The following is a 43,116-nucleotide window of genomic DNA, read 5'->3' as shown; positions in this document are numbered from 1 at the left end:
TGGTGAGCCCCGCGTTTCTCGGACAGTGATCTGTGGCAGCCCTTACGCTGCCCGTGTCTCGTCGCGATAGCTGTCATGCACTTCAACCGGTGTCCGGTAACCGATCCCCGAATGAAGCCTGGAACGATTATACCAAATCTCGATCCAATGCGCAATACCCGAAACAGCCTTTCTTCGTGTCGGGAACACTGTCCGATAAACGAACTCGTTCTTCAACGAAGCAAAAAACGATTCCGCCATAGCATTATCCCAACACACCCCGGTCTTACCCATCGACCCAACCATGTCATTTGACGCAAGGAACGCTTTGAACTCCTCAGAGGTGTACTGCGCCCCATGATCCGAATGAAAGATGGCATTCGACTGAATGCCACCAGCGTCGATCGCGGCCTGCAACGCGTCGATCACCAGACCGGTGCGCATATGGTCGGCCATCGCGAACCCGACCACCATCTTCGAGAAACAATCGATCACCGTCGCCAAGTACACCCACCCTTCCCACGTGCGGATATAGGTGATATCACCGACCAGCTTCACGCCCGGCTCCGCGGCGGTGAAGTCCCGGTCGACCAAGTCCGCCGTGCTCGGCGTGCCGTCAGGGTCGGTCGTTCGCCTGTATGGCCTGGGCTGACAGGCAACCATGTCACCCTCGACCATCACCCGACGGACCAGTTCAAGGCCGGCAGCGATCTTCTTGCGGCCCAGCTCGGCATGGACCCGACGGTGCCCGTAGGTGCCATCGGATGCATCGAAGACCTTGCGGACATCGACCGCCAGTTCCTCGCGTCGTTCCGCGGTTGCTGACAGCGGACGTTTCCGCCAGTCGTAGTAGCCGGACTTCGACACGCCCGCCCATAAACACATCTTGGTGACCGGGTAGTTCGCCTGCCCCCCGTCGATGAACTCGTACTTCGAGATCACCGATACTCCTGGGCGAAGAAGGACGCCGCTTTTCCCAAGAACTCGTTTTTCATTCGGAGTTCCCGGTTCTCGGCTTGGAGTTCGCAGAATTGGATACGTTCGGCTGGGGTCAAAGGGTCCTCCTCGATCGGGTGGGCATCACGGTACTTGTTGACCCACACACCGAGTGTGCCCGGGTTGATGTCCAACTCGTTGGCGACCGTGGCGATCGGCCGGGAACCGTCGATCACCATTTTCACGGCCTCGGCCTTGAAAGTGTCAGAGTATTTTGTTCGTTTGCGTACCATATTGGATTCCTTTGTGTCAGTGGATGTTATCAATCACCCACTGTCCGAAATCCTCGGGGCACCCCAGTGATCGCTGTCCTCGGAGAATGGCTCCGAGAACGCAACGGGCAACCCGACGATCCGTTGTTCCCCAGCGGACGTCGGACCCACCTCAGCCGAGACTCCATTGCCCACCTCGTCACCAAACACACCGCAACAGCCGCCGCCAGGCATCCATCCCTAACCACCAAAAATGTGACTCCGCACACCCTCCGGCACACCTGTGCCATGGCCCTCCTCCAAGCCGGCGTCGACATCACCGTCATCGCGCTCTGGCTCGGCCACGAAACAATCGAGACCACCCAGATCTACATGCACGCCGACATGGGCACCAAAGAAACCGCCCTCAACCGGACCACACCACCCAACACCAGCCCCGGCCGCTACCAGCCCGACACCGGCACCCTCGCCTTCCTCAAGAACCTGTGATTATGCCGAACACAACACCGCCGATCCCGCTCCCACCAACACATCCGCACCCCCATTCGGCATAATCACGGATTCGGCATAATGCGGTCGCCACAACCGTTGGAAGCAGAAGGGCTTCAGCGTCCGCCGGGACGCCGGCGGTGGCTGGCAGACCACCCGACCCGACGGCTCACAACTGGAGTAAGTTCAGAGTGCGTCAACCCGCCGCGTTCAGCTTGGACAACAACTCGGCCGCATCGGCGCTGGAAGCCACCATCTCACCAAGGATCGCCTCGGTGCCGCGGGTGGGCTCCATCATGGGAACGCGTGACAACGACGACGACCCGGTGTCGAAAACAATCGAGTCCCAGTTGGCCGTGACCACCTGATCGGTGAAGCGGGCCAGCACGGTGCCGCGAAACCAGGCCCGGGTGTCGGTCGGCGGCGAGTGGATGGCCGACACCACCTCGGCCTCGCTCACCAGCGTGCGAAGCCCGGCCCGCAGCGCCAGGCACCGATCGCGTCGCAAGTCGTGATACTGCAGGTCGAGCGCACGCAACTTGGCCGAGCCCGGCGCCAGGCCATGGCGTTCGGCGAACCCGCCGAGCAGGCGTCCCTTGGCCACCCAGTCGACCCGGTCGGCCGCCCGCTCCCGATCGTTTTCCAGGTCGTCGAGGACCAGTTCCCATTCCCCAAGCACCTCGGTCACCGCATCCACACCACCCACCACCGACGTGTCGTGCTCGGCCGCCCAGGCCCGGGCCAGCGCGCACAGCTCCCGCTGGGTTTCCAACGCGGTGATCGTGCGCCCATCGAGGGTTTGGTAGGTCTCGGCCAGGCTCAGGTCCCAGCTGATGCGCCGCAAGGTGGACACCGGGGTCATGGGGCGCAGCTCCGGCATCGGCCAGTCGTCCTCGATCATGGCCAGCACGATCGCGGTGGTGGCCAGCTTCATCCAGGTGGCCCACTCCGACATGTTGGCGTCGCCGATGATCACGTGCAGGCGGCGATACCGCTGCGGATCGGCGTGCGGTTCATCCCTGGTGTTGATGATCGGCCGCTTCAGCGTGGTCTCCAGGCCCACCTCCTCCTCAAAAAAGTCCGCCCGTTGGCTGAGCTGATAGGTCACGTCATGACGCCCGGGAAGCTCACAACCCACCTTGCCCGCCCCGCAGAACACCTGACGGGTCACCAAATGCGGTGTGGCCCGGGCGACGATGCGATTGAAGGGCACCGCACGATCCATCACGTAGTTCTCGTGGGTGCCGTAGCTGTTGGCTTTGCCGTCGGAGTTGTTCTTGTGAACGATCACCTGTTGATCATCGCCAAGGGTGCGATTGGCGGCGGTCATCGCCAGACGCAACACCTCCTCCCCGGCCCGATCCCACACCACGCCATCGCGGGCCGAGGCCACCTCGGGCGAGGAGTACTCGGGATGGGCGTGATCGACGTAGAAGCGCGCCCCGTTGGTGAGCACCGCGTTCACGAGGTGGGTTTCCACATCGGGAGGCTGCACGTACTGCTCCAGCACCCCGCGAGCGTCGTTGGCCGGCATCTCGTCGCCGAAGTCCCAACCGATGCGCGGTCCGGCTCCCGCCTGCGCCACCTCGCTGACATAGGAGTTCACCAGCAGGCTGGACGCGGCGATGGGGTTCTGTTCGGGCGCGTTGCGGACAAAGATGCCGTATTCGGTCTCGATGCCCAGCACCTTGTGGATGGCCATGTCAGCGGACCGTCACGTCACAGGTACTGACCGGTTTGCACCCGCTCGATGGCTCGGCCGCCCTCAGGCTCGTCCTCCGAGGTGTGACTCACCAAGGTGCGCACATACACGATGCGCTCGCCTTTTTTACCCGAGATCTTGGCCCAGTCATCCGGGTTCGTCGTGTTGGGCAGGTCCTCGTGCTCCCGGAACTCCTGACGGACCGAGGCCACCAGGTCGGAGGCCACCACGCCCCGGGCCCCACCGGCCAACTCCCTTTTGATCGCCAGCTTCTTTGAGCGGCGCACGATGTTCTCGATCATTGCCCCTGACGAGAAGTCGCGGAAGTACATCGTCTCGCGATCACCGTTCTGATAGGTGACCTCGAGGAACTGATTGTCGTCATCCTCCCGGTACATCTCCTCGACCGCCGCCTCGGCCATTGCCTGCAGAGCCTTGGCCGGGTCGCCGCCACCCAGCTCCTCCACCTCGGACTCGGCGATCGGCATGCGACTGGTGAGGTACACCCCGAAGATGCGGGTGGCCGCTTCGGCATCGGGCCGTTCGATCTTGATCTTCACGTCCAGGCGGCCCGGCCGGAGGATCGCGGGGTCGATCAGATCCTCCCGATTGGAGGCGCCGATCACGATCACGTTGCGCAGCGCCTCGACGCCGTCGATCTCGGCCAGCAGCTGAGGGACGATGGTGGACTCCATGTCGGAGGAGATGCCGCTGCCACGGGTACGGAACAGGCTCTCCATCTCGTCAAAGAACACGATGACCGGCGTGCCCTCGGCCGCCTTCTCACGGGCCCGTTGAAACACCAGACGAATGTGGCGCTCGGTTTCGCCGACGTACTTGTTGAGCAGCTCGGGCCCCTTGATGTTCAGGAAGAAGCTGCGGGCGTCCTCGCCGGTGGTCTTGGCCACCTGCTTGGACAGGGAATTGGCCACCGCCTTGGCGATCAGCGTCTTGCCGCAGCCCGGCGGGCCATACAAAAGAATGCCCTTGGGCGCCGGGAGGTCATAGGTACGGAAAAGCTCGGCTTGCAGGAACGGCAGTTCGACCGCATCGATGATCGATTCGATCTGGCTGTCGAGACCTCCGATGTCGGTGTAGGCGATGTCGGGCACCTCTTCCAACACCAGTTCCTCCACCTCCGGGCGAGGCAGACGTTCCACCAGCACCCCGGCGCGGGGCTCCATCAACATGGTGTCGCCGGCGCGTAGCGGGGCGTCGGTGAGATGGTCGGCCAGCTCGGCCACCCGCTCCTCGTCGGCACGGCCCACCACCAGCGCGCGGCACCCCACCTCGAGGATCTCCTTGATCGTCACGACCTCGCCGGTGATCTCCGGCGCTCGCACCATGACCACGTTGTAAGACTCGTTCAACACCACTTCCGCGCCACGACGCAGGTCGTCCGTCTCGACGTTGGGCGACACCTCCACCCGCATTTTTCGGCCGCTGGACGAGATGTCCACCGTGCCATCGGCGTTGGTGGCCAGCAGCGTGGCGTAGCCGGCGGGAGGCCGGGTCAGCTTGTCCACCTCGTCCCGCAGAGCGGCGATGTGATCCCGGGCCTCTCTCAGGGTGAACGTGAGCTTCTCGTTCTGCGTGACCGCCTGAGCCAATTGGGCCTTCAGCTCCGACAGGCGGTCTTCAAGCGTGCGGATGCGCTTGGGCGCCTCGGCTCCGCGCCTGGCCATCATGGAGTTCTCGCGCTCGGCCGCCGCCAGCCGGTCGTGAAGCTCCTCGGCCTCAGCGGCAAGTCGCTTGGTTTCGTCGCTGGCCGTCATCGGCCCCCTCCTGATGCTCGTCCCCAACCTACCCGCACGGGCATCGAAGCGGGGCCACCCTTGAGGCGTGATGAACGACACTGAATTAGTTCGTGATTCGCCGGGTTTATCTGCCGGTGCGTGGGTATGCTGAGCTATCAGCGCCTCCCGAGATTCGGGAATCACCAATGAGGAGATGCCATGGGATTAAAGGTCTGGATCGATCAGGACCTGTGCACCGGCGATGGCCTGTGCGAGGAGATCTCGCCGGCTGTGTTCACCCTGCTCGACGACGGTTTGGCCTACGTCAAGGAAGGCGACAAGGTGTTCAACGATCCCGGCGGCTCCGAGGGCCGGGCCGAGATCCCCGACGATGAGCTTGAGGGTGTCATCGAATCCGCCGAGGAATGCCCCGGCGAGTGCATCTTCATCGAACCTGACGAGTAATCAGGCTTCAGCCGGCTGATTTGTCGAGCGCCTCGGTGGCGGGCGGAGGCAGCGTGCGTTCTGCCGTGGAGGGCATGCGGGCATGGGTCAGGAAGGCGGTATGGGCCACCATGCGGTGGTCCGGACGGACGGCCGCGCCGTCGACCTTCCAGGTGCGGTGCAACACCTCGAGTGTTTCGGCCATCACCAAACCGGCCTCGCCCAGCGCCTCGCGGAACTGGCTGGCCTGCATGATGCTGGGGGTATAGGCCAACACGATGCCGCCGGGACGCAACGCCCCTCGAAGGTGGGGTACCACCTGCCAGGGTTCGGGGAGATCGAGCACCACCCGATCGAACCCCCCACCGGCGGGGAGGTCGATGCCTTCGTAGACGTCGCGCAACTGCACCGTGTAGCGGGCAGCCGCCTCGGGCCCCACGGAGCGGGCCACATTCAGCTGTGCCCGTCGGGCGAAGTCGTCGCGCAGTTCGTAGCCCGTCACGTTGGCACCGGCACGCAGCATGGCCGCCGACAACGCCCCCGACCCGACTCCGGACTCAAGCACGTCGACGCCGGGTGCAATATCGGCGAGCATCAGGATGGGGCCCAGGTCTTTGGGATAGATCACCTGGGCGCCACGAGGCATCTTGAACACCAGATCGGACAACGTCGGGCGAAACACCGTGAAGGTCAGGCCCTTGGTGGTGCGATGGGTGGAGCCCGGCTCGGCCCCAATCAGCCGGTCGTGTTCCAACGGGCCCGCATGGCTGTGAAACTCCTGATGCGGAGTCAGGGTTTGCAGGTACCGACGCGATTTGTGGTCGATCAACAGCACCGATTCGCCAACCTGAAGCGGACCGTGGCGACCCTGGTGGGCGACGCCGTCATGTGGCGGGCCATGGGTGATGGGTGTGCTCACGACGCCCGCTTTGAGATCAACTCGACCGGCTGAGCCGAAGACGCCCGCTCGGCCAGACGGCAGAATGCACACACCTCGGACTCCGAGGGAGAACCGCAGCGCTCGCAGATTCCGAGGCCGTCGCGGCCCGTGGTCTCGTCGTCGTCGAAGCGATCGGCCGCCTTGGCCAGAAACTCGTGATAGAACGCGAATTTCGCTCCCGGGGAACGCGTCTCGATATCGGTGAGCGCCTCCTTGTAGGCCAGGTGTCGGTTGCCGGCGGCCATCGGGCACTCCTCGACCAGGTAGTCGATACCCGACACCACGCAGTAGGCGGCCATCTCGCGCTCCCCCAAGCGGATCAGCGGCTTGACCTTGCGAGGAAACCCATCGCCGGCCTCCAACACCGGGCGTTGGCGACCGAGGTAGGGCATCTGCCAGCGAAGCACATTGCCGAACAAGACCGCCGCCTCGTCGTCAAGGTTGTGCCCGGTGACCAACGCGTCGTAGCCCCCGGTGCGGGCAGCCTCGTCGAACACGTGGCGTTTCGACATGCCACAGGCCGAGCACGGCGTCCGCTTGGCCGCCTTGGAGCCGGTGGGGATGTCGTACCCATAGGTCTCCCGCAGATCGACCTCGATCAATTTCAGGCCGTGCCGGGTGGCAAAGGCCCGGGCAGCATCGCCGGACGCGTCCGAGTACTCACCAAGGCCGAGACCGACGTACAAACCATCGGCCTCGTAGCCGAGGGCGCCGAGGATGTCCCACACCGCAAGTGAGTCCTTACCGCCCGACACTGCGACCAGCACCCGGTCATCCGGCTGCAACATGTCATGATCCTTGATCGCCTTGGCCGTTTGATCACGACAGAACTTCACGAAGTGCTCGGCACAAAAATTGGCGTTGTGACGGCGCAGATCGATGATCGCCGGTCCACGACACACCCGACACTTCATGGCAACCCCCGCACGGTCATGCTCACCTCAGCCACCGGACACCACCGGACGGATCTCGATCACGTCATCGGCCCCAAGGCGCTCGTCGCCCGGCACCAGCGTGCCGTTACGGATCACCAGCACGGTTTCGCGGTTGATCTCCAGGCGCCCGAGCAGGGCGGTGACCGTGAGCGACCCCTCAAAGGTCACCTCCCGGGTCGGCTGGCGCAGGTGAACGATCATGAGCCCAGTCTGCCAGTTGTGGGCAGCGGGCCGTGAACGCTCAGTCGTCCGCCCGGTAGAACACCCGCCTGGTCGTGCCGGAACCGCCGGCTGCTGCCAACGCAGCGGCGCGGACCGCTTCGAGGCGTTCGCTCAGCTCGATCACCTCGGCCTCGGCCAGGCGCCGGTCGCCGCGGCGCCGATCCATGCGATCGAAACGCACCAGCAGATCGGCTTCCCGGGCCCGAAGTTTGGCCGCTTTGGACGAGCCCGCGGCGACTTTGTCCAGACGCCGTTGGGTGCGCTCCAGCCTGGCGGCAACCTTCACCTGCTTGGGCTTGACGCTGCGGGCGTGGGCCAGCCGGGCCCTGGCGGCGGCCAGCCTGGCCTCAAGTTGCCGCTCCTGCTTGGTGGGCGCAGGACGCGCGACGACCTCCAGTCGGTCGCCGGGGACCAGCCGGGCCGAGGTCACGCGCTGCTCGTCCGGCTCCTCCAAGCGCTCCTGAACCCAGTCGACCGCCTTGCGGGCGACCATGCCCGTCGGCCCCCCACCCGCCAGATAGGGCGCCGCCATCTTCAGCAGGCTGAGCAGCATCAGGCGCGACGAATCTCGATCACTGCGGAGCGCTTCAGGCCGTTCTTTCGACCGAGGAAGAAGAACAGGATCAGTGCCAGCAAACCGATACCGGCCGCCACGGCGAACAGTTGGGTTTTGGCCTCCTCGGCCTGACCTGCCACCCCGTCGCTGATATCGGTCAACTGGTTGCGGATGTCGTCGCGCTTAATGGTCTTGTCGCTCATGATGCTCTCTCTACTCCGAAGTTGCGGCTCATTGTTCGATCGGTCGGTGTGGCCTAGTTGCGGCGTTTGTCGCCACCTCGTTTGGCGGCCATCAGGGCCGCACCGGTGGCGACGACCAAGAGGGCGAGCGCACCAAGGTAGGGCACCCACGACCACGTGCCGCCATGCAACCGATCGGTTTCATTGATGGCGTTGATCGTCTGCAGACCGCGAAGGAGCGACATGGTCACGAGCAACACCCCGATGCCGATACAGATACCCCCTGCGGCACCAAAACCCACGTAACGACCCAACGACTTCAGCGGGTCGATCGTTTCCTGCTTGGCATAGCCCACCACCATGTTCTTGAGCTCGCCGACCTGATCTCCAGTGCTTGGGGCTTCGGGTTTTTTCTTGGCCACAGGGCTCCCTTGGTGCATCCCACCACCCGGAATGGCCCAGACGGTGGCCACCCGGTTTAGCAACCGACCCCACCCCCGGGCAACTGTCCTCCGCTTACAGCCGACCCTGCAGCAGGTCGCTCTGCTCCTCGAGCAGCTTCGCGAGCAGCCCCACGCGTTCCGTCGCCCCCGGCGCGCACAGCAACCGATACCGATCGAGACTTCCCAGCGGTGAGGCCAACGCCACCTGCCAGATCAGCTTCACCGGTTCGGTGTTCCAGTCGGGCCCATCGGCCTCATCGACCACCACCCCCGACTGTGCCATCAGATCCATCAACACAGCGTGCTGCGACCGCAGCCCGGGAAGCGCACCGGCCAGGACGGCTGCGGCGTCGGGCGGGTCCAGATCCGGCCAGCTCCGCACCCGGGCCCTTGGGTAGGGATCGTCCTCCAGCCACTCGTCGACCCGCACGCGTTCGCCACCGAGGGCCACCACCCCCCAACGGCCGTCCTCCAGTAGCTGAGCGCCCAGCACGGTGGCGAGCGTGGCAACCTTCGAGCGCACCTCACCACCGCCGATCTCGCTGCCCCGCTCGATCAAAGCCACACCAAATCGAGGCTCGGAGTCCGAGGTCACCTGATCATCAGGTCGGGGCAACTCCCCCACCAATTCCTCGAACATCACCCGGTAGCGAGGCTCAAAGACGTTGAGCGGAAGCAGCATGTGCGGCAGCAGCACCGAGCCCAACGGAAACATCGGTGCCACCACGCCGGTCGTGTTCACCGCAACCGGCTCACGAGTCTGGATCCACTGGCCGCACCGGCTCGGGCGCCAGTCGCTTCGGATCGGGCAGCTGCGGATAGGAGAGCAGCACCTGGGTCAGTTGTTCCTGCCGGATCAGGTCGTCAGGAATGATGCTGGCTCCAGGTCGGTTCACCAGGTACGAGAACGACACGTCGTACCCCTTTGGTGTCTTCACCCAGCCCGACAACCCGGTGACCGCTGACAGGGTGCCGGTCTTGGCCCGCACCGCAGTGGCCGCCGGCGACCCCACCCAGCGATCCCTGAGCGTGCCGTTCTCGCCCGGCACCGCCAACCCGCCGGCCAGGCGGCCGCCCGCAGTCTGGTGGTCGAGGATGCTCCGCAACACATTGCACGTCATCCGGTTGTCCGAACTCAGCCCCGACCCGTCGACCAGCTTCACACCCTTGGTGTCGATGCCCCACGCGGCCAACTTCTTCATCTCCACCATGAGCCCGGCTTCGGTGGAGCCCTCCTCTCCGGCCTCCCTGCCGACCTCCTTCAGTAACAACTCGGCGGTGTTGTTGTCGCTGAATCGCAGCATCTGTGCCACCAGGTCAACGACGGGCGGCGATTCGATGGACGCGATCTGTCGGGCCTCGTCGGGCGCCATGCCCGACGAGAAGCCGCCATCGACGGTGACGCCACGTGCGACCAGCAGTTCGCGAAGCACCTCGGCGGCGTGAGCGGGAGGGTCCTGTGCCGGTTCGCTGATCGCGCCGCTCGCAATTTCCGCCAGGTCGCCGCCGTTGGTGCGATCTCTGGCATCGTTCACCGAGAGTGCCGAGAGCGGGCCGATCTCACCGTTGGCAAAGTCGATGGGGTCCCACGAGTCCACCCCACGCTTGGTGTCGTATCGGCCATCGTCACCGACGATCTCACCGGTGACCCGGGTGACTCCGGCGGCTCGGATGCTGTCGGCCAGCCGCTCCAACGGGGTGTGTGGTTGAGGAGCGAAACGTAATGCGGCGTCGTAGTTGCCGGTCTCCAGGATCGGGTCGCCACCGCCGACAAAGAACAGGTCGCCCTGCACGGTGCCCCCCACGGGATCCGCCTTGGCGACCACGCGGGTGGTCATGGTGGTATCGGGCCCCAACACCTCCAGGGCGGTGGCCCCAACCACCAACTTCAGGTTGGACGCCGGCAGCAGGGGCTGGTCGGCACGCAGCTCGAAAACCGAACTGCCGGCCTGACCCGCACTGATGCAGCTGTCCGGGGGCGACTGTTGCACCAACGGTTGCAGTTCCGCCGCCATCTTGGCGTCGGCCACCGGTCGCAACAGCAGTTGAGGAACCCGGCGAGCCGACAGCATGGGCGTTGCGAGCTCGTAGCCGGTTCGCTCTGCGGAGGCCATCTCCGGGGTGCCGTCGGCGGAGTAGCCGACCGCAACCAGCACTGCGCCGGTCAACGCCAGCACCAACGCCACCACGCGCAAACGTTGCAGACGGCGCCGCTGTTGGGCACGACGTCGGGCTCGACGGTCGACCGTGCGGCGACTTGTTGGGGAGGTCATTGGCGAACCTCGGTGCCCGCCCAGCCGGACAACGATGCATCGAGGGCGGCGACGGCTCGCTCGGCCGACGCTGCGCAATAGCGGCCGGTGGCTGCAACCGCGGCGGGTGCCGCATTGTTCGAGTGCGTCACGGCCAGCTCGGTGGCGCACAGGATCGGTTTGCCGGTCGCCTCCGACACCTCCGCAGCGGCTCGTCCGTAACGGTCATCCTGACGCTCGTGGTAGTCGACGATGCGTTCCAGGCCGAAGTCGGGGTAGAAGCCGCCGCTGCGCATCAGGGCGGCCTGGTTGGATTGGATGCCCAGGCCAAGGAACAGCACTGCGTCGGTGGCGGGATGCGAGGCGACCAGCCGAAGCACCTCGGGAACGGTGTCCCGGGTTTCGCCACCGGCCATATCGATCGGGTTGTTGCGGCTCCACCGCGGCGGCAACAGGTGGTCGATGGCGGCCACCAGGTCGCCTGGCAGCGGATCGAGCCGCAGGTGTCGACTGCGTGCGATGGCATCAGCCGCCACCACTCCCCAGCCGCCCACCGTGGTCACCACCACCACGTTGCCGCCGGACGCCGGCGGTTGGCTGGCAAGCGTGGCCGCCGCGTCAAACGCCGCCTCCACCCCGATGGCTCGCACCGCGCCGGCCTGGGCCAGCACACCGTCGATGATGCGATCATCGGAGGCCATGGACCCGGTGTGGCTGGCGGCCGCCTTTGCCCCCGCACCGGTGGCGCCGCCCTTGACGATCACCACCGGCATGCGGCGGGTCACCTGCCGCAACCGCTCGTAGAAGGCCCGCCCATCACCCACGCCTTCCAGATAGCACAGACCCACCGATGTGGCCGGGTCGTCGGCGAAGTACTCCAGGTAGTCGATCGGCTCCAGCATCGCGGCGTTCCCGGCCGAGACGGCACGTGAAACCCCGACGCCGGACCGTACCGAGTGGTTCAGGAAGGCAGACACCAGGTTGCCCGACTGGCTGACGACACCGATCGACCCCGGGGGCGGGTTGGGGGCGACGATCTGGGCGCACAGCTTGGCCGGGGTGGAGATCACGCCCTGCCCGTTGGGCCCGGCGATCACCAGTCCCAGACGCTCGGCGAGCGCAACCAGCTCGGCCTGCTCGGCTCGTCCGGCGTCACCGGCCTCCCCGTATCCGGCGGTGGTCAGGAAGGCGGCGCGCACGCCGCGATCGGCCGCCTGGGTCAGCACCTCCGGCACCGAGCCCTTCGGGGTGCAGACCACCACCAGGTCGGCCTCCCCCTCCGGCACCTCGGCCACCGACCTCAGCGTCGGACGCCCCAGGACGTCGGCACCGTCGCGGTTGGTGGCGAACACCGGGCCCTCGAACCCACCGGCAAGCAGGTTGTGCAGGGTGACGAAGCCGAACTTGCCGGGATGCGTGGAGGCACCGGCAACGACCACGCCCTTGGGGTTGAACAACGGGTCAAGCCGGTGCGTCACGGGGCCTCCTCGGATGATGTGAGTTCCACCAGTGCGTCCACCGCAATGGGCCTGCCGTCACAGACGATCAGCGGGTTGAGGTCAACCGACACGACGTCGGCGCGTTCGTCGGCCAGCCGGCCCAGGCCGGACAGCAGCTCAACCAGCGCCGCGCGGTCAACCGGGGGTTGCCCCCGGAACTCGCCCAAGACCGCCTGACCGGCCAGCCGATCAATCAGCGCCTCCGCGTCGGCCGCGTTCAGCGGTGCCGGGGCAAACACGACGTCGCCGATCGCCTCGGCCAACACGCCACCGAGCCCGAAGGCCACCAGCGCACCGAACTGCTGGTCACGCATCATCCCCGCGATCAATTCCCGGTCACCCGAGACCATGGGTGCCACCAACAGTTCCACCCGGCCATCGTCGGGCCGGGCCAATGCAAGCAGTTCAGCTGCGGCAGCCTCGGCGTCGGACCGGGTTCGGATACCCAGCCGCACCAGGCCTCGCTCGGTTTTGTGCGCGATCGACCCGCCCGCCAACTTCAGCACCACCGGGTACCCCACCCGATCGGCTGCGTCGGCGGCTTCGGCCGCGTTCGTCGCGGTCGCCTCGCTCGGCACCGGAACGCCGTACGCGGCCACCAGCGCCTTACTTTCCGGCTCGGACAGCGTTCGGCTCTCAACTCTGCGGGGTTCGACCACGGCGAGCCACACTACCGGCGACCGCATGCGCGCGATGGCACCTCGGTTCGTAGGTCCAAGCTGTGCGGCCGGCTCATCCGGCGGGGCGGGCCCGACGGATCAGCACCTCCTGGGTCACCGTGGCCACGTGCACACCGTCGGCCGAGAACACGTGTCCGACCGAGAGACCCCTTCCGTTGCCGAACCCCTGGGACGTGGCATCGAAGAGGTGCCACTCGGCCGGGTCGAACCCACGGTGAAACCAGATGGCATGATCCAGGCTGGCCACCATGAACCGATCATGATTCTCACCGGTCGGGAGCGCCTCCGGGTGCTGTGGAAGCACCGCATCGGTGGGCACGTCATCAGACAGGTAGGCCAAAGCCGCATGGGCAAGTTCAGGCCCGACCGCGCCTGGCGTGCGCATCCACAACCCGGCCCACGCCCCCGGTTGCCCGGACGCTGCGTCGGGCCCCACGGTTCGCCGCTCGAACATGGACGACCACGAGTCGCCCTCAAAGGCGTCGGGGCCGGGCACGTCGGGCATGGTGACGCTCTGAATCGTCTCCCCTGGTTCGGGTCGCTGAAACGAACACGCCAGGTTGAGGATCGCCCCGGTGGCCTGGCGGGCCACCACCCGCCGCGTGCAGAACGATCGGCCGTTGCGAATGCGATCCACCTCGAATCGAACGGGTTCGGTGTGGTCGCCCATGCGAATGAAATAGGCGTGGATCGAGTGCAGCGTGAAGGCCTCGTCGACGGTCAACTGGGCCGAACGCAACCCCTGGGCGACGATCTGGCCACCGTACAATCCGCCCCACGGATATCGCGGGCCTGCGCCGACGTACACGTCGGGCCCGTGTGCCTCCAAGGCCATCATCTGGGCAAAATCCATGCGGCCACCCTCCCCCATGGTCGGGACGTTCCACCAGTTGGACGGCCCGGGCATCGATGGCGCGGCGCCCCGTACCCCCCACTGTCACCGTCGCTTTCTAGGGTGGAGCCCATGTCCCAGGTGAGCCAGACCCCTTCCGCCGCCCGAGGCGCGGCGCTGGAGACGCTTCTGGCAGGCCACTTCACCCGTCACGGCTACGCCGTTGAATCCAATCTGGTGGTGGAGGGACGCTCTGGAAATGCCCACGAGTTGGACGTGGTTGCACGTCGCTCCGATGCGCTGACCGACTACGTCACCGTGGTGGAGGCCAAGTCGTGGAGCAACCGCGTGGGTAAGGAGGTGGTGGCCAAGCTGGCCTACGTGCTGGCCGACGTTGGCATGCACAAGGGCATCATCGCTGCGCCTGGCGGGCTCACCTCGGGTGCGATCACCGCCGCCGAGGCGTTGGGCATCGAGGTTTGGGACGGCGCCGAGTTGGAACGACGCCTCGGTGCCACCGCGCTGGCCGACGCTGCCGACGGCCGAGGGGAGTCACGGCAGCCGGCAACCCTGACCGTAACCGGCGACCACCATCGAATCTCGCAGGCACGGGCCACGAACGTGCTGAAGCGAATGGCTCGGGGACGGTTTGGGATGGGGGGTGACTCACTGGTGTGGCAGGCGGCGCTGTGGCTGCCGGTGCGGGCCATCGCCTTCCGCGTGGCCGATGCCGGTGTCCAAGGGCGACGACATGGCTCCGGCACCAATCGCACGCGTGTGGTGGAGGTGTACTACGACGGCTTCTCAGGCCTCCCGTTGCAGTGCCTCGACCCCTGCGAGGTTCGGCTGGACGTGCCGGGCCGAGCCGCACTCGCCCCGTTGATGAGCGCAGCGGACATCACCCGGCCGGTCGGCAAGGCAATGGCGGCGTTGGCCCGGGTCAGCACGGCAGCGGCAGTGGAGCGCCATCAAGGCACCCTGCTCGGCTCGGGGCTGCCCGCCGAGGCCGAGTTGATCACCGTCGAGCACGACGAGCTGTGGCACGCACCCATGCAGGTCGGCGTGTTGTCACGGGGCGACGAGCAACGCGCCGTGGTCATCGACGGCCGCACCGGCGCTGCAGTGTCGGAATACTCACATGCGCTCACCGCCAACTTTGGGGCGTTTCGTGATCGCTTGAGCTGACGGGTCAGCCGTCCACCGTTTCGCCCTCGGCGGGCTCCTTGGTGGCCCGCAGCAGCTCGCCGACGCCCGCAATCGAGCTGAGCAGCCCCGAGGTGTCGTTTGGCAGGTAGATCTTGGTGGCCTGGCCGTCGGCCATGGCGCTCAGCGTCTCGAGGTACTTGATGGCGATCAGGTCGTTGGTGGGGTCGCCGGCGTGGATCGCCCCGTAGACCTGCTCGATCGCCTGGGCCTCGCCCTCGGCGGTGGTGATCTGACGGAAGCGCTCCGCCTGCGCCAGCGTCTGCACCGCTTCGGCCTCACCCTCGGCCTCGAGGATCTGCTGCTGGCGGATTCCCTCGGCCTTCAGGATGGCCGAGGCTTTGGAACCCTCGGCGGTCTTGATCTCCGCCTCCCGGATGCCGTCGGCCTCCAGGACCCGCGCCCGCCGGGTGCGCTCGGCCTTCATCTGCTCGTGCATGGCGGCCATCACATCGGCGGGCGGGTCGATGCGCTGGATCTCCACCCGCACCACCCGCACGCCCCACTTGTCGGTGGCGTCGTCGAGGATCGTTCGCAGCTCGGTGTTGAGCGTGTCCCGTGAGGTCAGCGCGTCGTCCAGGCTGAGATCGCCGATGACGTTACGCATGTTGGTCTGGGCCAGCTTCGTGACCGCCAGCTGGAACTGAGCGACGTTGTACAACAGCCGCTGCGGGTCGGTCGGCTCGTAGTAGATGACGGCGTCCACCGACACCACGACGTTGTCGGAGGTGATGACCTCCTGTGGCGGCACGTCGATCACCTGCTCGCGCATGTCCACAAGCCGCATGCGTTGAATGAACGGCATGATGAAGCGCAACCCGGGGTCTCGGGTTTCCTTGTAGCGGCCAAGTTCCTCCACCACACCACGCTGGTACGGGCTGATGATCTTGAACGACGATGCCGCCACCACGAAGAGGATGAGCGCAAAGACACTGAGAACGATGACTGCGGGAACCACGGATGGCCTTTCGGGTTGTGGGATCGGGTGGTGAGCTCAGGCGACGGCGCGAACCACGACGCGGGTGCCTTCCACCCGAATCACGGTGACATGAGTATCCACCGGGAGCAAACGGCCCTCCTCGGTCACGGCCCGCCAATGTTCGCTGCCGACCTCGGCCATACCCACGTCGTTGCGGCCGGGGCCGGTGGCCTGGGTGAGCACACCGATGGTGCCGGGCAGCCGCGTGGATCCGACGTTGGGCGATGGATCGGCACGACGGTCCATGTGGTGGGCCAAAGGGCGCAGCGCGGCAAACGCCCCACCCGAGACCAGCACGAAGAGCGCCCACTGCACCACCTCGTCGGCTCCCACGATGGCAGCCAACATGGCAACGACGGCACCGATTGCGAAGCCGAGGAGAAAGAAGGCGCCCGGGGTCAGCAACTCACCGATCAGAAAGACCACGAAGGCCCCAAGCCAGATCCAGATCCAGTCGCCTGCTTCCATCCGATGAAGGCTACCTGAGGGCGGTGCCGACCGACCCTTCCGGACCGCGAAACTCAGCCGTCTCGGAACAGCGCCACCGCCGCGCTCAAGGAGTGGACCCGTGTGACACCACCGATTGGGCCGATCTCTCCCGCGCAGAACATGCCGGCGATGGCCGACGCACCGGTGGTGTCGGCCAGTTGCGATGCATCGTGGTGTGGTTCGCCGAAGAAGCCGACGCCCCGTCGGCTGCACGCAAACACCAAAGCGGCGTCGGCCCGGCCGGCCAGCTCGGCCAACCCGGCCAGGTCGGCCTCGGCGACGGTCGGATCGCTCACCTGAAACTGAACCGTCGTTCCCAACGGCAGCGGCTCCCCCATCGCCAACGCCCCGCTCCCCACGTCGGCCCCCATCACGCTGCGGATCACAAAGTCACCGTGGCCGAACTCCAGCCGATGTTCGTCGACCACAACACCCAGATGAAGGCCGCCGGAAGCCAGTTCCCGGTCGTCGGGATCCATCCGTTGGGCAAGCTCACGGATGCGATCCATCGGTTTGCGTCCGGCCAACCCGGTGAGCATCGTGCCGTCCGTGCCGGTGACCGCCATCGGATCGCCCACGGGTCGACAACCTTGAGCAACCAGCGTTGTCATCGGCACGCTTTCCGCCAACCGGACCCCCACCATGCCCCCCGTTCGAACTGCGGTGCCTTCCAACAGGAGCGGGAGCGCCCGGCTCCCCACCGGGGGCGCCAAACCACCCAACACCTTCAACTCGGGCGCCCGCTGAGCAAGGCTGGTGAGCAGCCCGGTGATGGGAAGACCCTGGGGATCGCCCACCACCACCAGGTGGCCGGTGGCATCCACCAGTTCCGAGGTGCCCGCCACGACGACGCCGGCATCGGTCGACGTCAGGTCAAAGGACACCGGCTCGACCGCCTCGCCCAGGCGCGCCGCCCACACCGACAGCGAGGAGCGGCCCTCCACCTCCCGGGCGCCGGCGAGTGTGCCCGTGGATGCCGCGCCCACGCAGATGCGGGGAGACAACAACGCGTCGACGGCCCGCAGGGTCGCCTCGGCCGAGGCGACCTGGTCGCCGGAACAGAAAACGAACACCACGTCGGGGGCCGGACCCGGGCCGAGCAGATCTGAGATCTGGCCGCACACCTCACCCACCGCATGAGGAGCGAGCGGATGCTCGGACCCTGCCGCTGCGAAGCGCCGCTCGTTGCGGGCGATCTGCATCTGGGTCACCGTACCGGCCCTGCGGTACCGTCGCAGCTTCTCCTTGAGTTGCTCAACCACACGTCCGAGGTGCCCACACATGCCCGAAATCAACCCCCTGGAACAGCGCTGCATCTCGGTGGTGCGCGGCCTGGCCATGGACGCGCCGCAAGCCGCCAACTCCGGGCACCAAGGCACCGCCATGGCCCTCGCGCCGCTGGCCCACGTGCTGTGGACCCGGGTGATGGCCTACGACCCCGAAGCCCCCGACTGGCCGGACCGCGACCGCTTTGTCCTGTCGGCGGGCCATGCCTCGATCCTGCAGTACTCCATGCTGCACCTCATGGGCTATCCACTCACCATGGACGACCTCAAGGCGTTCCGCCAGTGGGGTTCGGCTACCCCCGGCCACCCCGAGGCCGGCCACACCGCCGGCATCGAGGTGACCACCGGCCCGTTGGGCCAGGGATTTGGCAATGCGGTTGGCATGGCGTTGGCCGAACGAAACCTGCGGGGCAGGCTGGGTGACGGCTTCATCGATCACCACACCTGGGTCATCGCCTCCGACGGCGACCTCATGGAGGGCATCAGCCACGAGGCCGCATCGCTCGCCGGAGCCCAAGGTCTGGGACGCTTGACCGTCGTCTACGACGACAACCACATCACAATCGACGGCGCCACCGAGATCGCCCTGCGCGACGATGCCCCCGCCAGGTTCGCAGCCTATGGCTGGGAGGTCATCGAACTCGGCGAGGCAGGCGACGACCTCGACGCGATCGAAGCCGCGTTGAAGGCCTCCAAGGTCGACGAGACCCGCCCCACCCTGATGGTGTTGCGCACCCGGGTGGGCTCCCCCTCCCCCACCTGGGAGGACAACCCAAAGGCGCACGGCAATCCATTCGACGAGGCCACGATCGCCGAGACCAAGCGGGTGATGGGCCTCCCCCCGGAGGAGACGTTCTTCGTGCCCGACGACGTCGCCAACTTCTACCGCAACGCCGCGGCGGCCCGCGCCGCGACCCACGCCGAATGGACCGAACGCACGGCGAGCGCCGACACCGAGGCGCGCCGGGCCTTCGAGGCCGCCTGGTCGGCCAGGCCTGCGGGAGACATCGTCGCCGGCCTGCCCACCTTCGGACCCGACGACTCGCCCGCCACCAGGGTGGCGTCCCAGCAGGTCATTGACGCGCTGGCCCCGATCAGCCCCTCGCTGTTCGTCGGATCGGCCGACCTGTCGGGCAACACCGGCACCAAATTGGCAGGAGCCGAGTTCCAGTCGGCGGCAACGCCCTCCGGCATGGCGATGCACTACGGCGTCCGCGAGCACGCGATGGCCGCAGCGTCCGTGGGCATGGCGCTTCACGGTGGCATCTGGCCGGTCGGCGGCACCTTCCTGGTGTTCAGCGACTACGCCCGTCCGTCGGTGAGGCTGGCCGCACTGTCCAAGGCCCGAGTGGTGTTCGTGTGGAGCCACGACTCGGTGGGCGTTGGCGAGGACGGCCCCACCCACCAGCCGGTGGAGCAGGTCATGGCGTTGCGCACGATCCCCGGGCTCTGTGTCTTCCGTCCCGCTGACGGAAACGAAACCGCGGCCGCCTGGGCCACCGCCGCCAAAATCGACGGACCGGTCGCCATGATCCTGTCCCGGCAGGGCACCCCGACGCTCACCGGAACGGCCGATCTGGCAGTCGACGGCGTCGCCAACGGCGCCTACGTCCTGGTTGACCCCGACGATGCCCAGGTGGTGCTGGCCGGTACCGGCACCGAGGTGGCCGTCGCGGTGGAGGCGGCCGAGACCCTGGCCGCTGAGGGCATCACCGCACGTGTCGTGTCGATGCCCAGTTGGGAGCGCTTTGAGGCCGCCGGCGCCGAGTACCGCGCCTCGGTCCTCCCGAAGGGCCTGCCGGTTGTCTCAGTGGAGGCCGGGGTCACCCTGGGTTGGCACCGATGGGCCGATGTCCCCCTGGGCATCGACCGGTTCGGGGCATCCGCCCCCGGGGCCACCGTGCTCGACCGGCTTGGAATCAACCCGGCCGCCGTGGCCGACGCCGCCCGGGCTCTGCTCGACGATCGGTAGGCTCGCCCCGCAGCCCGACCGCCCGCCCCTCGACCCACCGGAGAAACTGTGAGCCAGCTCATCAAACTGCACGAAGACTGTGGCCAAAGCCCCTGGCTGGACAACATCACGCGTCAGTGGATCAACTCCGGCGAAATCAGGCGCTGGATCGAGCGGGGCGTACGCGGCGTCACCTCCAACCCCACCATCTTCAAAAAGGCGATGGAGTCGGCAGACTACGACGAGGAATTGGCCCGTCTGACCCGCAGCGGCGCCACCACCGAGCAGGCCTACTGGCAGTTGGTGGGCAGCGACATCTCGGCGGCCGCCGACCTCCTGTCGGGCGTACATGAACGTTCGAACGGGGAGGACGGCTGGGTCTCGGTTGAGGTCTCCCCCGAATTGGCCCACGACACCGCAGCAACCATCGAGGCGGGGCGGGAGTTGGCCCGCAACCTGGGGCTCCCCAACATGTACGTCAAGGTGCCGGCCACCCCGGCCGGTATCGAAGCGATCCGGGTGCTCACCTCCGAGGGCATTCCGGTCAACGTCACCCTGATCTTCAGCCTGGACCGGTATGCCGACGTGATCGAGGCCTACCTCAGCGGCCTCGAAGCGCACCAGGGCGGCCTCAGCCACATCTCCAGTGTGGGCTCGTTCTTCATCAGTCGGGTGGACACCGAGGTCGATCGTCGGCTGCAGGAAATCGGAACCAACGATGCCCTCGACCTGATGGGCACCGCCGCCATCACACAGGGCAAGTTGGCCTATCAACTGGCCATGGAGGCCTTCAGCGGCCCCCGCTGGGACGCGCTCACCGAACGCGGCGCCACCATGCAACGCCCGCTCTGGGCGTCCACCTCCACCAAGAACCCCGACTACCCCGACACCTATTACGTCGACTCATTGATCGGACCCCACACGGTCAACACGCTGCCGGAGGCCACCCTGGAGGCGTTCGACGACCATGGCACGGTGGTGTCCACGCTGGACGCAAACCCCGAGGCCGACCGAAAGCGTTGGGAACAGTTGGGCGAGTTGGTCGACCTGGATGATGTCGGGGCAACGCTCGAGTCCGAAGGCGTCGCAAGTTTCGCCCAGAGCTTTCGCGAGGTGCTGACCACGTTGGCAGAGCGGGTCGACCGTTCCGCCCGCACGTAGCCGGTCGAGCGTGGCTCACCCCCAGGCGCCAGAGGAGACCACTTCCGAACCTGCCCCCCGTATCGAGCGGGCACCTGCCTGGGTGTCGTCGTTGGGTTCCCAGGCCGCCAGGCTGGGCGGGCGGGCACGAGCCCTGACGCCGGAGCCCCGGCCTTGTTGGCCCAACGTGGGCCCCGCGATCGGCGTGCTGGTCGGCTTCATCCTGGTGCGCCGGGTGTTGGTCGGAGGTTTGCCCGAGGGCGACGATGCGCCGTACCACGTCGCCAAGAACGCGTTCGCCTTCACCGAGATCTTCGCCAGGGGTCACCTTGACGGTTGGGGGCCCACGTTTTCGATGGGGTCACAGCAGTTCCTGCTCTACGGCCCGGGGGCGTCCCTGGTGGCCGCCGCGCTGCGCCTGCTGTCGTTGGGCCTCGTCGATCAACGCACGCTGGTGGGCTGGGTTGGGGCTCTGGCGTTCGTGGCCACCGCACCCGCCGCATATTTCATGGCCCGTGGCCTGCGTCTGGGCCGCACCGGCGCCTCGGTGGTCGGGCTCGCCGCGCTGTGTGTGTCGGTGCCCTACGGCACCGGTCTGGCCGGCACGTTCGATCTTGGGCTGGTTCCCCACCAACTGGCGGTGCCGATGGTGCTGGTCACGCTGGGCGCACTGATCCGCGTGGTGGACCAGCCGGACCGGCGCTGGGTCACGCTGGCCGCCGCTGCCGCCACGGGGGTCACAGTCACCCACCTCACTTCGGCGCTGGTGACGCTGGTCACGTTTGGCATCCTGGTGGCGGTCCGGTCGCTGACGCCACCGGATCCGAGCGACGTTGCGGCCGGCGGCCCACATGCCGGCCTCCGCGCCGCCTATCGGCTTGGCCTGGCCGGACTCCTTGCAGCCGGGTTCGGGGCCTGGTGGCTCCTGCCGCTGAGCCAAAACCCGGGTCCCCGACCGGCGACGGCCACCTGGGACACGCCGGAGTTGGGTCAGGAGGTGCTGTCGCTCGTGCGCACCGACCTCTGGAGCTCACAGTTGATCGTGATGATCACGCTGGCGGCGCTCGCCATCTGCGCGCTGTGGCTGTTGGTCGCTTCACCGGCGATGGCGCCGCTGGGCCGGTGGCGGGTATCGGTGGTGATGGCCGGCCCGGCAGTCCTTCTGGCGCTGTACGCCATGTACCACCTGCTTCCCGGCGACACCGGCCTGCTGATGGTCAACCGGGGCACGGGGTACGCCGCCCTGATGTGGATCGTTCCCATCGGCGTGGTGGCCGATCATGCTGTGGCTCGCCGCAGCGAGCCGGCAGCCCTGACGTTGGTGGCGCTGCTGGGCGCCGGCATCGTTGCCTTTCCCGCCCTGATTCCCGCATCGGGTCTGGCCCGACCAGCCCCGGCGCCCAGCCCTGAGCTCCAGGCAGCAAGTGGCGTACTGGCCCGGGCCGTCACGCCGGAGGGCCGTTTCGCATGGGTGCACGAGTCAAACTTCGACACCGGCTTTGGCCCGGTTCACCCCGAGCTCTGGCTGGCGATGGACGCCGACGCCTCCACGCTCAACGGTTTTGGGGGCGAAACCATCAGCCCGGTTGACACCTTCCTGCAATATCACCTGGCCGAGATGGACCCCCGCCAGGCCGAACCGCAGCTCGTGCGCAACGGGGTCTCGCACCTGATTGGGCGACCTGCCACGCTGGCCCGCTACGAGTCGCTGCCCGAGTGGCAACGAATCTGGGCATCGGACAGGCTCGCCGTGCTGGAACACGTGGGCCCGGTCAACCTCGCCGCCCCCCAGCAGGGCCAGACCACCGAGTTGACCGGGTGGAGCCCGGAGCGTGTGACGTGGCGCACCGAAGGCGCCGATCAACTGGTGACCGGGATCCCGGCGTTCCCGAAGTGGCACCTCTCGGTGGATGGTTCGCCCATCCCGAATTCGGAGCGGGACGGATTCCTCACCGCACGGTTGCCAGACCGCGGTGCCCACACCGTCGAGGCCGTCTTCCGGCGCTCATGGGCCGACTACGTGGGTGTCGTGATCACCCTGGTGGTGATTGCATGGCGCGCCGGAGCGCTGACCACGCTGCGACGTCGCCGCGTTCTCAAGAGAACCAATCAAAGCGCGGGCGACGCTCCATCCGGCGATGACCATGGCTGAACCCGGCCGCACCTCCGGGCCCTCCAAGAGCACCGTGCCCGAGCTCACCGTGCCCGAGCTCAGCGTGGTCGCACCGGTGTTTGACGAGGCCGACACGATCGAAGAGTTCCACCGTCGGCTGAGCGGGGCCTTGGAGGGCATCAACGGGCTGGACCCCGGTCGCTGCGAGATGGTGTACATCGACGACGGGTCCACCGACTCCTCCGGCGCATTGCTAGCGGCGATCGCAGCAGACGACCCACGGGTCACGGTGGTGACGTTCTCGCGCAACTTCGGCCACCAGGTGGCCATCACCGCCGGGCTCGACCAGGCCCGTGGTGATGGCGTGGTGGTGATCGACTCCGACCTTCAGGACCCGCCCGAACTCATCGGTGACCTGGTTGCGCAGTGGCGCCTCGGCGCCCAGGTGGTGCACGCCGTACGCGACCAACGCCACGGCGAAAGTCGCTTCAAGCTCGCCACTGCAAAGTGGTTCTACCGCGGCATTCGGCGCCTGACCGACCTGGACATCCAACTGGACGCCGGCGACTACCGGCTCTTGGATCGCTGCGTGGTGGAGGTGCTCACCTCGATGCGTGAGCGACACCGGTTCGTCAGGGGAATGGTGGCCTGGGCGGGCTTCCGTCAGGTGGGGGTGGCCTACGACCGCTCTGCCAGATACGCGGGCCGCACCAAGTACCCGATGCGGCGCATGCTGCGCCTGGCGGTCAACGCGGTGACGTCGTTTTCGTTCGTGCCGCTGCAACTGGCGACGCTGGTGGGCTTCATCGCCGCCACGCTGGCCTTGTTGGCGGTACCGGTGGTGATCGTGGCGCGGGCGGTCGGATCGCCGTTTCTCTCCGGCCAGACCACCGTGCTCTTGGTGGTCCTGGGCCTTGGCGGACTGCAGATGATGTTTCTCGGTGTCATCGGCGAATACGTCGGCCGCGTCGTGGAGGAGGTGAAGGCACGACCGTTGTACGTGGTGATGCCCAAACCCCGACAACCCAAACCTTCAGATGACGCCGACCCCGATGACGCAGGCCACGAGCGGCAGCCATGACGGTGACCGTTGGGCACCGTCAGGTGCGAGATATGGTCCCGAGCATGCACAACCTTCTGGAGTTGCCGCACGCCGAGCTGCTGGCGCGTGCTGCCGCACGGCGCGACGCGGCCTTTGGCAATCGGGTGACCTACTCCCCGAAGGTGTTCATCCCGTTGACCATGCTGTGTTCGGATCGTTGTGGCTACTGCACGTTCGCCCAACCGCCGGCCCGGCTGGAGCACCCCTACCTGGGCCTCGAGGAGGTGCTGAAACTCGCCCGCGGCGGGGCTGAGGCCGGCTGCCACGAGGCACTGTTCACCCTCGGCGAGCGCCCGGAGTTGCGCTACCCGGCCGCTCGGGACTGGCTGGACACCAACGGGTACGAGTCGACGGTCCACTACGTGGTGGACGCGGCCAACGCGGTGCTCGAGGAGACGGGCCTGTTACCCCACGCCAATGCCGGTGCGCTCTTCCCGGAGGAACTCCTGGCACTCCGTCGGGTCTCCCCGTCTCAGGGCATGATGATCGAGAGTCTCAACGGCGGGCTGGAGGCGCACCGGGGGTCTCCCGACAAGGTGCCGACCCGCCGCCTGGCGACGCTGGAGTGGGCCGGTGAGCTGGCCATTCCCTTTACCACCGGAATTCTGGTGGGCATCGGCGAGAGCCGCTCCGACCGGGTGGATGCGCTGGTGGCGATCGCCGAGTCGCATCGCCGTCACGGGCACGTGCAGGAGGTGATCGTCCAGAATTTTCTGCCCAAGCACGGCACCGCCATGTGGCGGTCGGACCCGTGCCCCGACGATGCCTACACCGAGGCGATCGCGCTGGCGCGCCTCATCCTGCCCGACGACGTGGCGGTTCAGGCCCCACCCAACCTGTCCGACGAGTTCGGTCATCTGCTGGCCGCCGGGGTGTCCGACTGGGGTGGCGTCTCGCCGGTGACGGCCGATCACGTCAACCCCGAGCGCCCCTGGCCAGACCTCGACCGGTTGACGGAGGTGACCGAGGCGGCCGGGTTCACCCTCGCGCCGCGGCTGACGGTGCACCCGGCTTGGGCCGCCGAGCCACTGAGGTGGCTCGACCCGAAGCTGCGGTTTGCGGTGATGGACCGCTCCGACGCCGAGTTTCTGGCCAGAGACGACCCCGGTTCGGTGTTCCCCGAGCGAATCAAGGAGCGGGCCGCCGCCCAGGTGGCAGACGGTGCCGAGGTCGAGTTGATCGGCATCGACAGTTCGCAGTGGTACTCGGGTGTGCCGGTGGAGCCTCCGGTCCTCGTGCCTGCTGTCAGCGGCGGTTCACGGCGTCTCCAGGGAGCCGTCGACGAGGTGCTGACGGCCTTTGAAGCCGGCGAGGACCTGGATGAGGACCGCATTGTCACGCTGTTTGGCGCCCGAGGCCCCGAGGTTGGCGAGATCGCCGAGGCAGCCGATCGGTTGAGATCCGAGGTGGTCGGGGACGACGTCACCTACGTGGTCAATCGCAACATCAACTACACCAACGTGTGCACCTTCAAGTGTCGCTTCTGCGGTTTCTCCAAAGGCCCCCTGTCGCTCAACCTCCGGGGCACCCCGTACCTGCTGACGCTCGACGACATAGCCGAGCGGGCTGCGGAGGGCTGGGCGAGGGGCGCGACCGAGGTGACGCTGCAGGGCGGGATCCACCCCAACTTCGACGGTGACTACTACCTCGACGTCACCCGTGCGGTGAAGGAAGCCGTTCCGGAGATGCACATCCATGGCTTCACGGCGCTTGAGGTCACCGAAGGTGCCGGACGTCTTGGTGAGGACCTGGAGAAGTACCTGGGCCGCCTCGTCGACGCCGGCCTCGCATCGTTACCCGGCACGGCGGCCGAGGTGCTCGATGATGAGGTGCGGGCGGAGTTGTGTCCGGACAAGATCAACACCGAGGAGTGGTTGGAGGCCCATCGGGTGGCGCACCGTGTCGGGCTGCGATCCAACGTGACCATCATGTTTGGGTCGATCGAGCAACCCCGCCACTGGGCCCGACACCTGATCCGCACCCGCGACCTGCAGGCGGAGACCGGCGGCTTCACCGAGTTTGTGCCGCTGCCGTTCGTCCACATGGCCAGCCCCATCTACCTGCAACGCAAGGCCCGCCGGGGCCCCACCTGGCGCGAGGTCGTGCTGATGCATGCGGTCGGACGACTGGCCTATCGCGGCTACATCGACAACATTCAGGCATCCTGGGTCAAGCTGGGTCTGGGAGGCGCCCGACAGTTGCTGCAGGCCGGGGTCAACGACCTGGGTGGAACACTGATGGACGAGAACATCTCCCGGGCTGCCGGCGCCGATCACGGCACGCTGGCGACCGCTGACGACTTTGCTGCGTTGGTGGAACCGCTGGGCCGCCCACTCTGTCAGCGTTCGACCCTCTACGGCAGGGTGGACCACAGCCCGCATGAGGTCCAGCCAACGGTCGGTGCTGCCAGAACCTGACCGGAGAACCCATCCACCCCGGCTATCGCAGCAGGGAGTCCGGGCCGAGGTCGGCCACGTCGGTGGTACCGGTGAGCGCCATCGCCACCGCCAATTCGTCCCGAAGAATCTCCAGCAGGTGTGCCACCCCCGCCTCGCCTTTTGCGGCGACCGCCCAGGCCCACGGGCGACCGACCAGGCAGGCCTTGGCCCCCATCGCCATCATCTTGAGCAGGTCCAGACCGCTGCGGACGCCGCCGTCGACCAACACCTCGATCCGATCGCCGACGGCCTCGACCACCGCCGGCAGCGCCGCGGCCGTTGATGGCACAGCATCCAATTGACGACCGCCATGGTTGGACACCACCACAGCGTCGACGCCGGCGTCGGCGGCCGCCCGGGCATCCTCGGGATCGAGAATGCCTTTGAGTACCACCGGGCCATCCCAGTGATCGCGAACCCAGGCCAGGTCGTCCCAGGTGACGGACGGATCGAACTGCGCGTCCACCCAGTCTCGAAAGTCGTCGGGTGAGTTGCCTCCGGGAACCGCATCGGTGAGATTGCCGAACGTGTGGGGCTTGCCTTGGATACCCACCTCCCACACCCAGCGTGGGTGGCTGACCCGATCGAGTCCCCGAATGGCCGCACCCACAGGCGAGACCCGGCCGCCCAGGCCGTTTCGGGTATCGCGGTAGCGGGCGCCCACCACCGCAAGGTCCGCCGTCAGTACCAGCACGCGACACCCCACCGCCTGGGCACGGGCCATGAGATTCTCTGCATACCCGCGGTCCCGCATGACGTACAACTGAAACCACGGCGCCCGCTTGGACGCAGCGGCCACCTCCTCCAACGAGCAGATCGACACGGTGGACTCCACGAAGCTCACACCTGCGTGTTCGGCCGCTCGTGCCGCCGCCACCTCGGCCCGGTTGGCAAACATGCCCGCCAGCCCCACCGGGGCCAGGAGCACCGGCAGGCTCAGCTCCTCGCCCAGCACCGTGGTGCTCATCGTCCGGGTGGACACGTCGCGCAGCACCCGCTGACGCAGCGAGATCGCCTCCAGATCGGCGGTGTTGGCCGCCAACGTCGCCTCCTCGTAGGCACCCCCGTCGATGTAGTCGAACAACTGCCGTGGCAGTCTTCGTCGCGCCACCTCCCGATAATCGCGAACCGACGCGGCGGCCAGCCCCAGCGGTCGATCTCGGCCCAACGGGTTCAGGGTCACCATGGGCTCAGCCTCGCGCACCGGCACCCCGCTCCGCTTCACCCCGCCTCACCTCACCCCGCCTCGGCGGCGGCCATCACCAGTTCGGTCCAGCGGAGAAGCGGGAACGCGTGACCGGCGCCGGCCACCCGTTGGAGGGTCGTCGCCGAGTGCGTCATCCGACCGGCCAGCCACTGCCCCATCGCCGGAGGACAGGTCGCGTCCTCGGCACCGACCACGATGTGGCAGGGAGCGGCGATGGAGGCCAGGTCGGGCATCACCAACTGCGCGGCAAGATCGCGCTGCAACCCGACGAGCCCGGACTGCACCGAGCCCATCACCGCAAGGCCCAAGCGCTCGGCCGCACCGGGGATCGAGAGGATCTCACGCTGCCGCGCCGCCGATTCGTCACCCAGAACGATCTGCACGGCCGCCTCAAGGTCGATGCCCTCAGGCACCAACAGCGGCGCGATATCAACGATGTCGGCATGTTCGAAATGAAATCGATCGGGAGCGGTTTCGGCCCACGAACCGGCCGGCGCCAGCGGTGCCGCCAGGACGAGCCTGCCCACCAGCGAGGGGTGGCGCGCTGCCAGCGCCAGGGCAAACAGCGCACCGGCAGACCATGCCATCACCCCGATGCGTTCAAATCCCAGCAGCCCACACGTTTCGGCCAGGTCATCGGCCACCGAGGAGGGCGTGGCGTCGGGGTCGACGTCACTGTCGCCAAACCCCGGCCGATCCACCAGAATCTGGGTGACGGATGGGACGAGCGGATCAGGGGGCGTGGCCAGGCGGCTGTCGGGCGTGCCGTGGAGCACCAGCACCACCGGGTGGCCCGGCCCCGCCCCGACAAGTTCGAACGCCAGCGATCGACCGGACGCCAACCTGACTCGCTCGGCGGGGAGGGGCACACCGTCGACATGGTGGGGACGTGGCATCGGCGCACAGTAGCGGGGCTACCATCGCCCGGATGCGTTCCACGCCAAGCCAGTGCCCGCACGACCCGACGTCGCCGCGACGAGGGTTGCGCTGAGTCCCCTGACCGCTCCGGCCGTTCGAAAGTCACCGCTGGGCCTGTTGGCGCCCGGTGGTCGGGTGCTCGTGGGCCTGATCCAACGGATGCTGCGGACGCTGAGCCGTGTTGTACCCCGACGGGCCGATCGGTGGGTGTTCGCCAGCCGGGCCGACGCGTACGTCGACAATCCCCGCTTCCTGTTTGAGCATGTGGCGGATCACCATCATGAGATTTCGGCCGTCTGGGTCTCGGGCGACGACGCTGTGGTGGACCGCGTGAGGGGCGAGGGACGCTCCGCGGCGCGGCGCTGGAGCATCAGCGGTATCTGGTCCACCCTGCGGGCGGGGGTGGCCGTGTATGCGTTCGATGTGGCCGATGTCAACGTTGCGCTCACGGGTGGGACCGTCGGCGTCAACCTGTACCACGGCATTCCGCTCAAGCAGATTGAGAACGACATCACCGTGGGCTCGGCCCGGCGCATCTACCATCCGCGCACTCTCGCCGATCGGCTGCGGGCGGCCACGGTGTACTACCCGCGGTCAATCCCGAACGACCTCGTTTTGGCCCCATCAGCCCAGGTGGCCCAGGCCATGCAGCGTGCGTTCGGCGCTCGTGCCCGGCACATGATGGTCGGCCGCCCGCCCCGCATGACCGTGTCCGTCGCCGACCGCGCCGCCGTTGCAGTCGAGGGCGCCGACCGGGGCGGAGACGACCACCCTGCCGTGCTGCTGTATGCACCCACGTGGCGGGTGCCGCCAGGCTTCGATCTGGCCGAGGCGCTGCCGGATCTGGAGGCGCTGGAGTCGGCGTTGTCCGATGCCAACACGCGGCTCCTCATCAAGGCGCACCTCTACGACAAGGTGATGCTTCCCCGCCCGCTGGACCGGGTGGAACTCGTACCCAACGAGGCGGAGATCAACGAACTCATCGGTCGTGTCGACGGCGTGATCACCGACTACTCCTCGGTGATGTTTGATGCGGCCCTGCTGCGGATTCCAGTGGTGTTCTACCCCTTCGACCTCGCCGACTACGTGCGGGCGTCCAGCACCTCGTTCGCCTTTGACTACGAATCGCTGGTGAAGGGACACGTCGCCAGGACGTATGCCGAACTGGTCGACGTGATTCATTCCGGCGCCTGGCGCACCTGGACGTTTCCCCCCGAGGTTCGCGATCAGGTGTGGGGTGAGGGTCCCGGCCCCGCGATGGTCGACTCCAACAGCGACCTCGTCGGCCAGATCACCAACATCGCAACATCGCGATTCGGCCCCGCGCGGTTTGGCAGGGCGCGGTTTGGCAGGGCGCGGTTTGGCAGGGCGCGGTTTGGCAGGGCGCGGGTCGGCGGGTCGGCAACGTGAACCAGCGCACCCCGCTGGTGAGCGTCCTGATGCCGGTGCACAACGGGGGCGACTTCCTCGACGCCGCCATCGACAGCATCCTGGGCCAGACCGAGACCGACCTCGAGGTGGTGGCGGTTGAAAACGGCTCCACCGATGGCTCGTCGGCGGTCTTGCGGCGACACGCCACCCGGGATGCCCGGGTACGGGTGATCGAGGCCGGGCCGGTGGGTCTGGTCGCTGCGCTCAACCTGGGACTCGCCGCCGCCACCGGCCGCTACCTGGCCCGCATGGATGCCGACGATCTTGCCGAGCCGGACCGCCTGGAGCTCCAGTTGGCATACCTGCGTGCCCATCCCGAAATCGGGGTACTGGGCACCGCCCACGACTACATCAATGCCGCCGGCACCCAGGTCGGGTCCCGGCGGTTCGTCACCTCGCCGAAACTGGTTGCTGCGTCGTTGTACTTCGGCAACCCGCTCGCTCACCCCACCGTGACGATCGACCGACGCCGCACCGGCGAACTGCAGTACACCTCCGGGTTTCCTGACGCCGAGGACCTGGCCCTGTGGCGGACGCTGAGCCGTCGAGGAGTGGCGCTGGCCAACCTCGATCGGGTGCTCCTGCACTATCGGGTCCACGCCGCCAGCGCCACCGCTCAGGATTCCGCACAGGTGGGCAGCAGCGACGTGGACGCGATCGTGGTTTCCAGCCGCTGGCGTGCCGACCGGGCACGATGGGCGATCTCTCGCACGTTCAACGCTCGGGCCAGAGGCGTCACGCTGTGGGCGTTCCTGGCGGGTGTGACGGCCCTCAACCTGCTCAATCTCCGCCGTCCCGAGGTGTCCCGCGCCTCCCTGGCGCGGCGCTCGGCACTTGGCATTGCAGCCTGGCTTCGCCAGGCAGACCGAAACCGGCGTTAGGCTCACGGGCTCTCGGTACCTGGACGAGGGTGCCCACCGCCTCTGAGAACCACTTCGTGTCCGACACCGCTGTGCGCCCAAGCCATCCTGCCGGACGAGTTGCCACCCTGGGCGCGCTCGGGGTGGTGTTCGGCGACATTGGCACCAGTCCCCTGTACTCATTGCGAGAGACGTTTGAGGGAGCGGGCCACGCCCCGCCACCCATCAACGAGGCCAACATCATCGGCGTGCTCTCGCTGGTGCTCTGGGCGGTGTTGTTGGTGGTGTCCCTCAAGTACCTGACGTTCGTCTTGAAAGCCGACAACCACGGGGAGGGCGGCATCCTCGCCCTCACGGCCCTGATCCGACCCAAAAACCCTCGCGATGCGTCTCGCCAGGCGGTGGTGCTGCTGATCCTTGGGCTGTTCGGCGCAGCGTTGCTCTACGGCGACGGCATCATCACCCCGGCCATCTCGGTGCTCTCCGCCGTGGAGGGCACCAGCGTGGTGACCGCGTCGATGAAACCGCTGGTCGTACCCATTTCGATCGCCATCCTGATCGGCCTGTTCAGCGTGCAGCGACGCGGCACCGCCGCCGTCGGCCGGGTGTTCGGCCCGGTCATGTTCGTGTGGTTTTTGGTGCTTGGCGTGCTCGGCATCACCCACATCGCCGATCAACTGGCGGTCCTGCGGGCGATCAACCCGTGGTACGGCGTCGAGTTCCTCATCAACAACGGTTCCCGCGGGTTCATCGCCCTGGGTTCGGTGGTCCTGGTGGTGACCGGCGTCGAGGCCCTGTACGCCGATATGGGCCACTTTGGCGTCTCCCCCATTCGCCGGGCCTGGTACAAGATCGTGCTGCCCGGGCTGGTGCTCAACTATTTCGGTCAGGGCGCCATGTTGTTGGCCCACCCCGAGAACATCGACAACCCCTTCTATCGCATGGCCCCCCGTTGGGCGTTGTGGCCGCTCGTGATCCTGGCGACCATGGCCACCGTCATCGCCAGCCAGGCACTGATCTCCGGTGCGTTCAGCCTGACCCGCCAGGCGGTACAACTGGGCTATCTGCCCAGGGTGCGCATCACCCACACGTCCGACGAGGCCGAAGGGCAGATCTACATCGGAGTGGTCAACTGGCTGCTCCTGGCCGCCTGCGTGGCCCTCGTGTTGATCTTCAGAAACTCCGGCAACCTGGCCGCCGCCTACGGCATCGCGGTCACGTCCACGATGTTCATCACCACGGTCTTGTTCTACCGAGTGGCCCGCGACCGGTTCGGCTGGTCGAAGTGGCCGACGATCGGGCTGACCACCGTGTTCCTGGTGGTCGACCTGGCGCTCCTCGGAGCCAACCTCCCCAAGATCCCCGAGGGCGGCTGGATTCCGATTGGTATCGGCCTGGTGCTGCTGCTGGTCCTGACCACGTGGTTCACGGGACGGGCGCTCACGGCTGCGCGGCTGGCCGACCGCGCCCGCCCGCTGTCCGAGTTCGCCGAGCAACTCGCAGAGGATCCCCCGCTGCGTGGCCCGGGCGTGGGCATCTACCTGGGCTCCAACCCCGACGTGGTTCCCCAGGCGCTGTCGTCGCAGCTACGCCACGCCCGTGTTCTACCCGAGAACGTGTGTGTGTTGGCCGTCCTGATCCAGAGTCGGCCCTACGTGCCCGAGGACGAACGGCTGACAGCCGTCAAACGTTCGAGCGGGGTCTGGCAACTCAAGATCCATCTGGGCTACTCCGACGACGTCGACGTGCCCAAGGAGTTGTCACGTCTCGGCACCGAGTTGACCGGACTCGACTTTTCAGCCGCCAGCTACGTCCTCGGTCGTGAGACCCTGCGGGTGACCGACCGACCCGGCATGGCCCAGTGGCGAGAGCACCTCTTCGTGTTCATGTTGCGCAATGCCACGACCGCGGATGCGTACTTCAAGCTGCCCCCCGAGCAGACGATCGAGCTCGGTGTCCAGGTGGAGATCTAGGCGCTTCCTCCGTACTCGTCCGGCTCGTCGCGGAGGAGACCGGCCGCCTTTTCAACAGCCCGCCGGGCTCGGGTGAGGCGGCGCTCGTCGATCGGCAACTCGGTGCCGCCTGCATCGATCGAATCGCGCAACCGGGCGATGGCCAGATCGGCCAGCTCCTCGGAGATCGCCTCAAGGCGTGCCCGCAGCTCGTCGAACTCTCCTGCCATCAGCTCGCTCCTCGGGGTTTGGTCACAGCGTCGTCGGTAGGGCGCGGACGGCGGGATGGGCCACCATCACCGGCGTGGGGCCCGTGGCCGCCGTGGCACCCGGGCGCCGCCCGTCAAGGTAGCCGGCCAGCACCCGGTACCGGGTCGGGCCGATCAACTCGACCACCTCGTCGCGAAGCGATTCGTAGACCGCTTCGGTACCGGTGAACGCCAGGTGCTCCTCGGTGCACCACCAGCCGAATTCGGACCCGCCCTCGCCCCAGTCGCGGCGGCGCCACTCGCGAAGCGTGTGCAGGTCGGCGCCGCTCTCGTCGGTGTGGTGCTCCAGCCGCAGAGGCAACTGCCAGCACACCTCGGGTTTCCAATCCATCGGCCGCTCCCCCGCCACCACCGCCGCCGAATGCAGCACACAGCCCGGGCCCGACCCAGCGGATGCATCGGCATCGTGACGGTTCAAAAAGATGCATGCGCCGTCGACCACCCGGGTCTTCCAGCCTTCGTCGGTGCGCTCGAAAGGTGAGCGGCGCCGGTCCGCAGGTCGAAGCTGCCATTGAGTTGGACCGAGTCGATCCACCGCTTCACGCACCCTGGCCCGGTCGTCAGCATCGCCGAAATGGGCTCCGTGGGTGCAGCAGCCGAGGGCGGAGGTCACGTCGGGTTCGGGTTCGATGCCCGGGCAACCCTGCCCCCACACACACTGCCAGGCGCTGGCCAGGAACGTCACGTCAAAAAGCCAGGTTCCCTCGTCATCATCGAGGGAAAACCACTCTCGGGCGGAGTCGGCGACGTTCACGGCCGAAACCGTAGTGCCCCGCACCTGCCCGATCGGCGGCGTCAACCACTCACCCCCCACGGGGTGCTAGCTGTATTCCTCTTCCAAGGCATCCTCCGCCATGCACCAGGTGGCGTGGCTGTCCTCCGGTTCGGCCCCGCACTCCTCACACGGCCCCTTGGGGACGGAGAAGACGGCTTCAATATCGATGTCAGAGCTTCGCTTGAGGGCACGTGCCTCTTCGAAACGACGATGACGACCCTTTTTCACGGGTCACGCTCCACGGGGTAGTAGTGCGGCGGTCATAGCGGAGCCGCACTACTGCAGCACCGCTACGGGTTCGATTCCAAGGTTCGTCAGCCTAGCGCCTGGATTTGGTTTCGACGATTCGCCCTGGCGGTTGGCGGTGGCTGCGCTACGCGCTGGTCGACCGAGGCTCCAACACCAGGCCGCTCCCGCGCTGAAAGGCCAGCGCCGACTGGCCGGCCACCAGATCCCGGATGGGATCGCCCACCAACTCGGCCCTCCAACCGCTCCCCAACCGGCCATCCGGGCCAGGGGCCAGCAACATCTCAACATCGTGACGGGTGGCCACGGTGGAAGGATCGAGGTCGAGATCCTTCGCCAACTGCTTGACCCACGTGGTCACCAGGCCGATCGCCGAACGCAGATCACCGGGCACCTCCGGCGATCTCAAGGATTCAGCGTCGGCCGGTTCGGCACCCTCGGAAGCGGCGATGACCGCCAGTGCATCCTCGGCTCGGCCGTGACGCAGGTTTCGGCCGTCCACGCCGCGCACCGCGCGAGCCGTCTTGACGGTGTCCGGCCGGGTCTGGGCCAGGCCGACCAGGCCCAGGTCGCTCAACAGGTTGCGCGTGGGCACGTCGTCGGAGGCGGCCGCCTCCTCCCGCCACATGGCCAACGCCTGCGCGGTCGCCAACGCCTGGCCCCGAAGGTGCCGCACCTCTTTGATGCGGGTCCAGGCCACCGCCGGATCCCGAGTGGTCCAGGAGTCGGTTCGTTCCTCCTCGATGGCGTCCGCCGCCCACGTCGTTCGGTCCCGCCGATCCAACTGCTCGATCAACCGGTCGGCAATGTCGAGCAGGTCGCGCACATCGGCGGCGGCGTAACTCAGTTGCGTCGGCTTCAGAGGACGCCGCATCCAGTCGGTGAGTCGGTCGCCCTTGGGCACCTTCTTGCCGGTCAATCGCTCAGACAGTGTGCCGAGCGATGGGTTGGAAAAGCCGACGAAGTTGGCGGCGACCTGGGTATCGAAGAGTTCGGTCGGGACCAGGCCGCATTCTCGGTGCAGGATTTCGAGGTCCTGGCGGGCGGCGTGCATCACCGCACAGCTGCCGCTCGCCAACACTTCCGACAGCGGGGCCAGGTTGACCGCCAGCGGGTCGATCAACGCCAGGCGGCCGGGCCACGCCACCTGCACCAGCGCAACCCTGGGGTGGTAGGTGCCCTCGCGATGAAACTCGGTGTCGAGCGCATACCGCTCGACACCCTTCCATTCGTCGAGGAGCTCATCGAAGCCGCCCTGGGTCTCGATCATCTCCCAGTCGGGTTGCTCCAACGGTCCCGAATCATTGCGAGCGGGCTTCCTATGCACTCGGCGGCCCGGTCTCCACCCGAAAGCCCACATTGATCCAGGCGTCGGTTCCACCCGTCACGTTGCGAGGCAGGTAACCCTGGCCGATCAGAAACTGGGCCGCCCGTTGGCTGCGTGCGCCGCTCCGACAGATGAGGTTGACCGGCTCCTCGGTGGGGATGGCCCCCAACCGTTCGGGCAACTGGGTCAGCGGCACCAAAATGGCGCCGGGTACATGGGCGAGCTCGTATTCGTCTCGTTCGCGCACGTCGATCAACGGCACCTCGGCTTCAAGGTCGGCCTGCAACTCGTCGACCGAGATCTGGGGGATGTCGTTACTCATGGGGGTCCCTCACGTGGTGGAGTTGCTCACACTACCGAGCCGTAGACCGCATTGGCACCTGCGCCGGTGCGTCCCGCGGCGACCGATGCGGCCAGGTCCTCGGCGAACGCGTCGATCACCCGATCGTGCCCAGGTGACAGCATGACGTGCAGCCCACCCTGCTGACGATCCAACGCCCAGTTGCGGGCGTCCATCTCTTCGGAGACACCTTCAAGGTCCAGGTCGCTACCAGGCTCGGTCGAGATCTCGAACACCGACATATCCGGTTCACCGGTGACACGAATGCCCTCGATCGCATCGACGGCGGCGCGGAACCCGTCGGTGGCGGTGGCCACCCGGCGGGCCTGCCGCTCATAGCCGTCACGACCCAGGTGCGAAATGGTGGCCCATGCACCCGCAATGGGCCCTCCGGGCCGGGTACCGGCGGTGGTGCGCGACGCGTACAGGCCGCCCGGCCACGCGTCGTACATAAAGGTCTGGCGATCGACGTAGTCGGGTGACGAGTACAGGATCACCGAGGCGCCCTTGTAGGCGTACCCGTACTTGTGGATGTCGGCGGACAGCGACGTGACGCCAGGAACCGACAGGTCAAACGGGGGAACCTCGCGTCCGATCGACCGCCAGAACGGCAACAGCCAGCCGCCCAAACACGCATCCACGTGGCACAACAACCCGGCATCGGCGGCGGTGGACGCGATCTCTGCGATCGGATCGATCACCCCGTAGGGGTAACAGGGCGCCGAACCCACCAGCAGGATGGTGCGCTCGTCGATCGACGACCGGTAGGCGTTCGGATCGGCCCGCATGTCGTCGCGTAGCGGGATGCGAACCCGCTCGACGTCGAGGTACTTGCATGCTTTTTCAAATGCGGGGTGCGCCGTCTCGGGGGCGAGAATCGTCGGGTTGATGATGCCGCGAGCCCGAGCCTCGTCACGCGCCACCTGCACGGCCAGGAAGATGCTCTCGGTACCACCGGAGGAGAGTGAGCCGGACCTGGGGGGAGCCCCCAGAAGCGCCGACGCCCAGTCGATGACGTCGCCTTCCATGTGGAGGAGGGTGCGATATCGAAACGGGTTGAGCGCGTTCTCGTGCAGGAACATCTCGGCGACGTCGTGCTGGAGTCGCTCGAGCTCGGGGTCGTCGGCGTTGTACACGAGGCTGAATGCCTTGCCACCCCGCCAGTCCAGGTCATCGGCGCGCTCCTCGGTCATGGTCGCCACCAGCTCGTCGACGGAGGTGCCCAGATCGGGAAAGCCGGCGGAGATCGAGGCCGACGGGTCGGGGGTCGATTCGCTCATGAGAGGTCTCCTGCGTCGTTTGCATCGAGGTTGGTCTGACGGTCCCAGCCCGGGTCCAGTTGGTCGATGAAGACGTCGATACGTTCGGTCTCGTCCTGCTCGCCGATCGCCTCTGCGGCAGTTCGTAGACCGACCAGACAGCGCAGGAAACCGCGGTTGGGTTCGAATGCCCAACGAACGTAACCGGACCCTCTCCAGCCGGAGTGGCGCAGCAGGTCCAGGCCCCGGTGATAGCCCACCCGGTAGGCCGCGTATCGCTCCAGGTCGTCGCGCCCATGGTCGCCGAGCGCAGCCCAGGCAACCGACCAGGTTGGGTAGCCGGCCACCACCGACGCAACCGCATCGCGCCCGACGGCGACGGCCAGCGCCTCGGTCAGCGGTTCGGGCGGCGGGGGCAACACGGTCTCAGGCGGGCCGTTCGACGACAGTCCGATTGATCGTTCCTCTGACATGGGAGGCGACCCTATCCGTTGGTCGGCGGACACATCACCCAATGTTCAGCGTGGCGCGATCACCAGCAGCGACCGATCGGGAAGGGCCCGGGCCAGACGCGGCACCTCGCCGCCCAAACCCGGCTCAACCCGCGGTTGGGTGACCACCACCATGTCGCCCGGTGTGGTCAGGTCGCGCAGCGCCACGGCAGGGCGGCGTCGCTCCACCGTCAATCGTCCCTGATCCTCCTCCATGCCCAGCATCTTGTGGGTGACCTGCTCCCGGGGCACCAGGATGGTCAGTTCCGCCCGGTGTGCCTTGGCCAGGCGGCGCGCCAGCAACACCGCCAGTTCTACCCCCGGGGCACCCGCCGGCGTGAGGTCGTGGTCCGACACGGCGATCACCACACGCTCGCAGTTCTCCGCAGGCCCCAATCGGGCCACCACCACCGGTACCGGGCTGGCGGCCAGCAGCGCATCCACCCGCTGTCCAAAGGCTGAACCGTTTCGATTGGCAAAGCCCTTCCAACCGACCAGCACCGCCGTGGCCGCCTGCTCCACCGACGCGTGCAACATGCCCGCAGATGGTGTCAGGTCGAGGCGCACCACCGAGGTCGCCTCCGCGCCCTCCCCCAGGATGGTGCGCTCGGCCTCCGCCAACTCGGCTCGTCGCGCCTTCACATCGGCCTGGGTCGCCTCGAGGTCCAGCACGGACACCGGCACGACCGTTCCCGTGTCGGGGGCGGCCAACATACCGGCAAGCCGCAGCACGTCCATCGAGCGTTTCGGGTCGCCCACCGGCACCAGCACCTTTTCGGCGGGTGCGCGGCGGCGCTCGGTGGGCGGCGGCAGTTGGGTCCCGAAACGAGTGGCCAACAGCGATGACACCAGGCTGGTCACCAGGATCACCAACACCACGGTGTTAACGGTGACCTCCGAGATCAGCCCGGCGCTCAAACCAACGAATGCGGCAGCCAACGTGGCTGCGGCACGGGCGGTGGAGAGCGACGCCATGATGCCGATCTCGGTGTTGGTGTAGCGGAAAAGTTTTCCGGCGATGAACGCCGCCACCATCTTGGTTCCCACGGCCACCAACGAGAACACCCCGGCCCGCACCAGAATCGCAGGACGATCGATGACGACGCCCAGGTTCACCAGCATGCCCACCGAGATAAGAAAGACGGGGATGAAGAACGCCGAGCCGAAAAACTCGATCCTGCTTGAGAGCTCCGACCCCTCAGACACCAGCCGGTTGAGTGCCAGCCCCGCCAGGAAGGCACCGATGATCGGTTCCAGGCCCGCCAGCTCGGCCAGGCCCGCAGACAGAAACATGGCGGCCATGATGAACAGAAACCGCACCGACCGGTCCTGTCCGACGCTGGCGAAAAACTGGCGGCCCAGCCAGGGAAGCACGACCACGATGAACACCACCACGGCACCTGCGGTGGGGATCAGCTTCAGCACGAACCCGGGGGTCAGCCTGCCCTCATGGCTCTCCACCAGGAGTTCAAGGGCGGTCAGTGCGGCCGTGTCGGTGACGATGGTGGCGCCGACGGTGATGGCAACCGATCGGGCCTTGGTCAGGCCCAGGCGTTGCACCACCGGGTAGGCCAGCAGCGTGTGTGGCGCCCAGCTGATGGCCAACAGGATCGCGGCGGTGGTGGTGAACCCCAGGGCCAGGTTGACCGGGATGGCCACTGCGAACGGGATGATGAAGGTGAGTGCGCCGAAGGTCAGCGCCTGGGATCGCCGCTCCCGGAATTCCTCCAGGTCCAGCTCCAACCCTGCCTGGAACATGAGGTACAGCAGTCCGGCGTTGCCGAGCACCTCCACGGTGCCCTCTCGCTCCAACAGGCCCAATGCCGAGGGCCCAATCAGGATGCCTGCGCCGATGAGCCCGATGATCGACGGCATGCGCACGGCCCGGGCCGCAAGTGGGGCGATCAGCACCAGGACAAACAGCAGCGCTAGAACCAGGGCTGGTTCGAACAAGGGGGTGGAGAAGGCAGCCATGTGTTTGGGGGTCGCGGGGAACCTTCCTCCGGCGAACGAGCCAGGCTACTCCCCACCCCCACCGGTCACCCGCCCGGGGGCAAGCGGCAGGTCAACCAGTGGCTGTCGAGGCGGCGAGGAACCGGCTGAACGCCTCCCACCAGGCGTCGGGTGCCTCTCGTTGGGGTGAATGGCCGGCTTCGGGTATCACCGCCAACTCGGCCCCGGGGATCGTGCGGGCAAGTGCTCGACTGCCATCCAGAAAGGGCCCGTCCTGCTCCCCCACCATCACCAGCGTGGGTGCGCGGACGTGGGCCATGCGGTCAAGCCGGTCGGGGCCGCTCACCAGCAATCGCCCCATCGTGGCGTACATGGCGGGCTTTGCGGCCAGAAACTTGGCCCGATCGAGCGCCACCAGATCGGGGCGCGTTTCGCGTATGCTGCGGGCAGCAGCGGTTTCCAGCGGCGACGCACCAAACGCGTCGATCACGTCTGCAAGACCCTGCATGCCCTCGGATTGTGCCAGTGCAATCCCCAACTCGAGGATCTCCGGATCCATGCCCGGCACCGGCCCATGGGTGGTGTCCATCAGCACCAACCGACTGACACGTTCGGGGCGCTCTGCGATCAGTTGCTGAGCGATGAAGCCACCCATGGAATGACCCAGAAGGTCGAAACGGTTCCAGCCGAGATCATCGGCCAGCGCCAGCAGATCGGTGGCGAACAGTTCCAGGCTGTACCCCCCAGGGTCGTCGGGGCCGCCTGTGGCCCCGTGGCCCCGAAGGTCCGGCACCACCACGTGGTGACCCAACTGCGCCAGCGGTTCGATCCAGTCGGCAAAATCCGCTCGACCACCGGTAAAGCCGTGCACCAGAAGCAAGGGGCTCCCTCCCGCGCCCGCCTCGTCGAAGTCCAGGCGCCAGGTGGGCGATGGCCCGTCGAGGTGCCCGACCGGAGCATCCCCTCTCAACGGGCTCACACGATGTCGAGCATGCGCTGCAACGCCACCCGCGCCCACTCGGCGGTCTCGTCATCAACACGGATCTCGTTCACCACGTTGCCTTCGACCAGGTTCTCCAAAACCCAGCACAAGTGCGGTGCGTCAATACGGAACATGGTGGAACATGGGCACACCAGCGGGTCGAGCGACACGATGGTGCGGTCGGGGTTCTCATCGGCCATGCGCTGCACCATGTGGACCTCCGTGCCCACACCGATGACCGAGCCCGGCGGAGCCTCCTCGGTGACGGTGCGCAGGATCACCTCGGTCGAACCTACCGTGTCGGCCAGTTCCACCACGTCGTGAGAGCACTCGGGGTGCACGACCACAATTCCGTTGGGGTGCTCGGCCCGGAAGGCCGCAATGTGCTCCGGCCGGAAGCGTTGATGCACCGTGCAGTGGCCCTTCCACAACAGGAAGGTGGCCGCCTTTGCGTCGGCCTCCGCCAGGCCACCAAGGTCCTTGCGTGGATCCCAGACCGCCATGTCGGACTCGCCGTAACCCATATCGAACCCGGTGTTGCGGCCCAGGTGTTGGTCGGGGAAAAAGAGCACCTTGGTGCCCTCGCCTTTGGCGAATGCCCACTCCAGCACCGCCCTGGCGTTGGAACTGGTGCACACGGCGCCACCGTGGCTACCGACGAACGACTTCAACGCAGCCGATGAGTTCATGTAGGTGATCGGGACGACCTTCTCAATGTCGGTCACCGCCGCCAGTTCGTCCCAGGCGTCCTCCACCGATTCCAGATCGGCCATGTCGGCCATCGAACAGCCGGCGTTCAGGTCGGGCAGCACCACCCGCTGCTCCGGCGAGGTCAGCACGTCGGCGGCCTCAGCCATGAAATGCACGCCGCAGAACACGATGTAGGTGGCCTCGGGCCGCGCCTGAGCCAGCTTGGCCAGCTTGAAGCTGTCGCCTCTCGCATCGACCCAGCGAATGATCTCGTCACGTTGATAGTGGTGCCCCAGGATGAACAGCCTGTCGCCAAGCGTGGCCTTGGCGGCGGCGATCCGCACGTCCAATTCCTCGGGCGAGGCGTCTGTGTAGGCGGCTCCCAGCCGGCCTTGGAGTCGCATCATTCCGGTGGCCTCTCCGCGGGCGATGGAGGAGTATCCCGCCGCAGCAGCATACGGCGTGATCAGGCCGCACCCCGAACGGCCGGAATGGGCCAAACAGCCCTGGTTCCAATTCCCGATTGATTTGGTCGGGTTTAGGCGTAACATGACCCGTCGTGCTGGCGGACATCGTGGGTTGGATCGACCCGGGCCTGGTGATTGGAGGGCTCCTCGGTGGATTCACCATGGGGCTCACCGGCATGGGCGGCGGCGCTTTGCTCACCCCGATGCTGGTGCTGGTCTTCGGTGTGTCGCCCACCGCAGCCGTCGGTTCCGACCTCGTGACGTCGCTTGCGGTGAAGCCCTTCGGTGGCGCCATCCACGCTCGGGCCGGCACCGTGCGTTGGGACCTCGTGCGATGGCTCTCATTGGGGTCGGTACCCGGTGCTTTGGCCGGTGTGACGCTGCTTCATGCCGTCGGTGCCGGCGCCGATGAGCTGGTGAAGATCATGCTGGGCTTCACGCTGCTGGCTGCCGCCGCCGTCATGGTGTGGCGGGCCCGCAACCCGGTGCCCGATCATGTGGGCCCACCGACCCCGGTGCGGCCCATCCCCACCGTGGCGCTCGGGTTGATCGGCGGAACGGTGGTTGGCCTGACCTCGGTGGGCTCCGGGTCGCTCATGATCGCCGTACTCACCCTGCTCTACCCGAAGCTCAAACGGTCGGAACTGGTGGGCACCGACCTGGTGCAGGCGGTACCGCTCGTGGGCGCAGCCGCCCTTGCCCACATGAGCATTGGAAGCGTTTCGGCGGCGATCACCGGGTCGCTCATCCTCGGCAGCCTGCCCGGCATCATCCTTGGTGCCCGGGTCTCGGCCCACTACGACGGCAGGCTCGTTCGGGCGGCCATACCCGCCATCCTCGGTGCCTCAGCGCTCAAGCTGCTCGGGGTGCTGTGAGCCCGCCGACTCACCGCACCGGATGGCGTATTGAGCAGCTGCTGAACGCAAGTTAGGGTCGGCGGTGTGACACCGATCGAAGTACGGCCGTGGCTCCTCCGTTTACGCGCATCGGACAGGACCCGCATGAACGCGTTGGGTGTGATGCTCGCCGCGTCCGCCCTCATTGCCGGGTGCGCCTGCGCCCCCGCTCCTGTGCCAACCACCCGCCCACCGCGCCCCACCACTCCACGCCCCACCACTCCACGCCCCACCACTCCACGCCCCACCACTC

At 67.0% G+C, this 43,116-nt stretch carries 41 protein-coding genes; 12 read left to right on the top strand and 29 right to left on the bottom strand.

The features are described 5' to 3' along the window. Nucleotides 1–42 precede the first annotated feature (42 nt). A protein-coding gene (locus MPARV_RS0120165; protein WP_085951999.1) for an IS3 family transposase occupies nucleotides 43–1,208 on the bottom strand; the annotation gives its coding sequence in 2 pieces (ribosomal slippage) (nucleotides 43–956 and nucleotides 956–1,208; 1,167 coding nt in all). 66 nt (nucleotides 1,209–1,274) lie between these two features. Between MPARV_RS0120165 and MPARV_RS24060 the strand changes: the two genes are divergently transcribed. Then, nucleotides 1,275–1,676 (top strand): tyrosine-type recombinase/integrase, encoded by a 402-nt coding sequence (locus MPARV_RS24060; protein WP_238538907.1) that lies wholly within the window; start codon nucleotides 1,275–1,277, stop codon nucleotides 1,674–1,676. A 196-nt stretch (nucleotides 1,677–1,872) separates the two neighbouring features. On the opposite strand, the gene dop is transcribed toward MPARV_RS24060, so the two are convergent. Further along, entirely contained in the window at nucleotides 1,873–3,378 is a 1,506-nt protein-coding gene (gene dop / locus MPARV_RS0120150) for a depupylase/deamidase Dop (RefSeq protein WP_020379539.1), read from the bottom strand. A gap of 17 nt (nucleotides 3,379–3,395) precedes the next feature. Then, nucleotides 3,396–5,153: a proteasome ATPase gene (gene arc, locus MPARV_RS0120145; RefSeq protein ID WP_012228718.1), complete on the bottom strand. Its 1,758-nt coding sequence runs from the start codon at nucleotides 5,151–5,153 to the stop codon at nucleotides 3,396–3,398. A gap of 180 nt (nucleotides 5,154–5,333) precedes the next feature. On the opposite strand from arc, the gene MPARV_RS0120140 reads away from it, so the two are divergent. Next, nucleotides 5,334–5,579: a ferredoxin gene (locus tag MPARV_RS0120140; RefSeq protein ID WP_012228720.1), complete on the top strand. Its 246-nt coding sequence runs from the start codon at nucleotides 5,334–5,336 to the stop codon at nucleotides 5,577–5,579. A 7-nt stretch (nucleotides 5,580–5,586) separates the two neighbouring features. On the opposite strand, the gene MPARV_RS21860 is transcribed toward MPARV_RS0120140, so the two are convergent. From MPARV_RS21860 to MPARV_RS0120085, 11 genes are all read right to left on the bottom strand, one after another. After that, complete coding sequence (locus MPARV_RS21860) at nucleotides 5,587–6,477, bottom strand: tRNA (adenine-N1)-methyltransferase (RefSeq protein ID WP_012228721.1); 891 nt, start codon at nucleotides 6,475–6,477, stop codon at nucleotides 5,587–5,589. Then, nucleotides 6,474–7,400, bottom strand: a complete 927-nt coding sequence (locus MPARV_RS0120130; protein ID WP_020379538.1) for a PP-loop family protein — start codon at nucleotides 7,398–7,400, stop codon at nucleotides 6,474–6,476. The genes MPARV_RS21860 and MPARV_RS0120130 overlap by 4 nt, the downstream gene beginning before the upstream one ends. A 39-nt stretch (nucleotides 7,401–7,439) precedes the next feature. Continuing rightward, a complete protein-coding gene (gene thiS, locus MPARV_RS0120125) occupies nucleotides 7,440–7,634 on the bottom strand; it encodes a sulfur carrier protein ThiS (RefSeq protein ID WP_012228723.1) in 195 nt (64 codons plus the stop codon). A 40-nt stretch (nucleotides 7,635–7,674) separates the two neighbouring features. Next, nucleotides 7,675–8,208 (bottom strand): hypothetical protein, encoded by a 534-nt coding sequence (locus MPARV_RS0120120; protein ID WP_012228724.1) that lies wholly within the window; start codon nucleotides 8,206–8,208, stop codon nucleotides 7,675–7,677. Beyond that, the gene (locus MPARV_RS0120115; protein ID WP_012228727.1) at nucleotides 8,208–8,414 is read right to left on the bottom strand and encodes a hypothetical protein; all 207 of its coding nucleotides are present in this window, start codon (nucleotides 8,412–8,414) and stop codon (nucleotides 8,208–8,210) included. Before MPARV_RS0120115 ends, MPARV_RS0120120 begins: the two co-directional genes overlap by 1 nt. A 53-nt stretch (nucleotides 8,415–8,467) precedes the next feature. Next, nucleotides 8,468–8,815 (bottom strand): hypothetical protein, encoded by a 348-nt coding sequence (locus MPARV_RS0120110; protein WP_155852524.1) that lies wholly within the window; start codon nucleotides 8,813–8,815, stop codon nucleotides 8,468–8,470. A gap of 94 nt (nucleotides 8,816–8,909) precedes the next feature. Further along, entirely contained in the window at nucleotides 8,910–9,551 is a 642-nt protein-coding gene (locus MPARV_RS0120105) for an LON peptidase substrate-binding domain-containing protein (RefSeq protein ID WP_031279554.1), read from the bottom strand. A gap of 37 nt (nucleotides 9,552–9,588) precedes the next feature. Beyond that, nucleotides 9,589–11,109 carry a D-alanyl-D-alanine carboxypeptidase/D-alanyl-D-alanine endopeptidase gene (gene dacB / locus MPARV_RS0120100; RefSeq protein WP_031279552.1) on the bottom strand — a complete coding sequence of 507 codons (1,521 nt, stop codon included), beginning with the start codon at nucleotides 11,107–11,109 and terminating at the stop codon, nucleotides 9,589–9,591. Further along, nucleotides 11,106–12,566, bottom strand: a complete 1,461-nt coding sequence (locus tag MPARV_RS0120095) for a CoA-binding protein (protein WP_012228732.1) — start codon at nucleotides 12,564–12,566, stop codon at nucleotides 11,106–11,108. Before MPARV_RS0120095 ends, dacB begins: the two co-directional genes overlap by 4 nt. Continuing rightward, on the bottom strand, nucleotides 12,563–13,273 hold the full coding sequence (locus tag MPARV_RS0120090) for an acetate--CoA ligase family protein (protein ID WP_012228733.1): 711 nt from the start codon (nucleotides 13,271–13,273) through the stop codon (nucleotides 12,563–12,565). Before MPARV_RS0120090 ends, MPARV_RS0120095 begins: the two co-directional genes overlap by 4 nt. Nucleotides 13,274–13,319: 46 nt before the next feature. Further along, entirely contained in the window at nucleotides 13,320–14,120 is an 801-nt protein-coding gene (locus MPARV_RS0120085) for an acyl-CoA thioesterase (RefSeq protein ID WP_012228734.1), read from the bottom strand. A 111-nt stretch (nucleotides 14,121–14,231) separates the two neighbouring features. On the opposite strand from MPARV_RS0120085, the gene MPARV_RS0120080 reads away from it, so the two are divergent. Beyond that, nucleotides 14,232–15,284, top strand: a complete 1,053-nt coding sequence (locus MPARV_RS0120080; protein ID WP_012228735.1) for a restriction endonuclease — start codon at nucleotides 14,232–14,234, stop codon at nucleotides 15,282–15,284. 4 nt (nucleotides 15,285–15,288) lie between these two features. On the opposite strand, the gene MPARV_RS0120075 is transcribed toward MPARV_RS0120080, so the two are convergent. Genes MPARV_RS0120075 through MPARV_RS0120065 form a run of 3 tightly spaced genes read right to left on the bottom strand, consistent with a single transcriptional unit; the run spans nucleotide 15,289 to nucleotide 18,032 of the window. Beyond that, nucleotides 15,289–16,260, bottom strand: a complete 972-nt coding sequence (locus tag MPARV_RS0120075; protein WP_012228736.1) for an SPFH domain-containing protein — start codon at nucleotides 16,258–16,260, stop codon at nucleotides 15,289–15,291. Between the two features lie 36 nt (nucleotides 16,261–16,296). Next, the gene (locus MPARV_RS23300; protein ID WP_012228737.1) at nucleotides 16,297–16,749 is read right to left on the bottom strand and encodes an NfeD family protein; all 453 of its coding nucleotides are present in this window, start codon (nucleotides 16,747–16,749) and stop codon (nucleotides 16,297–16,299) included. A 53-nt stretch (nucleotides 16,750–16,802) separates the two neighbouring features. After that, complete coding sequence (locus MPARV_RS0120065; protein WP_020379534.1) at nucleotides 16,803–18,032, bottom strand: FIST signal transduction protein; 1,230 nt, start codon at nucleotides 18,030–18,032, stop codon at nucleotides 16,803–16,805. Between the two features lie 19 nt (nucleotides 18,033–18,051). Between MPARV_RS0120065 and tkt the strand changes: the two genes are divergently transcribed. From tkt to cofH, 5 genes are read left to right on the top strand one after another with little or no spacing between them, the layout of a single operon-like run. Next, complete coding sequence (gene tkt / locus MPARV_RS0120060; protein WP_020379533.1) at nucleotides 18,052–20,028, top strand: transketolase; 1,977 nt, start codon at nucleotides 18,052–18,054, stop codon at nucleotides 20,026–20,028. Nucleotides 20,029–20,076: 48 nt separating this feature from the next. Beyond that, nucleotides 20,077–21,168 (top strand): transaldolase, encoded by a 1,092-nt coding sequence (tal, locus tag MPARV_RS0120055; protein ID WP_012228740.1) that lies wholly within the window; start codon nucleotides 20,077–20,079, stop codon nucleotides 21,166–21,168. Nucleotides 21,169–21,178: 10 nt separating this feature from the next. After that, nucleotides 21,179–23,299, top strand: coding sequence for a hypothetical protein (locus tag MPARV_RS0120050; protein ID WP_020379532.1), 2,121 nt, complete (start codon nucleotides 21,179–21,181; stop codon nucleotides 23,297–23,299). After that, the gene (locus MPARV_RS0120045) at nucleotides 23,286–24,341 is read left to right on the top strand and encodes a glycosyltransferase family 2 protein (protein ID WP_020379531.1); all 1,056 of its coding nucleotides are present in this window, start codon (nucleotides 23,286–23,288) and stop codon (nucleotides 24,339–24,341) included. The genes MPARV_RS0120050 and MPARV_RS0120045 overlap by 14 nt, the downstream gene beginning before the upstream one ends. 44 nt (nucleotides 24,342–24,385) lie before the next feature. Further along, nucleotides 24,386–26,779 (top strand): 5-amino-6-(D-ribitylamino)uracil--L-tyrosine 4-hydroxyphenyl transferase CofH, encoded by a 2,394-nt coding sequence (gene cofH / locus MPARV_RS0120040; protein ID WP_238538906.1) that lies wholly within the window; start codon nucleotides 24,386–24,388, stop codon nucleotides 26,777–26,779. A 22-nt stretch (nucleotides 26,780–26,801) separates the two neighbouring features. Here cofH and MPARV_RS0120035 read toward each other — a convergent pair whose 3' ends face one another. Then, entirely contained in the window at nucleotides 26,802–27,944 is a 1,143-nt protein-coding gene (locus MPARV_RS0120035) for an L-lactate dehydrogenase (RefSeq protein WP_031279546.1), read from the bottom strand. Nucleotides 27,945–28,036: 92 nt separating this feature from the next. Continuing rightward, nucleotides 28,037–28,903, bottom strand: a complete 867-nt coding sequence (locus tag MPARV_RS23295) for an alpha/beta fold hydrolase (protein WP_020379528.1) — start codon at nucleotides 28,901–28,903, stop codon at nucleotides 28,037–28,039. 52 nt (nucleotides 28,904–28,955) lie between these two features. On the opposite strand from MPARV_RS23295, the gene MPARV_RS0120025 reads away from it, so the two are divergent. From MPARV_RS0120025 to MPARV_RS0120015, 3 genes are read left to right on the top strand one after another with little or no spacing between them, the layout of a single operon-like run. After that, complete coding sequence (locus tag MPARV_RS0120025) at nucleotides 28,956–30,335, top strand: CDP-glycerol glycerophosphotransferase family protein (protein ID WP_020379527.1); 1,380 nt, start codon at nucleotides 28,956–28,958, stop codon at nucleotides 30,333–30,335. Beyond that, entirely contained in the window at nucleotides 30,332–31,237 is a 906-nt protein-coding gene (locus MPARV_RS25460; protein ID WP_012228749.1) for a glycosyltransferase family 2 protein, read from the top strand. The genes MPARV_RS0120025 and MPARV_RS25460 overlap by 4 nt, the downstream gene beginning before the upstream one ends. 29 nt (nucleotides 31,238–31,266) lie before the next feature. Then, a complete protein-coding gene (locus tag MPARV_RS0120015; protein ID WP_012228750.1) occupies nucleotides 31,267–33,189 on the top strand; it encodes a potassium transporter Kup in 1,923 nt (640 codons plus the stop codon). On the opposite strand, the gene MPARV_RS0120010 is transcribed toward MPARV_RS0120015, so the two are convergent. From MPARV_RS0120010 to nadA, 10 genes are all read right to left on the bottom strand, one after another. After that, complete coding sequence (locus tag MPARV_RS0120010) at nucleotides 33,186–33,398, bottom strand: hypothetical protein (protein WP_012228751.1); 213 nt, start codon at nucleotides 33,396–33,398, stop codon at nucleotides 33,186–33,188. The two genes, MPARV_RS0120015 and MPARV_RS0120010, sit on opposite strands and share 4 nt — an antisense overlap. 22 nt (nucleotides 33,399–33,420) lie before the next feature. Then, nucleotides 33,421–34,191 (bottom strand): DUF3109 family protein, encoded by a 771-nt coding sequence (locus tag MPARV_RS0120005; protein ID WP_020379526.1) that lies wholly within the window; start codon nucleotides 34,189–34,191, stop codon nucleotides 33,421–33,423. Nucleotides 34,192–34,257: 66 nt separating this feature from the next. Continuing rightward, nucleotides 34,258–34,440: a hypothetical protein gene (locus MPARV_RS0120000; protein WP_012228753.1), complete on the bottom strand. Its 183-nt coding sequence runs from the start codon at nucleotides 34,438–34,440 to the stop codon at nucleotides 34,258–34,260. 145 nt (nucleotides 34,441–34,585) lie between these two features. Further along, on the bottom strand, nucleotides 34,586–35,749 hold the full coding sequence (locus MPARV_RS0119995; protein WP_031279540.1) for a ribonuclease D: 1,164 nt from the start codon (nucleotides 35,747–35,749) through the stop codon (nucleotides 34,586–34,588). A 28-nt stretch (nucleotides 35,750–35,777) separates the two neighbouring features. Beyond that, on the bottom strand, nucleotides 35,778–36,107 hold the full coding sequence (locus MPARV_RS0119990) for a rhodanese-like domain-containing protein (RefSeq protein WP_012228755.1): 330 nt from the start codon (nucleotides 36,105–36,107) through the stop codon (nucleotides 35,778–35,780). Nucleotides 36,108–36,133: 26 nt separating this feature from the next. Continuing rightward, nucleotides 36,134–37,405 carry a pyridoxal phosphate-dependent decarboxylase family protein gene (locus MPARV_RS0119985; protein WP_012228756.1) on the bottom strand — a complete coding sequence of 424 codons (1,272 nt, stop codon included), beginning with the start codon at nucleotides 37,403–37,405 and terminating at the stop codon, nucleotides 36,134–36,136. Then, entirely contained in the window at nucleotides 37,402–37,857 is a 456-nt protein-coding gene (locus MPARV_RS21850; RefSeq protein WP_012228757.1) for a DUF3151 family protein, read from the bottom strand. Before MPARV_RS21850 ends, MPARV_RS0119985 begins: the two co-directional genes overlap by 4 nt. A 45-nt stretch (nucleotides 37,858–37,902) precedes the next feature. Next, nucleotides 37,903–39,849: a cation:proton antiporter gene (locus MPARV_RS0119975; protein WP_012228758.1), complete on the bottom strand. Its 1,947-nt coding sequence runs from the start codon at nucleotides 39,847–39,849 to the stop codon at nucleotides 37,903–37,905. 91 nt (nucleotides 39,850–39,940) lie between these two features. After that, nucleotides 39,941–40,807 (bottom strand): alpha/beta fold hydrolase, encoded by an 867-nt coding sequence (locus MPARV_RS23290; RefSeq protein WP_012228759.1) that lies wholly within the window; start codon nucleotides 40,805–40,807, stop codon nucleotides 39,941–39,943. Continuing rightward, nucleotides 40,804–41,907, bottom strand: coding sequence for a quinolinate synthase NadA (gene nadA / locus MPARV_RS0119965; protein WP_020379524.1), 1,104 nt, complete (start codon nucleotides 41,905–41,907; stop codon nucleotides 40,804–40,806). Before nadA ends, MPARV_RS23290 begins: the two co-directional genes overlap by 4 nt. A 152-nt stretch (nucleotides 41,908–42,059) precedes the next feature. Here nadA and MPARV_RS0119960 point away from each other — a divergent pair, with 152 nt between their 5' ends. After that, nucleotides 42,060–42,842, top strand: a complete 783-nt coding sequence (locus tag MPARV_RS0119960; RefSeq protein WP_020379523.1) for a sulfite exporter TauE/SafE family protein — start codon at nucleotides 42,060–42,062, stop codon at nucleotides 42,840–42,842. The last annotated feature ends 274 nt before the right edge of the window (nucleotides 42,843–43,116 follow it).

Source organism: Candidatus Microthrix parvicella Bio17-1, from assembly GCF_000299415.1.
Classification (GTDB): Bacteria; Actinomycetota; Acidimicrobiia; order Acidimicrobiales; family Microtrichaceae; genus Microthrix; species Microthrix parvicella.
Note: the sequence above shows the minus strand (reverse complement) of the source record. Positions and strands in the feature narration are given on the sequence as shown.

Excerpts from the sequence above, each read along its gene's own strand:
- dop (WP_020379539.1), bottom strand. The coding sequence starts at position 3,378 with ATGGCCATCCACAAGGTGCTGGGCATCGAGACCGAATACGGCATCTTT.
- arc (WP_012228718.1), bottom strand. The coding sequence starts at position 5,153 with ATGACGGCCAGCGACGAAACCAAGCGACTTGCCGCTGAGGCCGAGGAG.
- MPARV_RS0120140 (WP_012228720.1), top strand. The coding sequence starts at position 5,334 with ATGGGATTAAAGGTCTGGATCGATCAGGACCTGTGCACCGGCGATGGC.
- thiS (WP_012228723.1), bottom strand. The coding sequence starts at position 7,634 with ATGATCGTTCACCTGCGCCAGCCGACCCGGGAGGTGACCTTTGAGGGG.
- MPARV_RS0120120 (WP_012228724.1), bottom strand. The coding sequence starts at position 8,208 with ATGCTGCTCAGCCTGCTGAAGATGGCGGCGCCCTATCTGGCGGGTGGG.
- MPARV_RS0120115 (WP_012228727.1), bottom strand. The coding sequence starts at position 8,414 with ATGAGCGACAAGACCATTAAGCGCGACGACATCCGCAACCAGTTGACC.
- MPARV_RS0120105 (WP_031279554.1), bottom strand. The coding sequence starts at position 9,551 with ATGTTTCCGTTGGGCTCGGTGCTGCTGCCGCACATGCTGCTTCCGCTC.
- dacB (WP_031279552.1), bottom strand. The coding sequence starts at position 11,109 with ATGACCTCCCCAACAAGTCGCCGCACGGTCGACCGTCGAGCCCGACGT.
- MPARV_RS0120090 (WP_012228733.1), bottom strand. The coding sequence starts at position 13,273 with ATGCGGTCGCCGGTAGTGTGGCTCGCCGTGGTCGAACCCCGCAGAGTT.
- MPARV_RS0120085 (WP_012228734.1), bottom strand. The coding sequence starts at position 14,120 with ATGGATTTTGCCCAGATGATGGCCTTGGAGGCACACGGGCCCGACGTG.
- MPARV_RS0120080 (WP_012228735.1), top strand. The coding sequence starts at position 14,232 with ATGTCCCAGGTGAGCCAGACCCCTTCCGCCGCCCGAGGCGCGGCGCTG.
- MPARV_RS23300 (WP_012228737.1), bottom strand. The coding sequence starts at position 16,749 with ATGGAAGCAGGCGACTGGATCTGGATCTGGCTTGGGGCCTTCGTGGTC.
- tkt (WP_020379533.1), top strand. The coding sequence starts at position 18,052 with ATGCCCGAAATCAACCCCCTGGAACAGCGCTGCATCTCGGTGGTGCGC.
- MPARV_RS0120045 (WP_020379531.1), top strand. The coding sequence starts at position 23,286 with ATGACCATGGCTGAACCCGGCCGCACCTCCGGGCCCTCCAAGAGCACC.
- cofH (WP_238538906.1), top strand. The coding sequence starts at position 24,386 with ATGCACAACCTTCTGGAGTTGCCGCACGCCGAGCTGCTGGCGCGTGCT.
- MPARV_RS23295 (WP_020379528.1), bottom strand. The coding sequence starts at position 28,903 with ATGCCACGTCCCCACCATGTCGACGGTGTGCCCCTCCCCGCCGAGCGA.
- MPARV_RS0120010 (WP_012228751.1), bottom strand. The coding sequence starts at position 33,398 with ATGGCAGGAGAGTTCGACGAGCTGCGGGCACGCCTTGAGGCGATCTCC.
- MPARV_RS0119990 (WP_012228755.1), bottom strand. The coding sequence starts at position 36,107 with ATGAGTAACGACATCCCCCAGATCTCGGTCGACGAGTTGCAGGCCGAC.
- MPARV_RS0119985 (WP_012228756.1), bottom strand. The coding sequence starts at position 37,405 with ATGAGCGAATCGACCCCCGACCCGTCGGCCTCGATCTCCGCCGGCTTT.
- MPARV_RS21850 (WP_012228757.1), bottom strand. The coding sequence starts at position 37,857 with ATGTCAGAGGAACGATCAATCGGACTGTCGTCGAACGGCCCGCCTGAG.
- MPARV_RS0119975 (WP_012228758.1), bottom strand. The coding sequence starts at position 39,849 with ATGGCTGCCTTCTCCACCCCCTTGTTCGAACCAGCCCTGGTTCTAGCG.
- nadA (WP_020379524.1), bottom strand. The coding sequence starts at position 41,907 with ATGATGCGACTCCAAGGCCGGCTGGGAGCCGCCTACACAGACGCCTCG.